The organism is Chryseolinea serpens (assembly GCF_900129725.1).
Taxonomy (GTDB): Bacteria; Bacteroidota; Bacteroidia; order Cytophagales; family Cyclobacteriaceae; genus Chryseolinea; species Chryseolinea serpens.
Genome location: NZ_FQWQ01000001.1, coordinates 3,171,626 through 3,229,296, shown reverse-complemented (window position 1 = coordinate 3,229,296; position 57,671 = coordinate 3,171,626). Strand labels below are relative to the sequence as shown.

The window sequence follows — 57,671 nt, the reverse complement described above, 5'->3', positions numbered from 1 at the left end:
GTCAGGACAAAAATGGGAACTTGAAATTCATAGTCATCGTTAGCCCATAAAAATGGATCTGCCATCTCGTACACATGTCGTCCCATAATGACAGACCCTGTGTTGTTGGTCAGTTCCTTGAATGAAGCAGTCTCAAGGAGTTCGGCAAAATCCGGACTAAGTTCTGTGCTTCCGTTACTGTCATTGATAAAGCCGTCCAATGACATGGTCATACCAGCGATTACTTTTCCCATAGTTCCAAATTTTAAAAGGTGTATTGAGGTTGATCCTAAATGCCTGCCCGCCGAATCCGCCAGTGGCGGAGAAGGAGGGTGTCACAAACCTAAACACCGTTGTCTAAAAGGGTGGGGCATAATGCGGCAATATGAAGGCTGATTGCGACAGGTTCGCTACGCTCATTTTTTGTTGGCACCCATACTGGGTGATAACGCTGCTTAGTTCACCCCCACCCTCTTCCGCTCCTCGTCTTGTCCATTGTGCTTGCGCATAGCCTGCACGGTCTTACCAATGTTGTAAGTAAAGTTGATCCGGATGATCCGGGTTTCGGGGTAATTGTAAAAATGCACATCAAGCCCAGGGTACACCACATGGTACGTTGCCCGGTTGGTATAAAAAATATCAGTAACATTTAAACGGAATGAGCCTTTTTGGTTGAACACCTTTTTTTGCAGTCCGATATTCACCGAGCCCAGTGCAGCCGTCTGGATCAGCCCCGACACATTAGGCGCATTGTACACTGTTGTAATTTCGCCGGTCAGGTCCCAGGGCAATGTTATGTTTTGCGTAAGGGTGACGATGCCACTGAATTTGCCAACCTTATAAACGTCATCGAGGAACTGTGTGTTAAAGCGATTGTAAAATAAATTGATGTTGCTATTGATCGTCCAATTCTTGCTGATCCTTATGGGGACGTTTACAGTAAGATAATAGTTTTGGTACGTGTCAAAATTTTTCTTGATGGAATATTCCGATACCCTGTCTTCCTTAAGCAGTATGACAAACGCGATATATTGTGAACTGGTACTGTACCCGAGGTTGATGGCCAGATCCTTGGCGATCGTCTGTGAGAATTGGAAGTTATGCGTGAACTGCGGGAGCAACATAGGGTTTCCCTTCTGGCCAGCGAACGGATCGAAGTAGAAGACATAAGGATACAAATCGTTGTACGCGGGCCGGTCAATCCGATAACTGTAATCAAAACCGAATTGATAATTTTCCCACAGGCTGTGGTGAAGGCTAACGTTTGGAAACACCCTGAAATAGTCTCGCTCGATGGATAGCTGAGCCCCTCCCGAAAAGCCATTGTAGTGCGTCTGCTCGGCACGCAGCCCCAGCTGCGTATCAAATCCCATCCATTTGGTTTTCAAAGTAACATAACCGGCACCTACCTTTTCTGTATAATCGAAGTCGGTCGACCGTGTCAAATCTGTTTCTAATTGGCCATTTTGGTTATTGGTGAAAACTATTTCGTTTACGGTATTTACGTAACTGAACTTCACCCCGGTCTCCACGGAGGTCTCTTTATTCAGGCGATGCACGTAGTCCATGCGCCCGGTATAAATATTAAAGGAAGAGGGTTGGTTGCTCCATATGTTGTACTGTTTTTGAAGTATGTCCGTTTGTTCAAATTGTTGGATCGCGAAGTTGTCGTTGAGCTTAAATTCATAGTTCGAGTAGTCAACATCGATGGAAAATTCGCTGCCTGTGCGGGCGAAAAGATGTTTGTACCCCAGGGAGCTTGAAACGTTGTACCAGCGATAGCGTTGATTGTTGGTCAAGGTAAAAGTTGAGTCTGCCGCGTGGCCCCGCGCTGACATTATTTGCGTCAGTGAGTTATTATCCGTGTTCCGTTCATTGTAACTACCTGATGTTATAATGGCAATTGAATTTTGGGGATCCCATTGCCATTCCGACCCTCCTTGCCAGGTATGGGAAGGCAGCCGTTGGATCCGGTCGAGCTGCTGGGTATAATAAACGGGGTCACCATCCCCAGGGCTATCGGGATGGCGAAGCGTGACACGGTCGGTGTATACATCGGCGAACCGCTTATTAAAAGTATAGCCATAGTTGAGAAAGTGATTCCACTTCAGCGTGCGATAGTTCAGATTGACGCTTCCATTCGCTTTGCCATAACGTCCGTAGCCGCCTCCCGCGGTGACGGAACCATTGAACCCCTCCAGTGTATTTTTTTTCAACTTAATGTTGATGACCCCGGCGTTGCCACTGGCATCATAGCGGGCTGATGGATTGGAGATAACTTCGATGGTCGCAATATTGTTTGCATTCATGCTGCGCAGCAATGTGGCGAGTTCAGCGGGTGGCAGGTAGGTGGGCTTGCCATCGATCATAATATTGACCCCGGTTTTCCCGTTGACCGAGATCTGATTGTTTTGGTCTATGCTCACCCCAGGCGCCCGCTCTAAAAGTTCAGCGGCAGAACCACCCGCCGCGATGATGGAGTTCTGCACATTCAGGATGAGTTTACCACCGTCTTGTTCGATCAGGGGTTTCTGCGCGCGAACAACCACTTCGCCAAGAACCCTGGCATCTTCCTTTAGGATGACTGCCGGGATGGTGTAAAGGCTGACGCCACCTTGGAGTTCGATGGGTAGGGATTGCTTTTGGTATCCCACGAAGGTTAGCGTGAGGATATATTTTCCGGGTATTGCGGATTCAAAGGAATACTGACCCGCTGCATTGGTAACAACTCCCGCGATCAGGCTTGAATCTTGTGGCTGTCGCAACAATACGGTAACATATTCTACGGGTTCGCCTTTCTCATCGCTGACACTCCCTGTTATTCTCCCGGGGGTGGATTGGGCAACAGAACAAACTGCGGTTGTCAACACCCATGCTGTAATGGTCAGAAGCTTAAACATCGTTCTCATGAATTTCCTTGGTTTGATTTTCAAGTGAATTTCAGAGAAACAGGGTTGTAACGCGTATAACCCGATCAAGTCTAACCTAATCAGCGGTCTTAAACTGGGGGTGATTTTGTTTTCGGTACTCCGAAGGCGTTACGCCTGTAAAACGTTTAAAGACTGTATTGAAGGTCACTTTGTTGTTGTAGCCCACGGCATACGCTATTTCGATGATGTTCAATTCGTGATCGTCGCTGACCAATAACCGTTTAGCCTCATCAATTCGGTTTGCATTGATGAAATCGAAAAAGTTGGTCTTGTAATATTGATTGATGACCTGCGATACAAAGTGCCGGTTGCTTTTCAACTTTTCGGCAAGCGTCTCCAGCTTGAGGTCGTTTTCTTTATAGAGTTGTTCCCGTGACATGAGCACCCCAAGATCCGCGGCAAGTTTTTTAGCCAGCGAGTCCGGCAGACCGGAGTTCTTATATTTTATATCTTCTGCTTCATGGACAAGGATTTCACCGGGGTGGAGAATAGGTGACAACGACTGATGATTTTGAGGCTGATCCTTTAAACGAGGCCAAAGCGAGTCCATGATGGGCTCACCCTCTTTCATTTTTTCGTACTGGTCGCCAAACCAGGCGAGCAGGATAATGGCACCGCAAGCCGAGAGCGAAATGAAATAGTCGGCAAGCAAAGTACTTTGCTGAGCCACAACGATCGACCAATACAGGATTGTCAACGCAATGAATGAGATGTAGAACGCCAGTATCGAATTGGCCCAGCGGCGCATGTATCCGATGCCCGGGTGGGAACGGATCTTCCTGAATAAAACGTAGCCGTAAATGGAAAGGTGAGTGATGTTGACGATTTCGGCGTAGTCGATTAGTCCGTTTATCAAATAGGAGAGAGGAGCCTGGTCCGGATACAGAATCTTGACTTCTGGTGAACTGAGATAATAGGGCATTTTGAGACCCAGCATGATCAGGAAGGGTAAAAAATGAAAACTATAGTGGAGGACAGGTTTAGGATTCTCAAATACGGCATCAAAATAAATAACGAGCAGCGGGCCATAGAGCAGGGCGAAGAGAAAGGTTGACGAGTAGAATTCAGGGACGCGATAAACGTAATTCGTCCAATAAAGACACGACTCCAATAAACCGAGAGATTGCAAAAGAAGATAGAGGCCCAGGGCCTTAGAGGCCCGGTTATTCAGGCGGGGTACGATAATTAGTTTGATCGAAAAAAATAGGCCGATAAACGAAAGCCCGACAAACAAGAAATTCCAAAAATTCAAGACGATTTCGGGTAGTTCCTTCATGGTAGAGCCAATTTCCAAAAAAGGAAAAGCCGAACCTAACGGCCCTCGCGGTTTTTGGGGCATTTTAAGGCAAAATGGTTTAACCCGATAAGATCTTACCTACGCTCATCGTTCTGGCGACCGCCAATGCTCCGAACCTGCCTGGATAAAAACCTTTTTGGCCCCTTTTTCAGATTCGATCTTTTCAACAAAGTGTTTGCCCAGGAGATCAATCCACGGGGTCTGGAGGCTGCTTTGTTTGCAACTGTTGCAGGAGGTTAAAATAAAATCAAAGTCGTTTCGTCCTCACAAGCATCAACCCAACCCCTGTGTGATGGAACCCGTAAAAATTGAGAATCAGGCCGTGCGTAATCACACCTTTTCAGAATTGCTCATTATCCTGGGACAAACCAGGCAATTGGATGGACTTCAGGTATCGGTTACAGAGAACGAAAGAAAAGCGATTCCCATCTTCTACCCTTTCCGGGTCGACCAATATTTTTTCTTCATGGTTACCGCGGGAGAATTGTCGTTAAAGCTGAACCTGGTGAGTCATGTCATACGCGAAGGTGAGTTTGTTTTGATCGAACCGGGTACAATTTGTCAATTCACAGGGTCATCCGAGTTTATTTCCAGCGCATGCCTCTCTTTCTCAAACGATTTTTTGTTGAAAGCAGGCATCTACCAGAAATACCTTTCCGCTTTCAAGTTGCTGGGCCCCAATCTAAGCATGCACGTGGTTTTGGAAAGGGAAGAGGTCGCGCTGCTGTCGGGCATTTTTAAAATGCTATACGCCAATATTGCGACCCGCGAAAAGAATGAGTTCTCGCAAGAGATCATTCAGCATAACTTCAGCATGGTGATTTATGAACTGATCAATGTTTTCTATCATCATAATCAGGAACTAAAATCGAAACCCACGCGCAAACAGGATATTACCGCGCGCTTTATGAAGTTGCTCATAAAGCATTACAGGGAGGAACGGAGTGTCCAATTTTACGCGGGTCAACTGGCCATCACGCCCCGATACCTCACGCAAACGGTGAAGGAAGTGGCAGGCAAAACAGCGGGCGATCTGATCGACGAGATGGTGATCACGGAAGCGATGATCTTGCTGAATGACCCTGATAATTCTGTCGGGCAGGCGGCCGGTTTATTGCAGTTTAGCGATCAGTTCTTTTTCAGCAAGTTTTTCAAAAACAAGACAGGGCTTACGCCATCCGAGTATCGCAAGAGCAAACAACATACGCCCATGATGCCGGAAGAATTGTCGGTCCATTCACAGGAACGAGTACTTTCAGACATAACTTAAGTACATTTCAACATTCTTAGCACGTTGCGTGCACGCCATTTTTGTATCGTCATCCCGAGAGGGCGATCAACATGGACAGTTCATCAAAAAACATCATTTCAATCGTTGCAGGCCTTACGCAGCCACTGGAGATTGCTATTATCCGGCAACTGCTTCAGCGCGATGCATTGGTGATTGTGCCGGCATCCAATGCGGATACCATCCTGCAAATCAAAAGCGAAGTGGCGGATATTGCCACCGGTTCACTGGTCACACTGCTCACCGACCCGATGGACTACGAAAGGTCAAAAGAGATTGCCGATCACATTCAATCTAACTACGGCAGAATAGACCTGGTGATTATTCTTTCCTGCACCACCTATCCCGCGCTACCGCTTACCGAGTTGGACTATGTTACCTGGGATGCGATGCAATGCGATAGTTTGTCGTATTGGTTTATGTCCGCAAGGTTATTACTTCCCTTGATGAAACATCACCGACGTGGCACCTTCATCCAGATTTGCAACGACCCTGTTCAAAAATCACAGGCGCCATCGCCGCTGGGCAGGATCGCAGGCATGCTGCAAATGGAGATCTCAAAGGAACTCGATCGCGAGGTGAGCGTATATGGCGTGCACTACTACCATGTATTCTCGCATCCTGAAAATGAAGAAGTAGACCGGTCGAAGGAGGCTGCTTACATTCTTGGACTGTATCAGGACAACATGAATCAGACCAAGGCACTGTTTCATACATCGCCGGAACACCTGCTCGCTACCACCGTATTATAAAACCTTTCACCGGTTGATACCCATACCCATTAAAAAACAAAAACGAATAATTTTTATGAATGTACTTAAAGAATTGTCCTTGATAAGCCTGGCGGTCGTGCTGCTGGCAAGCTGTGGTAAAAAAGGGGACGATCAAGTAACGGTTCCAATTTTGAAAGTCAGCACGCGGCAATTGACGGCCAATGGAATCGCGGAGACACTCTCCTATAGCGGATCGATAGAAGCAGACAATTCAGTGGCCTTGGGCTTTCTGGTTCCCGGAAGAGTAACGGCGGTATATGTGGAAGAAGGGCAACACGTGAAGGAAGGACAGTTGCTGGCGGCTATAGAAACCGTCGAATATCAAAACAATTTGCTACTGGCGGAAGCGTCGCTCGAGCAGGCACAGGATAACTTCAACCGGCTCGATGAGCTCTATGCAAAAGGAAGCTTGCCTGCCCGTGAACATTTGACGGCCAAGGTTGCCCTATCGCAAGCGACAGCAAACAAGAGCATTGCGGCGAAGCGATTGGCAGACACAAAACTGTACGCGCCATTCGCCGGCATGGTGACGGCCAAAGACATTGAAAAGGGAGCCATCGCGTCCGGCGGAATCATGGCCTTTACCATCGTGAAGACGGATTTGGTGTATGCAAAAATTTCGGTTTCGGAAAGTGAGATCAGTAAGCTCGCGATCGGTACGGGCGCGACCGTCACCATTCCTGCCATCCAGGATACACGAAGTGGAAAGATCAGCATCCTTAACCCACAAGCGGATGCTTCGACCAGAAGCTTTGAAGTGAAAGTGCGACTGGCCAATGCCAACGGGAAACTTCTTCCCGGAATGTTGGCAAACATCACTATCTCCACGGATCACAAACGCGACGTGTTGACGGTACCTGCCGATGCCGTTGTACGCGATCCGGAAGAGTTTACCTACGTCTTTGTTGTAGACGATAAAAACAGGGCCATCAGAAAGAGAATCGTTGTCGATGGCCTGTCGATGAACGAGGTCATTGTTTCGGAGGGACTTCACATTGGAGACCGGGTGATCATTCAGGGGCAAACGCAGCTGAAAGACGGTCAAACCGTATCGCTTTAAAAGGCCTTTCCGATACGTCGATTAGTTAAGCAGATACATTGATGGAAAAGACAAAATGAAAAAACGCAGAATAAATATTATTGAAGCTTCGATGAAGTATAGCCAGCTATCGTTGCTGATTGCCGGATTGCTGGTCGTTGTGGGTATCGTGGCCTTGATCACCATGCCCCGGAGTGAAGACCCACGCATTACGGTACGGCAGGGTATTGTCTTTGCGCTCTATCCGGGTGCGGATGAAATCCAGGTTGAAAAACAGGTGACCGATAAGATCGAGCAATTCCTCTTCAGTTTTGAAGAAATCAAAAAAGCAAAGACGCGCTCGGAAACCAAAGAAGGGCAGGTTGTCATTATTGCAGAGTTGAACGATGAAGTAAAAGATCCCAAAAAGTTTTGGAGCACGCTGCAGCATGGGCTGAACAGCACGCTGCGTCCACAGCTTCCGCCGGGTGTGCAAGGTCCGATTGTTAACAGCGAGTTTGGTGATGTGGTGGCGCAAATGATCACGGTGAGTGCACCCGGCAGAAGCTATGCGGAAATGGAAAACTACCTCGACAAATTGGAGGATGGCATCAAGACCATACCCGAGGTGTCCAAGATCAATCGCTATGGCGGGCAGCGTCAACAGATCTACATCGTGGTAGACGATGAGAAGATGCAGCAATATGGATTTGATTTCGCTGCGTTGTCGTCTGTATTGCAAACCCAGAACGTGACCAACTACACGGGCGACATCACCCTGTCGGCCAGCAATGTCCCCATCTTTGCCAACAGCCGGTATAAAGATGAGGCCGCCATTGGCAACCAGATTATTTTCAGTACCCCCGACGGCAAAGTGGTTCGTCTGAAAGATGTGGCGCGTATTGAAAGACGCTATGAAGAACTGAATAGTTTTATAAAGGTCGGCAACGACAAGGTGATGATGCTCACCGTACAGATGCAGCCCGGGAACAACATCGTTTTTTTGGGAGCGGATCTGAGAGAAAGGATTGAAGAAGTAAAGAAAACCCTGCCTGCGGATGTGAACATCAATACCATTGTTGATCAGCCGGAAGTAGTGCGCGAACGGGTCAGTCACTTTATGGTGGAGTTTGGCATTGCCATCGCCGCGGTTATTGTAGTGGTCATGTTGCTGTTGCCTTTTCGCATTGCTTCGATATCCGCTATTGCCGCGCCGGTATCCATTGCTATTACCTTTGCCATTCTTAATTTAATCGGCATAGAAATTCACCAGGTATCCCTCGCCGCACTGATTGTGGTGCTGGGCATGGTGGTCGATGATGCAATTGTCATCGTAGATAATTACATCGAAAAACTCGATGAGGGCGTTGCCAACTGGACGGCGGCATGGCAAAGCGCCACACAGCTCATGGTGCCGGTGTTCACGGCAACCGCTGCGATTATCTTCGCCTTCATGCCCCTGGCCTTTGTGCTCAGAGGACTTCCCAAAGAGTTCATTGTATCGTTGCCCATTGCTGTATCCATCGCGCTATTCGCGTCATTTCTGGTGGCCCTGTTGTTGACGCCTTATATGTGCTATGTCTTTTTGAAAAAGGGACTTAAGCATCATGTGGGCGACCGTCCGGTAAAGAGGAACGTGCTCGATTATTTACAGGAGGGATTTAACCAGGCAGTAGAGTTTTGTTTCCGCTGGCCAAAGTTAACCATGTTCTCGGGCCTGTTCTCCGTTTTCCTGGCCATGTTTATCGGTGGAAATGTGCAAGAAGAACTATTTCCGATGGCCGAGCGAAATCAATTTAATCTTGAGCTATGGATGCAAAACGGAACCGATGTGACAGAGACCGCCAGGGCAGTGGAAAAAGTGGAAGCCGCAATAAAAGGCGATCCCCGCATTGTAACGACAGCCAGTTTTGTGGGGACTTCCTCACCGCGATTCCACGCTACGTATGCGCCGGAAACGCCACGTGAAAATTTTGCACAAATATTTATCAATACAACCAGCGAACAAGCCACGGTTGACCTGATCGCAGAATACTTGCCCAAGTTCCAAAACTTTCTGCCCAACGGATATGTACGGGTACGACAGCTATCAAACAAGGAAACTCCCGCCCCGGTAGAGATCCGCGTTGTGGGAGATAATCTCAAGGATCAGAAAAAAGTCGCTGCGCAAGTGGCGGCCATTGTCGAGCGAGCAAAAGGAGCCAATTGGATCCGCACCGACTACCAGGACGATTACTTTGGTGTGCGCGCGATCATCAAAGAAGATGCTGCGAGTCGCCTGGGAGTAAGCCATGCTGCGATTACACAAACCTTGGGTGGTGAGATCAAAGGGAACATCGTGTCCACATTATGGGAAGAGGATAAGCCAATCGACATCGTTTTGCGACTGGACGGCAAAAATAGGGACGGCTTGAACAAGCTTGAGAACATCTACGTCACTTCACAATACAATACAAAAGTGCCGCTCAAGGATGTGGTCGAACTTCAACCCGCATGGCATACCGGTATAATTGCTCATCGCAATGGAATACGCACACTCACCGTGCGATCCGAGGCACAGCTTGGTGTGACGGCAACTACGATTGTCAATGAAGTCAGGCCAAAAATAGAGGCCCTTCCTTTGCCCGAAGGTATTTCCATTAATTATGGGGGCGAAGTGGAGTCCTCGGGAGAAACATCGCCCGACATGGGCAAGTCATTATTGATTAGCCTGATGCTCATTTTCCTTACGTTGTTATTTCAGTTTAAGAGTATCGGAAAGGTGTTGATCGTGCTGGCCGCATTTCCGCTGAGTCTGCTCGGCGCTATGCTGGGACTTTTCTTAACGGGCAACCCGATGGGTTTTACAGCATTCATCGGCATCATCAGTCTCATGGGAATTGTGGTACGCAATGGAATCATCCTGGTTGACTATGCCGATGAGTTAATTCGCGAGCATGGCTATACGCTGAAGGCTGCGGCCATTGCATCCGCCAAACGAAGAATGAGGCCGATCTTTTTGACTTCTTCGGCGGCGGCCATCGGCGTTGTTCCGATGATTTTAAGCAAGTCCCCCTTGTGGTCGCCCTTGGGCAGTGTGTTGGCGCTTGGCCTTGTCTTCTCTATGGTGATGACATTGTTTGTCGTGCCCGTGCTCTACTTCTGGTTTATAAAGCCCCAGCCTGCCCACCAGGAAATCAGCCAGCCCGACGCGGATGAACACATTCAGTATAAGCCGGAGGTCGTTTGATCTTCCACATCACAGGAAATGTTCTTGACCCGAGGGTAAGTGGTCACGAATAGATTAAGTCTTTATCGAAATCAAAATATCATAAACAACATCAAATGAAGTTGACAGTCAAAGGGATTCTTCCCGGATCCCTCCTTATCGCATCGATGTTCATGTCTTCGCTAGCGGTAGCGCAACGAAGCATAACCCTGGAGGAATTCAGGCAACTTGCCATTCGTCAGAATAACAACGTAAAAGCCGCCGACGAAAATATTCTTGTAGCCGAGGCCCAGAAAAATCAGGCTGATGCTAGCGGAAGGTTTACCCTTGACGGTACGGTTACGGGATTCTATTTCGGCAAGCCGCTGAGTACAATATTGCCCGAATACGGAGTAAGTCCGGGAATCAATTTCAATCAGCCCATCTATGCAGGAAGGAAAAATCAATTGGGACGCGACGTCGCCGCGAACACCGTAAATATTCAAACCGAACGCAAGACCCTTACTACATCCGATGTATTGTATAATACGGAAGTAACGTACTGGCAAGTGGTCTCGGCAAAGGAACAAATCAACTTGGCCGAACAAAGCCAGCGGCAATTGACCGCTTTGGTTACCGACATAAACAATCAATACACAGCGGGTCTAACATATAAGAATGATCTGCTGCGTGCACGCGTACAGCAAAATCAGAATGAGTTGAGCTTGAGACAAGCGAAAGATGCCCTTACGTTAGCGAAGCTGAACCTGGCCCAACTGACAGGGCTTGGCGACAGTGTCGAGTTCGTCGTCCCGGATAGCATCAGCGGAACGTTTGATTCGCTCCAGACTTCCGACCTGTCGGTACGTGCACAAAGTCTTCGGTCAGAGATCCGCATTCAGGAGAAGACTTTGGAGTCGGCCCGGCTGCAAGAACGAATCTATAAAGCAGACCTCTTGCCCAGTGTATCCCTGGGTGTAAGCGGTGTTACGGCATATGGCAAGCAAGGGATCAACCCCGAGAACAACAACAATACGTTAGCAACGTATTATGGCTTGTTAACGGTAAACGTACCCATCTTCGGTTGGGGCAAGCGAACGGAAAAAGTGAAAGAACAGCAATACCGGATCCGGGCGCAGGAGCACCAACTGAAGGACAGTAAAGAGATCATTTCATTGCAAGTACAACAGGCCATTTTGCAAGTGAACCAAAGTGCGAGACGTGTTACGCTGGCAGCACTCTCCTTAGTGCAAGCAGAGGAAAATTTGCGACTGAGCAAGGATCGGTTAAAAGCAGGAACCATTGTCGGAAAAGATGTTCTCGATGCACAAACCATCTGGCAACAGGCCTATAGCAGCGTTATCGAATCTAAAGTAGGTTATAGAATTGCCGAAGCAAATCTGAAACGGGCATTGGGAGAATTGGGTAGATGAACCGGCACACGGAATAGACCAGACAGTTGCTGAGATGTGCAATAAATGATAGGCAAGGAGTTCATGATGGGCTCATCTACATATACAAAGGAGTATGGAGAAAGGTCGCATAGTGAAGGTTTGCAGACATCTATTTGGAAAGTGGGGAGTACACCGCGTAACCATGGACGATGTTGCCGGGCATCTTGGTGTGTCAAAGAAAACGCTTTACAAGGCCTACGACAACAAGGACGCAATCGTCGCGGATGTCGTGAGACAGTTTGTAGAAGAAAGCAGGCTAGAACTCAAGAATCAGAAAACCTGCGGGCGGACGTTGGCGGCTCGATTTTCAATTTTTAATGAGTTCATCGTCAACCAAGCCCTGGCCTTGGGGGCTGTTCTCCTTTATGATATCCGGAAGTATTACCCATCTGCCTATCAGCTGGTGAAGCAGCATAAACATGAAATGATCGTTTACTTAAATGATCTTTTGGTGGAGGGCCAACGTTCAGGAACATTCAGAAGCAACATCGATCCCATGCTTTCAGCTGAATTAAGGATCAATGTACTGGAATGGGATATCATGAGAGCAGACCATGACACCATGCCCATTAAATTCAAACAAAGTCAATTCCTCGATTTGATGCTCAATGGGCTGAAAGTGAATCAGAATTCATAGGTAGGTATAGGTGAGAAGGAACGAGCGACACTAACAGCACAATAGCCTTTCAATCACTTTTCCACGATGCCGATACCGTTGCAAAAGCTGAATTAATAATTTTTTAATATTTCATGACGTGATATATATATACGCCTATCAAATTCTTTGAAATTCCTTATTCGGACCGCCGTGTAAGATACATGTGTTAGGAAAAATGTTAGCCTTTTTCAAGGGAATTCAAATACTTATTTATTTTTGTACGTGAAAATCATTGTTCAGTTGGTCGATAAAATCTTGTACTGAAATTTAGTTCCAATGCATTCTCAATTGAATCTAACCGAGTTATTGATCCCGTGAACAAAAAGGGAAAAAGTTAAATATTAAAAGTTATTATAAAGATATTTTCATTCTCGGCTTCAGAAATACATTTGCGTTCAATAAATTCAACAGGGTCAAATTTATCCGCGGTCGCAATATGGCTGGAAAACCAAATCGAGGACTAGTTCCTGTGGAGGATATTGACGACGTAAATTTTCCAACCGAGCAAGACTGAAGACTGGTGATAACCTTAGATAGGGTTATGGAGGTATGTTAATTCCCACTCAGTACATACATTCTGTTGAAGAGCTTCGAAAGAACGATTGAATAAAATGAAACTGATTTTAACCACCATTGCGTTTGTTGTTATAAGCATTGCGTCAATTGAAATCAATGCACAAACCTTGACTGACAGCGATGTTTGTTTTTATACTGCGATGTTCCGTGATGAAACTTCGGCCAGTCCATTTGCCGTTGCGGAGGTTAAGTTTGCAAATAGCAATCGTTCCAATCTGGTAATTGTTCGAAACGGATTTCTAGTTGCGACTTTTAGAGAGGCGGGGCTTGATTTTAAAGAAGGTTATGTGAAGACGATGTTGGAACTCAAGCGACGTGCGGAGCCGTTGGTTTTGCCAGAGGAACTCAAACAGAAATTGGAGCCGTATCTTCTTCAACCGGACGATTCATGTGCTGTCGTGTTTTCGTTGCAGGGATTAGAAAAAAGAGATAGGTATGTGAAATTCCTACTTAAGGTCAAGCGACCTTTGGATATTGAAAAGGAGAAATGCCTTGTTTTTGAACTTTTTAAGAAGCGCGAACTTGTGATGACATTCTCTGAATCTGGAGCCTACTTTTTGCCATATATCGAATGCGACTAGAGTCTATGTAAACTCTGTCTGGTTGCTGTAGGTCTTAATTAGCAGTTCGGTTTAACTTGCAACTCAAACACTGGCGAAAATAGGTATCGTGGACAATTCGGTATACCTGGTATTATCGCTTTATCAGGTGCTCCGATTCTCCACCTTCGAATTGATTACTATTGCATGCTTTGACTACCCCTGAAAGAGAAAAACCCTTTGAATCCATTGCGGCTTCGAGGTTTTGACTTTGTTTGGTATGGGCTTGGCAGAGGAGGAGGGATTACTTTCAGTGATCCCTTGTGGGGTGAGTGTCAAACAACTTCAAAACACTTCGCTTCGCTCGTTTTTGTTTTCCGTATGTCTTCGCTCAAAACTGCCGTTTTGGCTCAGCCCTACGAAAAACAAACAGCCCCGAGTTTCTCGGGGCTGTTTTGAAACTGTTTGCAGAGGAGGAGGGAAATGAACCACTCCTCAGTGCTTTGATTTTCAATACGTTAGAAGCGTGGTTTAGGTAGACTCACCAGGTCACTCACCACTTTTGACTGCAATTTTCCGGAGAACAATTTGGTGAAAAGAAATCGAACCCCCGGACTTTAATCTATTTTTTTAGATTTGTTCCTGTGGAAAACCACAAAGGTCGCAGACGGGCCAAATTTCTCGCATGGCGGCTGCTTGAATTTTGCCAAAGAGCGAATCAGAATGTAAAACCTTGCCAGGTACTGGAGTAAGAACAGAACAGAAAGTGTCAGCGGGTGGCTGGTTTATCAAATTTGGTGGTAGCGCATCTGTAGGGGGTGACCAAAGTAGCAGATCAATGATTAGAATTAAACATATATTATTTTTTGGGGTAATCCTTTTTTCGTCTTGTGAGGGATTAAGGAGTAAGGAAGGGAAAGTTCAAGCGTTGCAAAATCAAAATCAACTATCTGTAGCCAATGGGGATACATTGGAAACGGGATTTTGGACGTACTACGGTGGCGTTGATGGTGTATCAAAAAGTGGAAGCTATACTGACGGCTATAAAATGGGTAAGTGGGTTTATAAAATGCAAGCCGATTCCATTAGCACAACATGGCGTGTCGTCAATGAACAAGGTGTAAAGTTCAATATACCAGAACATCTTAAGCAGATCAATAAGGTAGAGCCACCCGTATTGTTTCAAGCTGACGTTGATGACAATGACGAGAACACCTACTTAATTTTATTGAGATATAACCTTAAGGAGTTAAAGTCTTCAGTCTATGACTATATATATCAGTACAACGAATCCTGGAAAAGCAATACCGAAGAAACTTTGCGATCAAAAGAGTTTAAGAAATTTTGCTTTGAAGGGATTGAGGTATTCAGGGCAAAGGTTGCAACTGAAAGAAAATCGAAGTACGAAGCAACTTCCTATATTTTTGTTGTAAAGGATTATTTGTATGACCTAACGTACAAGAATGCCATAGGTAAAAGCACCGCAATTGACTTGGAGATTTTCAATGACGTTCTTTATAGCATGGAATGTGAGAACGTAGACTTGTTTGATTACAACCGTAAAAAATACTTGAAGGAAGAAAACGTAGAATTTAAAAGTAACCCAATCAATTAATGCTTACTCGCAGCACGTGTTAATTGATGAATAATATAGGGAATGATAACGCGGCAGATTGTATTTTTTTCTTTAGTGTGCATAACCATTGGGGTAATACTTTGGAGGGCGGGTAGACGGATTTTAGCTAGAGGCAAGTTGGCGGAAGCGACAAATAGTGAAAAGTGTTTATTGTCCTAATGAAATTACGCTAATCCAAAATGCTCACGATATCAATGATGATGAATCAGGGACATATTATCCGGTTATTCATTTTATGACTGATAAGAATGAACTCATCACCAAGCAATTAAGCATTGGATTTAATCCACCAATGTCAGTAGGAAGGAAATTGTCTATTATCTACAACCCTAGCGATCCGGGTGATATCGTGACCTATCCTAAGATCCAGCTTGAAGTGATTCCAAAATTATTAACGGCTATTGGCGTAACAGTACTAGTTGCAGTTGCCCTTGACGTCTTTGAAATAGTCAACATTATCCCGAACTAGGCAAGGACTTTTGCTTCACATCAGAATGGACGTTCGAGAGGGCGTCCTTTAATTTTTTCTTTTCAGCCTGATTTCGACGATTCGGTGCCAGTAGATTTTCAATATCTACTGGCACCTTTTCTGGCACCTAGAGAATGAGCGCTGTTGAATATTTTGACATGCCATGAAAACAAAAAAGCCCCGATTCATAGGGAATCGGGGCTTTTGATTTCGGATGATTGATTTCAAGCAGAGGAGGAGGGATTACTTTCAGTGATCCCTTGGGGTGGCGTGTCAAACAACTCCAAAACACTTCGCTCGTTTTTGTTTTCCGTATGTCTTCGCTCAATACTGCAGTTTTGGCTCAGCCCTACGAAAAACAAAAAGCCCCGAGTTTCTCGGGGCTGTTTTGAAGCTGTATGCAGAGGAGGAGGGATTCGAACCCCCGGAACCTTGCGGTTCAACGGTTTTCAAGACCGCCGCATTCGACCGCTCTGCCACTCCTCTGTGTGTTGCGGTGCATTTTGGGAGTGCAAATCTAGCCGTTTCTGGCTTTCTGGCAAACCCCGCCCCACAACTTTCTCCTATTTCGTCTCGTCGCCATAGTCCAAAAACACCTTCTTGATGTCTTTGTCGTCGATGTGGCCCAGGTTTTTGTTGTAGGCGTCCAGTTCCAACAGCACGATGCGCTGGTCGTTCAGGTTTGCGCGGAGCTTGTCGATGTCTTTGTCAAATTCGGGACTGCGCCGGCTGTTTTTCAGGGCGTATTTGCGGGCAAAATCATCGCCACTCGACTGGACCTTGTTGCGCAGGTCGATGTTGATCTTGATCTTGTCCATGATATTTTCCTTGCTGCGGCCAATCACTTCGGTAGCCTCCAGTGTGCCCAGCGTCAGCACGGTCGTACCACCGACTCCGCTCACGGCCTTGGCGCTGGTGGGATCATCCACAATGATCGGCGTGAAGCCGGTCACCGCACCCAGGCTGGCGTTCACGATGCTGCGGTTTTTCTTGCCCTTTTTGGCCTTCTTATAGTCCTGGTTCAGTTGCTTTTGGTTGCGGTCTAGTTGTTGGAGCAGTACCATGCAGTCGATCAGGTTGCTGCGGTATTTGGAAAACAGGAGCGCATCTTTCTTGATCATGTTCTCCGCGTCCAGCACCTTTATGCGGACCTTCTTTTGGGTGCGGTTGTTCGATTTGTCAAGCGCAAAGAAAGTGAGCTCGGGGGTGAGTGCTGTCTGTGCGTCGTCCACAAAATCATAGCCGGGTGTCCACGTAAACTCGTAGAGCAGTTGTGTGTTTTCTTTGAAGGCCGCAGTGGGGATGCGTTTGTCCGAGGCAATGAATCCCACGCTGCGCACATTGTCGTCGCCGTTGGGGTCGCTCACGGAAATCCGCAGGTTCAGCGTCTCGTCTTCTTTTATCGTGAAGAGTGTATCGATCGGAAGAATTTGAATTTCGGAGGGCAGGTCCAATTGGGTTTGTGCCAGGTGAAGCTGGCCCTTCTTTTCCGCTTTGTCGGGCTGATCCTGTACAATGAATTCGATGGTGAGCGGGTTGGTTTTCAAGTTGGCAAATTGCAAACGCGATGGTGTCCACGTAAACTGTCCTTGCGACGAGAGCGTGGCGCCTTCGGGCAGCTGGGTTTGCGACGAGCGGAAGGAGATGGGGTCGCCATCCTGGTCGTAAACAAAGTCGCTGCTGATCTGGTAGGTATTTTCTTTCGATTGTCGCACATAGAAAACAGGCAACTCTTCCACTACTGGCGGCCGGTTCACGTGCTTCACGGTGAAGGTTATCGTTTTGCGTTCACGCTTGCCATCGGCAAAGGCCGCCTGGAAGATGACGGAAAAATCTTTCGTCTTCGACACGCGGTCCACCAGGTCGAATGATGGCTTCCAGCTAAAATTTCCAAGCGAGTCAAAGTTGATGCCCAGGCCATCTACACCTTCGATCGAAAAATGTTTTTTTACGTCCGGGTGAGTTTTGACCTGGAAGTTTAATTCTTCATTTTCGTTCAACACATTCCACCCCACAGAGTCGGGGAAGACCAGTTGAACTTGAGCATTTACGGAGAGGGTGGTGATGAGTAGGAGAGCAATGAAATGGAACCGCTTCACAATAGATGTTTAAGATGTTTAAGATTTTAGAGGGGTAAATTTAGCAAGATCAAAATTCTATGATATGCCAACGGTCAAAAAGAAAGGTACAACCAACGACTTTTTCGCAGATGTGTATGAAGTGGCCCGCCTGATCCCCAAAGGTCGCGTCACCAGCTATGGCGCCATAGGCCACTATTTGGGGGCGAAATCGAGTGCACGGATGGTGGGATGGGCCATGCATGGCTGTCCACGCGATGTGCCAGCCCACCGCGTGGTCAACAGCGCAGGCCTGTTGTCAGGCAAACATCACTTCAAAGACCCCAACAGCATGCAAAAAAGGTTGGAAAAGGAAGGAATCAAGGTGGTTAACGATAAGGTCAAAGACTTCAAAACCGTTTTTTGGGACCCCTCCAAAGAGCTTGCCTTGTAAGGCCGTTTACCAAATCAAGAAAATTTTGTCCCGTATCAGGACTTTTTTATAAACGACCACCCCAATCCAGCCCAATTTGGGCCTTTCCGCCCGTGGCATAGGGTTTGGCTTGTCTCCGCCAAAGAACGACCCCTATGAAGCTTCTCCACAGGATTTTAGTGGTGGCCTTCGTGTTCACCGCTGCCACGGCCTTCGCGTCTGGCAAACATGCCGACGAGACCATCACGGTCGGCAGCACCAAGCATAGGACATTCTTTGTATTCAAGGCGCAGAAAAAATTTGTGGGCGCCACCGTAGAGATCTACGCTTCCAACGGCAACCTGCTCACCACGCAGAACCTCGAGCGTCGTAAAATGATCATCGACTTCGGTAGCGCAACCACCGACACATACACCATCCGCATCACCAAAGGTGGCGCGCGACGCGAGTATCAGTACATAAAACACTAAACTTCCGCCGGCCCTGTCTAGGCCAGCAAAGTTTAACAAGATAGTGGGGTTGGTTTTTTAATCGGGATCGGGCCGTCTTCTCAACAGAGGATCGGCCTTTTCCTTTTTCAGCCCATCCCATCATCAAGAACACGGCTGGGCGTAAAGACATTTCACCATCGCTCAAGTAAAGGGACAATTTTGTTGTGGTTGATTTCGGTTGCGCGTTGAGGTTTGCCTTTAAGCCCGTAGGGCTTCCCCCATCACGACTCACACATTCTATAAAGCCTTCTCTCCCTCACGCGAAACAATCCAAAGCCCCCCAAACGTGATCAACCCATTCAACACCAATATCTCCAGCCCAAACTTATACCCCCCAAACCAAACCTCCGAATTCGAACTCACCACATACGACAACATTGGCGACAACACGCAAACCACCGGCACCAACCGATCGCGCACCACCCGCTTCGTAAAAATCCCAAAGGTAAAAAGCCCCAGCAACGGCCCATACGTATACCCGGCCACATTCAACACCGCATCGATCACCGAGCGCTTGTTGATTTCTTTAAACACGACGATGATCAACAAGAACAACAAAGAAAATCCCAAGTGAACCAAAAACTTCTGCCGCTTCTTTGTCTTCTCATCCTTGTGTTTGAAATCCAAAAAATCGATACAAAAAGAAGTCGTCAACCCCGTCAACGCCGAATCCGCGCTGGCGTATGACGATGCCGTTATCCCCAACAAAAAGAAAACTCCTACCGCCAATCCCAGCTCATGCATCGCCAGGGAAGGAAACAACTCATCGGTGGCAGCCGGAACAGCCAGGTGGTTTGCTGAGCTGTACAAATAGAGCAGCGCACCCAAGGCCAGAAACAAAACATTCACGACGACCAGCGTCAGGCTAAACCAGAACATATTTTTCTGTGCCTCACCCAGGTTCTTGCACGTCAGATTTTTTTGCATGATCTCCTGGTCCATTCCCGTCATGGTAATGGCAATGAACGCTCCGCCAAGAAACTGTTTCCAGAAAAACATCGTCGAATTAACATCGTCAAAATAAAACACGCGTGTGTAGGGTCCGTTTTTCAACGTCGTCACCATTTCCGGCAGCGACCACCCCATGCGTTGTGTGATCTGCCACACGGCGATGCACACGGCCGTGATCAGAAAAATAGTTTGAAACGAATCGGTCCACACGATGGTCTTCACGCCGCCTTTGAACGTGTAGACCCAAATGAGTACGATGGTCGTCGCCACCGTCACCACAAAGGGAACGTGCCACGCATCGAACAAAAATAATTGCAGCACGGTCGCGGCCAGGTACAAGCGTAACGACGAACCTATGGTGCGCGAGATCAGGAAAAAGAAAGCACCTGTTTTATAGGACCAAAAACTAAATCGCTGCTCCAGATAGGTATAGATGGAGATCAGGTTCAACCGGTAATACAAGGGCATCAAAACCCCGATGATCACCCAATAGCCCACCAGGTATCCCAACACCACCTGAAAATATCCAAACCCGATCTTGCCCACATTCCCGGGTACCGAAATGAAAGTCACCCCCGACAGCGACGACCCGATCATCCCAAACGCCACCAGGTACCAGGGCGACTGCCGGTTGGCCGTAAAAAAAGTAGTCGTGTCCGCCCCCCGCGAGGTGATCACGGAGATCAAAATAAGCACCCCGAAATACACGATCATGATCGTTACCACCAGCCCAGGAGTCATACTGTAAAGCGTTTTTTTCGGATGCCAAGCAATCAGTAAATCCCCTAAAATCCAAATCCCCTTCTCCCGGAGGTGAGCCTGGCGGCCCGATCTTTCAGCAACACGCACAACAAACAACGCCACATTTTAAAAAGCTATCCCATTCCCAAGTCCGCTCATTCCCTCATCCCCACCATTCCAAGCCTCGGTTAAACCCATTTGTTGGTGTCCCACCAACAAATCCCATTCAGCATTCCCACCGTTCCAGCCGTTCCCCACCCCGAAAAATCCGTATATCCACGCCCCCATCCCACCCTGGCCAAAAACCCGAAAAATAGCTACCTTTGTATCCTTGAAAATTTCCAGAAAGCCATGAAGCCCGCTTACCAGGAAGAAGTACTTGTAGAGGTAATGGAAGCCACCGAAACCATCGACCAGATGGACCTCGTGGTCTTCAACGACGACGTAAACACATTCGAACACGTTATCGCCACGCTGATTCGCGTATGCGAGCACACACCCGAACAGGCCGAGCAATGCACGTTGCTCATCCACCACAAGGGCAAGTGTGCCGTCAAGATGGGCACTTTCGATTTTCTCAAGCCCATGCGCGAGGCCATTTGTGAAGCCGGCATCGACGCCAGGATCTTGTAATCTTTTGTAAACGCAAACAACCCGGGTGGAATATCCTTCAAAACTCATTGAGAACGCCGTCAACCAGATCGCAAAACTTCCGGGCATCGGCAAAAAGACAGCCCTGCGGCTGGTGCTTCACCTCATAAAGGACAAGGAAGAAAACACCCTGGCCCTCGCTGAGGCCCTCACCACGCTGCGCACCCAGATCAAGTTCTGCGCTACCTGCCACAACATTTCCGACCACGACGTCTGCTCCATCTGCCAAAGCCACCGCCGCGACCGCGCCCTGCTGTGTGTGGTGGAGGATTCCAAGGATGTGATGGCCATTGAAAATACAGCCCAATACAACGGCACCTACCACGTACTCGGCGGTGTTATCTCGCCCATGAACGGTGTCGGCCCGGCCGACCTCAACATCGAAAGTCTCGTGCAGCGGCTTCAGGGCCAGATCGAGATCAAGGAAGTGATCCTTGCCCTCAGTCCCACCATGGAAGGCGACACCACCGCATTCTACATCAACCGCCGCATTAAGGACCTTTCTCTCAAGATCAGTGTCATTGCCCGCGGTGTGCCCGTGGGAGGCGACCTCGAGTATGCCGACGAGATCACGCTGGGGCGGAGCATCATCGGCCGCACGCTCTTCGGCTAAAAAGCCGCGCGGAATTTTTTTCTTCACCACATTAACTACCTTTCGTTAGCAGAAACCTCTTCGAAAATTTCTCCGTTAACACCGGCGGATATTTTCCAACTTCCGATTTTAATTATTTTCTTTGCCCGCTTTCATTTGAACAACTATGACAACAAAACTTTCCAACCGCATCGAAGCCATCCAGGAGTCAGCCACGCTGGCCATGGCGGCAAAGACTCGTGAATTCAAAAACAAAGGTATCGACGTGATCGGCCTCAGCCTGGGCGAGCCCGATTTCAAGACGCCTCAACACATTTGCGAGGCCGCGAAGAAAGCGATCGACGAAGGAAAGTATTTCGCCTACCCTCCCGTGCCCGGCTACCAGGATTTGCGCGAAGCCATTGCGGCCAAGTATCAGAAAGAAAACAACGTACCCTATAAAGCCGAAAACATCGTCGTTTCCAACGGCGCCAAGCAATCCATCGCCAACGCCATGCTGGCGCTGCTCAATCCGGGCGACGAATGCGTGGTGTTCTCACCCTATTGGGTAAGCTACGACGCCCTTGTGCGGTTGTCGGAAGGCACACCCGTTATCGTGAACGGCAAACTCGAAAATGACTTCAAGGTAACGGCCGCCCAACTGGATGCCGCCATCACGCCCAAGACCAAACTCATCATCTTCTCGTCGCCTTGCAACCCCACGGGTTCCGTGTTCTCGCGCAAAGAGCTTCAGGACATCGCCAACGTGGTGCTCAAACACAAAGACATCATCATCATTGCCGACGAGATCTATGAGCACATCAACTTCACCGGCGAGCAGGTGAGCATTGCTTCGTTCCCCGGCATGTTCGACCGCACCATCACCGTCAACGGCTTTGCCAAAGGCTATGCCATGACCGGCTGGAGAGTAGGCTACATCGCCGCCCCCAAATGGATCGCCGACGGCTGCAACAAAGTGCAGGGCCAGGTAACGTCCGCCAACTGCTCCATCGCCCAGCGCGCCGCCCTCGCGGCCATCACCGGCGACATCGAGCCCACCAACAAGATGGTGGCCGAATATCGCAACCGTCGCGAGCTCGTCTATAAATTATTGAAAGAACTCCCCGGCGTGAAAACCAACTTCCCCGAAGGAGCCTTCTACTTCTTCCCCGACGTGAGCGCCTACTTCGGCAAATCCGACGGCACCACCACCATCAAAAATGGTGATGACTTCTGCATGTGGATGCTCGAGAAAGGCCACGTAGCCCTCGTTCCCGGCGGCGCCTTTGGCGACGACAACTGTGTCCGCCTGTCCTACGCCGCCTCCGAAAAGGACCTCAAGGAAGCACTGAAGCGCATGAAGGATGCGCTTGCCACGCTGAAGTAATCAGCGGCCCCACGCCCCACTGAATTGACACACCTTCATTGGTGCTGCTTCAAAAAAAATAATCAGCCCAACGGAACCCACCATGTGGTCCAGTTGGGCTGATGCATTTTTAGGAACGCCTGGATTTCTATATTCCGGCGATCAATGTGTCGTCAATTAAATGAAAGCGTCAGCCGATACGATTCCTCAATTGCACGATCTTCTGCTCCATCTGATTAAAAAACTTTGCGCGTTCCTTTTCTCCTGTCGTGCTGATCAGCACCGACTTATTAATCAGATTAATTAGATAATCTTCCGTCTGCTGACAAAACGGTTCCTGTGTTGTAGTAAGAATATTCATAGTATTATAAGGAATAAACGTCACCCGCTTATCCCCCATGCGAAACAAGATCGTATTGTCCGCAATCAGCAAATCGTTTTTATAGAGGTGAAATTTATTCTCGACACTCGCCTTAAATCCCACACTCGCCCACGAACGAATTTCCTGCACCAGCGCGATATATTCATTGCAAAGCTGCACGCCATATTTTGGATCGGCAAAGAACCCACACTCATGATAGAACTCGATCTGTCGCAACGTCACGTTTAAGGTTTCCTCACTCCATATTTCAATACGCGGTGTTTCCGAATAACGCTTCCAGATCTTTTCCCCTAGCGTAATTAATTCCTTCGGGATCAGGTCGGGCGAGAAGGGCACATTCTGGTATCCTTCTTCTTTCAACACCGAGTTCATCCAAAAAAACATTTTGAACGGCCCCATCAGTGGCGAATTGAAATAGTAGAACACCGGGATGTCTTTCGCAAAATAGATCAGCTGCTTATCGGCAAACGGCACCAGCATTTCCAGGTTATTCAAAACGGACTTCAGCCACTTGTCAAACGTGAAGTGCTGCGAATCCACCACCCGATAGTGAAACGACACCATCTCATTAGAAGGTGACAGCAGGGCATCCACCGACACTCCGAAACGGTTGCAAAGCGTCTTCACCTCGTCCAGCGAAAGGATGGTTTCGCCCCGGATCCGGCGGTAGGCGCTGTCGCGGCTGATGTTCAGGATCTCTGAAAGTTCGTCGGCCATGGAAAGATTAGGGGGTAGGCGTTTCTTCACCTGGTCTAAAAAGGCCGATTGGATGTTGTCTGTGAGGATCATTTGCAAATAATACTACTAAAGTTTGCGGCCATTTGCAAAAAATGCAAATCTCCGCGCCTTTCCATCCCCTGTCGGGCGATCTGCGGGTTAGTTTCCATTAAGATTATTTCGGGGATAGGAGAATATGCCACGGCGCGGCGCGGCCCACCCATTACTTTCGAATCGAAGTTTCTCGCGGCCTGTTGGAGCGGCCGCCACCTGCACCAAGCAGGCTTACATCTTTAAACATGAAGGCAGGGATAAGAGGGAATGAGGAGGAGAGCGGGGGAGGTGCGTGTGGGAAAATGTTTGGGATCGCCGACCGCGGGTCTTCATCAAGCACGAACAAACACCCTTATGAAACCTTATATTTTTCCCACCTTCAGCGAACCGGAGATCTTCCTGTCGCTATCCGCCGAGCCGCGTTCCAATAACCGCTGCACCCTGCTCATCATCGATGCCGATGAGCGCTTCGCCGCTTCGCTGGCCACCGTTTTCCAAAACAACTACAACGTGCATTTGGCTAACACGAGCGAACACGGCCTCGCGCTCGCGCAGCGGGTTATGCCCGACCTCATCCTCACCGAGCTGATGATGCTCACCGAAGAAGGCATGCCGCTCTGTTCACAACTCAAACAACAAAACAGCACCTGTCATATTCCCGTCATTCTCCTGTCGGAGCAAACGGACCATTATAGCAAGATGAAAGGTCTCTACCTGGGGGCCGACGATTTTGTAGTCCGCCCGTTCCATTTCCTGGAGCTGCAGATGCGGATTCAAAACCTCATTCAATCGCGCAAAATGCTCCAGCAAAAATATAGCAAGACCGCCACGCAAACGACCGCCGTAGCCAACATGCCCTCGGAAGATGAGCGCTTCCTGCAACAGGTGATGGCTGTCGCCGAAAAAAATATGGAGAACAGCAGCTTCAACATCGCCGCCTTCGCCCGCGAAATGGGCCTGAGCCGCGCGCAACTCTACCGCCGCCTCATTGCCGTCACCGGCTACTCCGCCAACGACTTCATGCGCCGTCTCCGCCTGCAGCGCGCCGCCGAAATGCTTCACAAAAAAGTAGGCAACGTCAGTGAAGTTGCCTACCGCGTGGGCTTCACCAGCCTGTCCTACTTCGCCCGCTGCTTCAAAGAACACCACCACAGCTCTCCCAGCGACTACACCCGCCAACCTCAAAGACCTGAGATAGGAGTAGATTATCTGATCAGAAGAAAAGCAGAAATCGGTGGCATCGCGTGAAAAAAATCGTAGGGTTGGTTGGATATATGGTCATAAAATAATCAGGTTTTCGTTTTCTCCTGACATAGGGTTGACAGTGATCGTACTTTGTTTTGTTTCAAGGAAGGCAGAAACAGCTAAAAAATTGTTCCTGTCAGTTATCAATTTAAACGATCATGACAATGCAAAACCACACCATGAATTTTACATCCATCAGAATTATTACCGCGGACATCAAACGGTTAGTCCAATTTTTTGAAGACGCCATGAAATTATCGGCCAGGTGGTCGACAGAGGACTTTGCAGAGATAGCTTCAAATTCTTTCACCATTGCGATAGGGAGTACGCGAACGCTAAGCCTGTTCGGCCAAGGGGTTGCTCAGGCAGCTGGTAATAAGAGCGTGATCATAGAGTTCCTCGTTGAAAACGTAGATGAAGACTACGAGAGGATTAAAGACCTAACAAGTGAGGTTGTGCAAAAGCCGATGACGATGCCCTGGGGAAACAGGTCGCTACTATTCCGCGACCCCGATGGTAATTTGATAAATTTCTTCACGCCTGTCAGTCCCGAGGCAATGAAGAAGTTCGGTGTAGAAAAGCGTGCATCTTGAACGCAAGCCTCGTCAATTATTCTCAAACTGTTTCTCCAACGGCGCGATCTTCTCCAAATCGTCTAACACCTTCCGGTCGATTGGCGTCTCTTTGATCACGTTATACTCGTCCCAAAACTTTTTATTGTACGGATAGTCCTGATACTGCAGCCCATAATTCCGCATCTTCTCCGTTGTCCCGATCCGTGACAACGGATTGGGCAGCACGTGGTTGATCAGCAAATGCTGCACCAGCTCTGTCTCAAATTTGAATTGATCGGTAGAGGCTTCATACCAACGCTCCTTCGAGGTCACCGTGATGTAGTTGAGATACATCTTCCCGTCATACCGCTTAAAATCGATGGACTTCTTAAAGGAGACAAACTTGCTCACCAGGTTCTTCCGTTTCTCCTGGCTATCGCCGCTGATCTCAAACTCCAGGTGAAGGATGGAATAGTCGGCCTTATTGATATACACCTGCAGGAAAAAATCCTTGGTGTTCGACACCACATAAATTTCCTGATCATTATAGAACGAATCTTTTTCCCGCACAATGCTGCTCAGAAATTCATCGTCGACGTCGATCTGGCGGTACCGGATGTTGTTGTGCAGCAACAGGTCTTCCAGCAAGTTGCGCTGTCCGAAATAGGTGGTAAACTTATTGTCGTAGCCCAGGCTCTTGCGCACTTCCACCAGCTTCACGCGCTCGCGCAGTTTGGATTTGTTGCGGGGCTCTGCATAGTTCTCATCGAATATTTTTACGGCCGCTTCCAGGAGGCTGATGTAGGTGCCGCCCACTTTTTTCACGTCGCGGTAGAAGCCATCCAGCATGAAGGGCTGCATGGGAAAATTTTGGTCCACACGGGCCAAGGCGACCTGCAGGATCTCGCCGCCGGTGAGCGAGTCGGTCACCACGATTTCAGGGAGCACGGTAGTGGACTTCGACATGAGGATCATCTTGGTGTCGTTTTCCAGCAACGACCAGATCGGGGCCTCAAAATTCTCATAGCCGATCATGCTGATGATGAGCAGCTCGTTGCGGTATTCCGCTGGAAAATGAAAATCGAATTCCCCATTCAGGTTGGAAATGGTCCCGATAGGTTTGCCCTTGATGCCAATGGAGGCATAGGTTAGAGGCTCCTGTGTTTCGTTGTCGAGCACCCGGGCGGAGAGGGTCAATTTTTGCCCGTTGGCGCCAAAAAACAGGAGACTTGCCGCGAAAAGGAGTAGTACCCTCATGAAAAGTCCTGAAAGACGAAAGATGGCTATTTGCCCCCGTCTTTCAAACTCCCTGTAGGATATTCCCCGAAAATGAAGATTTACCCCCGTTAATCTTTCTTTGAACGGGTTTACGTTTCATTCCGTAACTTTAATGTACAATTTGTACCCCTTGAAATTTTTAGAGGATATACCGCGCATTTGGAAGAAAGCCTATCTGTGGCTGTGTTTTTGGTATGCCATAAATTATGGTGTTGGAACCTTTATTGAATGGGAGCTGAACACACCACACACCTACATTTTCTGGAACGCGCTCTACCTTTTTGAGGCCCTCTGCCTCCTCATCATCGGTATCTTTTTTTACTCCAACTGGCTGTTCCAGTTTAGTATTTACGTCCAGGTGGCCGGCCACGCCATTGGGGCGACCCTGCACTTTTTGATCATGGGGTCGCTGTCGTATTATCTGGAAAATTATGTGGAAGGCTATATCGGGTGGGACGTGTGGCTGGCACACTTGCAAGGGTTGTTGCGCTGGGAGGGACTGCATTTTCACGACCAATACATCATCACCGTAGGGGTGTATTATGTGATCAGTTACTTCAAAGGCTTGCAGAAGCGGGAGGCCGAAAAGAGCGAGCTATCGTTGAAGAACCGAGAAATGCAGATCTCGCTGCTGAAGTCGCAGATCAACCCCCATTTTTTGTTCAACACCCTCAATTCCATCAACACCCTCATCGGCTCCAGCAAGGAACAGGCCCGCAAAGTGATCACCCAGCTTTCGGACATCTTCCGTTATGCCCTGGATTCGCACGGCGACCAGATGGTGAAGCTCATCCACGAATTGGATTTTATCGACAACTATATTCGCATTCAGCAGGTCCGCTTTGGCGACCGCATGAAGTTTGTGAAGCAGGTGGATTTCACCTGTCTGGGGGTGGAAATCCCGCCCATGATCCTCCAGCCGCTGGTGGAGAACTCCGTAAAGTACGGCATCGCTCCCAAAGACGACGGCGGCACCATCATTCTCACCGTGAAGCGCTTTAACAATATGATCTTTTTTGAGGTTAAAGATGACGGGCTGGGCTCCAACGCCAAGAAAGTAATGGACGGAAGTTCCAGCGGAGTGGGCCTGAACAACACCGATCTGCGATTAAAGAGTATCTTCGGACCAGGTTCCGGGCTCCGCATACGGTCGAACGAGTGGGGATATTCCGTGAGCTTCTTCATTCCGTTTGAAGATGCCGAACAGCAAAACCAAGTATCATCAACCATAGACGAATTAAATAGCAAAGCAGTATGAACATAACCTGTGTTATAGTAGACGACGAAAAGTTAGCACGTGATCTTCTCCAGGAATATTTGCAACAGATGCCCAACATCCAGGTGTTGGCCGAAGCCAGCAAGGGAAAGGACGCTGTGGAAACCATCGACAAACTGAAACCCGACCTCGTGTTCCTCGACGTCCAAATGCCCGGCATGACCGGCTTCGACGTACTCGACGAGATCACGCACGATCCCTATGTCATTTTCTGCACGGCCTACGACCAGTATGCCATCAAAGCCTTTGAAAAAAATGCGGTCGACTATATTCTGAAACCCCTGGACCAGGAGCGCTTCAAGCTCGGCGTGGAGCGGGCCATCAACCGCATGAAGGTGGAACAGAACAACGTAGGGGAACTGTTGCGCAACCTGAAGACCGAAAACAAGACCAGCTACGACTCGCACATCTTCGTGCAAAAATCGGAGAAGCTGCTCAATCTGCCCGTGGAGGAAATCGTCTACCTGGAAGCTTCCGGCGACTACACCATCCTCACGACAAAGAACGACCAGTTTGTGAGTTCTTCCGGTATTGGTAAACTGGAAGAGATCTTGAATCCCGAAACGTTCATCCGCGTCCACCGCAGCACGATCATCAACATCAACAGCCTGAAAGAAATTGAAAAACATTTCAATGGCGGCATGGTGGTGAAGATGCTAAACGGCAAGAGTTTCCCGGTGAGCCGGACGTATGCGAAATTGATACGCAAAAAAGTAGTATAAGATTTTTTATTCAACCCAGATTGGAAGGGCTGTGCCGGAAGGTGCGGTCCTTTTTTTTGGCTTATAATTTCTCGATCCGGGCGCTTTCCACATAATGGATCTCCACGTCTTTGCCGTGCCCTTTCAAAATGGCCCGAAGCTTCGTTTCCATTTCGGCTTGCGCTTTACTCACAAAGGTGCCTTGCTCTGCATACGCGCGGGCATCGCGCGTAAAGGCATTCATGGCTTGCGAACGGTCATCCTGATGCACCCAATTCCACAAGCCGTGCTCATCTTGAAACTTTACGTCGGGCATGGGCTCCAGCGACAACAGTTGCGCGTGGGGGAGAGTGACGATAGCTTTTGTGTCGTCGATGGTAATGCTGAACCGCTTGTTCAGATCGAAGCCGGCCTTGGCTTCGAACGTGCCCGTGATGTCGATCTTTTTGGTGCTGCCCAGCATCGTGTTTGTCCAGGCATAGTGGTGTTGAAATTTTTGCGAGAGCGTAGCCACTTCGAGGATGGGCGTTTGTTGTTGCAGCACCACGGTGTTGTTCACGGTGATTTCGGGTGTCACATGAAAGGCGGCGGCGATGTCGTGGCCGATTTGCTTTGCGCCGGCATAGCTTTTCTCCGCCAGTCGGGTGGGAATAACCACCACGATCACATAGGCCGTGATCGCCACCGTGATCAGTAACACGATGAGCAATATGATCTTTCGGTTGGAGAACATGCGTGAGGGTTGGTGGAGGATTTATTTTTTGGGTAACACAAATTTCATTCTCACCTTCACCCGGTCGCGCACGGCCTCGTTGCTGCGTTTGGTGGGATACCATTTGGGGCCTTGGCGCACCAGGCGGATCACTTCTTCGTCACAACCCGAACCGATTCCTTTTAAAACGGAGAAATTCGAAAGCAACCCGGTGGATTCGACGGTGAACTGGATAGTTACCCGCCCCTCCACTTTGTTCTCAATGGCCTGCTGTGGGTAGGTCAGATTTTTTTCAAGGTATTGTTTGTAGGCGCGCCGGCCACCTTCCGGGCTGGCAAGCTCCAGGGCTTCGGCGCGTTCCTCGTCTTTGTCGAAAGCGGGTTCATAGCCCACCACCACCACTTCGCTGAGTTGGGAGGCATCCACGTCCATTTCTACATCTACTTTGTCTTTCTGGGTGTCGGCTTCCCGGCCGGTGTAGCCGATGTAGGAGAATACGAGTTTGTCGTTTTCCTGTAGCGTGATCTGGTAATCTCCGGTAGCATTGGTGACGGTGCCGACGCTGGAGCCTTTGATCATCACGTTCACGCCGGGCAACCCTTCGCCATCTTCACCGGTCACTCTCCCGGTTACCACTTTTGGTTTGCTGGCACCCACTCCGGCCACAATGCCTGGAGTCGGTTTGAATAGGAAGGTCGTTGAATCGGGGAAAGTTTTTTTATCGATGCTGTATTTTTTGTCAACGCTATGATTATCGGCATTGCTAGAATTAAAGTACCCATCCATTGCCGCCGGAGCAGCTTGTTCATTTTGAGCGACACGTTTCTTTTTGGCGTCGGATTGTATCAGTGAGCCATCGGCTTTGTCCTTTAGGATAAATTGCTCTGCTTTTTCCTCAGCGGCTTCGGTAGGTTGCGTCGACAACTCATTTTTCGCGACGGGTTCCGAGTCTTCAAGCTCAACGACGGGAAGTTCAACTGTGCTGACACCCTCGGATGCGGGTTCCGAAGCCGTGGATGTAGTTTTCCGATCTTCTCGAGATGCAATGGGATTCGGTTTCTCCTCCACGATCGAGGGCTGCGAGGGTATGGGTTTTTCTACTTCAGGCACGGGCGCCGGTTCTTCTTTCGGGAGCGCGGGTGTCATGTCCTTGTCCTGGACCATCGACAGCTGCTCGCTTTTGTTGCGTTGGGTGAGCTGAAAAATGATAACGGAAGCAACCGCGACAACAGCAAGCCCCGCAGCAATCCGCGCGCTCCAAACCCAAAGCGAAACGACTTTCTTTTCTTCTTTTCTGCCGATGCGTTGTTGGAGAGCCTGCTGTAAATCATGTAGGTCGGCCTCAAATTGTGGAGGCTGTATTTCACCGGCACCCTCTAGGGCATCGGCCAAAAAAGGATCGTTCAGCGCCTTTTTTTCCAGCGCGTGCATTTCTGCCGGGCTAAGCTCGCCCTTCAGGTATTTGTCGATATCGTTTTTCAGGTCAGCCATGTTGCTCCATGCAGAGCTTCAGGTTGCGTTTTCCGTTTTGAATATAACTCTTCACTTTGTTTGCGTCGTAGCCGGTCAGGTCGCCAATGTCTTTATAGCACTTCTGTTGGAGATAAAACAACTCCACGCACTGTTTCTGTTCAGCGGCCAGTGTGCCAATGCACTTTTCCAGCTGCGAAAGGTTGGCTTCCAGGTCCGGTTCATCCTCCAGATGCACTGCGGGGCTGTCTTCCATAAGAAAAGGTGAAATTTCTTCGAAATTCTTGCCTTTTCGGGCCCTGAGCTGCATCAGGCAGTGGTTTCGGGCTGTTACATAGAGCCAGCTCTTAAAATGAGCAACGTCGTGCTCCTTTAAACTGTTTACCAGCTTTTCGAAGATCTGCATCACCGCATCGCGGCTTTCCTCCCTGTCTTTCAGGTACTTCAGACACACCCCGTAGGTGAGCGACATGTAGCGGTTGTACAATTCCCCCAAAATATCCAACGCCCCCGACACCTTATAGTGTTGGATCAGCTCGGCGTCGGTCGACGCCTTATATTCTTTGGGAGAAAGCATTTTTGAAAAATAGTAAAAAAATAATTGGATGCTTTATGGAATCGGAAGACCGGCATCATCTCAGTAGCAAACAAAATCATTTTGCTATGAAAAAGTCAATCTGGATGCTCGTCGCGCTGTTCATGGTCTCGGCCGGCTTTATGGCCCCACCCCAACCCCGCATCATCACCGGCAAGGTCACAGCCAATAGCGATGGCAATCCCATCCCTGGCGTCACCGTTATTTTGAAGGGGTCCGCTAACGGGACGACCACCAACGCAGAGGGAAAGTACAGCATTACAGTGCCCGAGAAAGGCGGAAAGCTGGTGTTTTCATTTATCGGATATAAATCCAAGGAAGTGACATTGGGCAGCAGCAATACGCTCGACATAAAACTGGAAGAAGACGTTACTGCGCTGCAGGAGGTGGTTGTCACTGGATCTGGCGTTCAGAGAAAGAAAAGTTTAACAGGCTCCGTAGCCACTTTAAAAAGCGCGGACATGGCAAGCGCTCCCGCTGAAGGCATTGTATCGGCCTACTATGACGAGCAACAACCTCAGTGGAACACCGAAGAATACGACGCCATAAACGAAAATATTTTTCTCGGCGCCTTGAAGAACCCCCTGTCCACATTTTCCATCGACGTGGATGCGGCTTCCTACAGCAACGTGCGCCGCTTCATCAACAACGGTCAGCGCCCTCCGAAAGACGCCGTGCGCATCGAAGAGATGATCAACTATTTTAACTATGACTATGCGCAACCAAAAGGCGACGACCCTTTTGCTGTGATCACCGAAATCTCTACAGCACCCTGGAACGCCAAACACAAGCTGGTACACGTCGGCCTGCAAGGAAAGAAAATCCCCACCGACAACCTGCCGCCCTCCAACCTCGTGTTCCTTATCGACGTGTCGGGCTCCATGGATGAACCCAACAAGCTCCCCCTGCTGAAGGCATCTTTCAAAATGTTGGTGGAGCAACTGCGGGAACAAGATCACGTGGCCATCGTGGTATATGCTGGCGCGGCAGGATTGGTATTGGAACCTACATCGGGTGCCAACAAAAACAAGATCATCGAAGCCCTTGACAACCTCCAGGCTGGTGGCTCAACGGCCGGCGGCGCGGGCATCCAATTGGCCTATGCCACGGCCAAAGAACATTTCAAAGTCGGAGGCAACAATCGGGTGATCCTGGCCACCGACGGCGACTTTAACATCGGCGAATCCAGCAATGCGTCCATGGAACGCTTGATCGAAGAGAAAAGAAAAGATGGCGTGTTCCTCACCGTGCTAGGCTTTGGCATGGGCAACTACAAAGATTCCAAAATGGAGATCCTGTCCGATAAAGGCAATGGCAACTATGCCTACATCGACAACATCACCGAAGCACGCAAAGTGCTGGTGAATGAATTCGGCGGCACGTTGTTCACCATCGCCAAAGACGTGAAGCTGCAACTCGAGTTCAACCCCGCAAAAGTGAAAGCCTACCGCCTCATCGGCTATGAAAACCGGATGCTGAAAAGCGAAGACTTCAACAACGATAAAAAGGACGCCGGCGAATTGGGCTCGGGCCACACGGTGACGGCTTTGTATGAGATCATCCCGGTGGGCGTGGAGAGCGAGTTCTATAAAATAGACGACCTGAAATATCAGACCACGCAAGTAAACCCGTCGGCAAACACCTCCAAAGAACTGCTGACCATCAAACTGCGCTATAAAAAACCCGACGAAGACGTGAGCAAGCTCATCGTACACCCCCTGGTGGACGACAACACGCCACTGGCAAAGACCACCGACAATTTCCGCTGGTCGGCTTCGGTGGCTTCCTTCGGCATGCTGCTGCGCGAGTCGGAATATGTCAATCATTTCACATACGACCAAGTGGTACAAATGGCACAGGGTGCCAAGGGCGAGGACACGGAAGGGTACCGTATCGAATTTATCAACCTGGTGAAAGCCTTCGGATCAACGGCAAGCTCTGGCCGGCATTAGAAGGCGCCAGGTTGATCAAATAACCTTACCGTTACCTTAGCCTATCGTTGCCTGCAACACCCGGGCCTGTCTCAAAAAGCGCGAGTTTTTTGAACAGGCTTTTTTTATGACGCTTGTTTTAGTTGCTGTCAACGCGGACCTTTGCAGGCATTACTACACCCATGGTCAACATCAGCGCGGTCATCATCACGTTCAATGAAGAAAAAAGGATCGGCCGGTGCATCGACTCGGTGCGCAAAGTGGCCGATGAAGTGGTGGTCGTCGATTCGTTCTCCAAAGACCGCACACGTGAAATATGCCTGGCGAAAGGCGTCACATTCGTCGAACATCCCTTCACAGGGTTTACGGCACAAAAGAAATTTTCCGTCACACAAGCTGCCCATCATTATATTTTAGCGCTGGACGCGGATGAATATTTGTCACCAGAACTTGAGCAGTCAATCCTCCAGGCAAAATCCAACTGGACAGCCGACGCCTACGATTTCAACCGGCTCAATAGTTATGCCGGTAAATGGATAAAGTCCAGCGGCTGGTATCCCGATCGCAAGATCCGGTTGTGGGACAGGCGCAAAGGCAACTGGGCCGGCGGCAAAGTCCACGAAACGGTGGTGATGCAGCCGGGCACAAAAACGGCAACACTAAAGGGAGACCTGCTGCATGAGGCTTATCAAAACGCTTCACAGCTGATCCGCAAAATGCAACTTCAGTATGCCGACCTGTATGCCGAGGAACATGCCTTTCGCAAAACCGTCACGCCCTTCAAGATCTTTTATAAAACCATCGCAGCATTCTTCAAGAGCTATGTTTTGAATGGAGGAATTTTTGATGGCTACGAAGGTCTGCTCATCTCGGGCTCGAACGCCAATGGAGCATTCTATAAATATGCCAAGCTGCTCGAGCGCAACCGCTCGCTTAAACTGTCGCTCGTCATCACCACCAGGGAAACAGCAGAACTTCAGAAAATTCTTCAAGGCCTCAACGGGCAAGCGGTTTTGCCAGACGAAGTGGTCACACAAAAATTGACGGAAGAACAGCGCGACGTCGTGAAGGCGTATCAGGAAAGTTTGGCGATTCCTTTTGTGCAATCAGAGGATGATAATTTCCTGGCAGCGGCCACGGAAGAATACATTTTATGGATTGAAGGGCCGGCAGATTTTTCCGAAGAAACCATCGCCCTGCACAAGCAATACGCCCGGAAAGATAAAGCCCTCGTCGACCGTCGTTCGAAAAAAGGAACGATGATCTCTTTCTGGAGAGACGAAGGAGGTGCCGGAGCTCCCGACACAGCGAAGACGTGGATCGAACATTTGAAACAGCGTTCTGTTTCCTTTTATGAAATAAAAAAAGGCATGTGGGGATACGGAGTGAGCCGTAGCGCTGCGCCCGATATAAACTGAGCAACCGAGAGCGATGAATTTACTCTACATCACATTTGGCCCCCGACTCGAGATCCACCACCAGGCAGCGTTCTCCATGCTGAGTTTCCTCACGCAAAAAGAGCACATCCATTCCATAACCCTCATCACCGACGCTCCCGAATTCTATGGACACGTCCGCGACCACGTCGAACTGATCGCGATCACACCCGACACCTTGAAGGAATGGCGAGGTCCCCATGATTTTTTCTGGCGCATCAAGATCAAAGCCCTGGAACATCTCGCCTTGAAGCTGGGCGAGAAGCCCATGGTTTACCTCGACACCGATACATTTTTATTTGGCGATGGGGCCACAATGGCCAGGCGTCTGACCACCGAAGCATTTATGCACGAGAACGAAGGCGCGCTGGCAACACTCAAAACAAAAACCGAACGGCGCATGGCAGCTCAAATCGTGGGCAAAGCCTTTGGTGGCGTGACCATTCGCGGCGATCATGCCATGTGGAACGCTGGCGTGGTGGCGGTGCCGGGCGCAAATAATTTGAAGGCGATCCAACTCGCGCTTTCGATTTGCGACGACATGTGTGCCGCCGATGTGGAGCGCCGGTTGGTCGAGCAGTTTGCGCTTGCCGTAGCACTCTTCGAAAGTTACCCATTGCACGCCGGCGCCGACTTCATTGGGCACTATTGGGGAAACAAGGAGGGATGGAACGAAGTGATCACAAAATTTTTTGTGGAAAGTTATCTGCGAAGATCAACCCTCGACAAAGAGCTCGACGCACTGCGGGCATTCGACTTTTTCAGTGAGCCGCTGCGCACACGACGGAGCAGCGCACATGCCCGGTGGATCAGGATGCTCAATGGTTTATATCCACCCAAAGGGGTCGTTTACGTCAAGCAACGGGGAGGGGACAAGGGGAGGGGATAAGGGGGGTGATTTCCGAAAAGTGTCTCGTTTTCGGGCACTGGATTGCAGAATCGTATTTTTTAGCACTATCTTTTTACTATTTTTAGGCCCACATGGAACTAGAAGAGGCCCCGAAACAGCATTACTCAGAGGAGGAGAAACAAAACATCTTCAACAACGAGTTCATGCCCCATATACACTCAATGTACAACTTTGGCTATCGGCTCACGCTGGACCAGGACGACTCCAAAGACCTGGTGCAGGACACGTACCTGAAAGCCTATCGATTCATTGAATCTTTTCAGAAAGGAACTAACGCGAAGGCATGGCTGTTTCGAATTTTAAAAAACAGCTTCATTAATGACTACCGGAAGAAGAGCAAGGAGCCCTCGAAGGTAGATTACCAGGAGGTTGAAACGTATTATAACTCCGAAGAGGTTGACAGGCAAATAACGCCCGATCTGCGTGTGGAGGCGCTGAAAGATATGATCGGCGATGAGATATCAAATGCCCTCAACGCGCTTGACGTAGATTTCAGAACCGTGATCATACTTTGTGATCTGGAAGGTTTTAAATATGATGAGATGGCCAAGATATTGGACATCCCTATTGGAACCGTGAGAAGCCGGTTACACCGGGCGAGAAACTTACTGAAAGAAAAATTAAGCGAGTACGCTAAACAAATGGGTTATAAAACTACCTGAACCATGAGTAATTCCGATCAGAGCCATATGAAGCAAGACTGTTCGAACAAACGCGAGTGTCTGGAGATGTTACAACTCATCCTGGATGGTGAAGCCACCTACGAACAAAAAGAGCAATTTCTCAAGCATCACCTCGACGAATGCCTGCCTTGCTATAAAAACTATCATCTCGAAATGAAGATCAAAGAATTGCTCAAAACAAAATGCTGTGGCGGCCAGGCCCCTTCCGACCTGGTAGAGCAAATCAAAAATAAAATCGGCGCAGCATAATCCGGATGGCAGGCAAAGCACTCATTTTTTCAGCACCCTCCGGTTCCGGAAAAACGACAATCGTCAAACATCTTCTTGAAAGCAACCCCAGCCTCGGCTTCTCCATCTCCGCATCCACCCGCGACAGAAGGGGACGGACCGAATCGCATGGCAAGGATTATTATTTTCTCACGCCCGAAGAATTCAAACACAAGATCGACGCCGACGAATTCATCGAGTGGGAAGAAGTCTATGCCGGCAATTTCTATGGCACCCTCAAATCCGAGATCGATCGCATCTGGGCCGCAGGCAAAGACGTGATCTTCGACGTGGACGTGAAAGGCGGATTGAATCTCAAAAAATATTTCGGCGACAGAGCCCTCGCCATCTTTGTGAAAGTTCCCTCCATCGAAGTGCTCAAAGCCCGGTTGAACGACCGCGGCACCGAAACCGAAGAAAGCCTCTCGCGCCGGTTGTTCAAAGCCAACTTCGAAATGTCCTTCCAGGATCAATTCGATGTCGTGCTGGTCAACGAGCACCTGGACACTTCCCTGGCCGAAGCCCAGCGGCTGTACGACAACTTCCGCTAGTTTGCACATCCTGCAAAAGGCACTAATTTTACAGACATCCTTCCCATACCAAAATTTTCCCTTAACCGGAAGGTCAACCCATATGAGCGCCACCCAGAAGATCGGACTTTTCTTCGGCTCCTTCAACCCTATCCATATGGGCCACCTCATCATCGCCAACCTGATGGCAGAAACCAGCGATCTCAAGAAAGTATGGTTCGTGGTGTCACCCCAAAACCCACTCAAACCCGCCAAGGGATTGCTCCACGAATTCGATCGCTATGATATGGTCCGCGCTGCCATTTTTGACAACTACAAACTGGAAGCGTCCGATGTGGAATTCCACCTGCCAAAACCCAGCTACACCATCCACACGCTGGTACACCTGAAAGAGAAGCACCCCGACAAAGAATTCCGCATCATCCTGGGCGAAGACAACCTGGAGAGCTTCACGCGGTGGAAAAATTATCAGCAGATCCTGGATTATTACGGTTTATACGTTTATCCGCGACCCCACACGCAACTTTCAGAACTCCGGACGCATCCTAACGTTACCATGATTGACGCCCCAACCCTCGACATTTCGGCAACTTTTATCCGGAACTGCATCAGAAAAAAACAATCTGTGCGTTACCTTGTTCCCGATGCGGTGGAGGAGATGATCAGGGTAAAGGGATTTTATCAAGACTAATCACATCACGAAACCGGTGCTATGCGTGTTCCAACGTTACCCTACAGGTTCTCCATCCGGGGAACGCTTTTATTTTTCTGTTTATTTCTTTTTTGCATCGTCAACGCCTTTGGACTCGGAGGCCTCCGCGGCCAGGTAAAGGACGACAAAGGCGATCCGCTGCCCTACGCCACTATTTTCGTAAAACAAACCGGAAGCGGCACGACCACCAACGTGAATGGTCTCTACGAGATCACACTCTCGCCCGGAAAATACGACGTGAGCTTTCAATACCTGAGCCACGAGTCGGTGGTGAAACAAGTCGAGGTCCGCGACGACTTCCTTGAAGTGAACGTCACCTTGAAAGATCAGGCCACCCTGCTGGAATCCGTCGTCGTGAAGGGTGGCGATGAAGACCCGGCCTACACCATCATGCGCAAGGCCATCGCAAAAGCGAAGTATCATACACAGGAGATCGATACATACTCAGCACGCGTATACATCAAAGGCACGGGCGTGCTCAAGGACTATCCCTGGCTGGCCAAGCGCGCCCTGGCGAAGGAAGGCATCAAGAAGGGCGACGCATATGTGACCGAATCGGTAAGCGATATAAAATATACCCGTCCAAAGAAATTCGAGGAGAAAGTCATCTCCATCCGCAGCGACGGCAACAGCAACAACACGTCTCCAAACCAATATATTTTTGGAAGCTTCTACGAACCGGAAATCGCCGAGACGATCAGCCCGCTCTCGCCAAAAGCCTTTTCCTATTATCGCTTCGAATACCTGGGCACCTTTAAGGACCGGGACTATGAAGTGAGCATCATCAAGGTCATCCCCCGCTCCAAAGGCGACAATGTGATCGATGGCACGCTGAACATTGTGGAAAACTGGTGGAGCATCCACAGCATGGACATCCACACGGTAAAGTTGGGCATCGACGTAAACATCAAAGCCGTGTATGCGCCCATCGAGGATAAAGCATGGCTTCCCGTATCACACCGCTTTATGGTTTCGGGAAAGATCTTTGGTTTTGAATTTGAATACAACTACCTGGCTACGGTAAGCAACTACAAGATCAAAATGAACCCCGAACTGTACGTGGAGACCGACAAGATGGAGGTGGTAGACGAGAAAGTAGACAAAGAAGAGGCAAAGAAGGTACAGCAGAAAGCCCTGGCCGCGCAGAAAAGCAAAGCCGCCGCAAACCAGGCTGCCAACCAGAAGCTGAGTAAGAGCGCCAAAAAAGCCAAGGAGGCGGAGGAACAATCCAAACAACTGCAAGAACGCCTGGCGTCCGGCAAAGAGATCACCCGCAAGGAACTGAACAGCATGCTTAAGGACTACGAGAAAGCCGAAGCCAAACAAGAGAAACAACCCGAAGTGCTGTCGGACGTCACGTTTAAAGTGGATAGCATGGCTTATAAAAAAGACTCCACCTATTGGTCAGAGGTGCGACCTGTACCCTTGACCGAACAGGAAGTGAAGGGCTACCACAAGATGGACAGCATGGCCGTGGTGGAGCGCAAGAAAGCAGAGGGCGACACGTTGAAGGAATCAAAACACAAGGGATTTCAACCGTGGGATCTTTTGATTGGTGATAGCTATAAAGTCTCCAAACATTCGAATTTCAAAATTCATTTTCCCATGCCGGGTTTCAATACGGTGGAGGGATGGAACCTGGTCTACAAAGTCTCCTATGGCACCGTGCTGCAGGATACGAACAAAACGCGCCTCACCATCACGCCAGCCTTCCGCTACGCTTTTTCGCGCAAAGTGGCTTCCGGCAACCTCACGTTTGGGCTTCGAAATAAAAAATACAAGCTCGACGTACAGGGCGGACGTTACATCCAACAATACAACCGCGACGAGCCCATCCTGCCCATCATCAACGATTTTACCACATTGCTGCTGGAAAAAAATCTCATGAAGATCTATGAGCGCGAATATGTAGACGTGAACTATACCCGCCACCTCAATGAATACTTCACCGTGAACACCACCTGGTCGTGGATGAACCGGCGCGAACTTTTCAACAATACCAATTATAAATGGGTCGATCGCGAAAAAATCGAAGGCTACACCCCAAACCAGCCCGTGAACGATGAACTGGCCGACACGTCCTTCCCGGAACACCAGGCCTTCATCGGTTCCGTAGGGCTTGTGGCCCGCCCCTGGATAAAGTACAACATCCGGAACGGACACAAATCGGAGATAGCCTTCTCGTCACCCTCCTTCATGCTGGACTACCGGCGCGCATTCGATAACGTGCTGGGAAGCGATGTGAGCTATGATCAAATCGAATTAGGATTCAAACACCGGTTTAAAGTCGGGGCACGCGGCACAACCGACATCGCCTTGCGCGCCGGCACATTCCTGAGCACCGACAAGATGTATTTCATGGACTACAAACATTTCCTCGGAAACCAAACACCGTTCATCACCAGCGACCCGGTGGGCAGCTTCCGGTTGCTCGATTACTATCGCTTCAGCACGGCCGACAAATATTTTGCGGGCAACCTGCATTATCAATTCCGGAAATTTCTCGTCACCAATATTCCGCTGGTGCGATTGGCCGGCATCCGTGAAAACGTGTTTGTAAATTACCTGGCCACCCCCACGTCCAAGAACTACACCGAAGTGGGCTATTCCATCGATGGCATTTTACGCATTTTCCGGTTGGAGGCAGCAGCAGCATTTCAGGACGGGAAATACCTCGACTATGGAATCCGGATCGGCATCACATCCAACTTCATGGGGTCATTCTCGGATCAGTAGCCCGGAGATTCGTCGAAAAATAGGGTGAAAGGCATGTGCGTGATGGTTTCGGTCGAACATTGTATGGGGGGTATTGCGTTTGATCAGTATCTTGGTCTCCAATTCTGGGCCCCCGTAACGTGCAGCGATGAAAATGAACCTCTCCAACTTTCTGTCAATCGGTTGTTTGATTATTCTTTTTGGATACATCACCTATAACGAAGTGTCCACCCGAACCGCCGAGCACGCCATCTCCGACGAGGGCGTGTACGAAATTCCGTACGAAGAATCGGATCAGCAGCGTCTGCCCGCCGTGTCGTTCGATGTGCCCACCGAAATGACCTTTGCCGGCGAGACCGTGCCCCTCACGATTCCCGATGTCCACGAGCGACTCGATAAGGAATTGCAGATCAATTGCTACCTGCACAGCAACACCATTTTTCTCATCAAGCGCGCCAACCGCTGGCTCCCGCAAATGCAAGAGATCCTGGAGAAGCATGGCATCCCGCAGGACTTTAAATATCTCCCCCTCATCGAAAGCAATTTGTTGAACGTGGTGTCGCCCCGCGATGCCGTCGGCTATTGGCAGATCCTCAAAACTTCCGGCAAGGAACTGAACCTCGAGATCACCGACGAAGTGGATGAGCGCTATGATCCCTTGAAAGCCACCGAGGCAGCATGCAAATATTTGAAGAAGGCCTATCAAAAGTTTGGAAGCTGGACCATGGTGGCAGCTTCCTACAACCGCGGCATGGGGGGCATGGAACGGGCTTTGGAAGATCAACAGGAAAAATCGTACTACGATCTGTACCTCAACGACGAAACCTCCCGCTATGTGTTTCGGATCCTGGCCATCAAAGAAATTGCCGAACATCCGCTGCGCTACGGCTTCAAGATCGATCCGTCTCACTTGTACCAGGAAGAACCATTGAAATATATTGAAGTGACGGAATCTATAAAAGACCTCGTCTCCTTTGCCAAGGCACAGGGCACTAACTATAAATTGTTGAAGCGCCACAATCCCTGGCTGCGCGAAGATCGCCTCACGGTGAAGCGCGGCGAACATTACCGGATCGCCCTGCCGGCATAACGGATCGCGCCGCCAACTTGCCCCTTCAAACCATTTTGGGAGCAGAGCTTTTTACACCTGCGGTCAGGATTTGGATGGGGTGAGACCATGCTTTTCTTTACCTTCGCTGTCGTAAAAAAAAATGCTATGCGTCCCTATATCCTTGCCGAGAACAATTGGAAAACAATCAACGAAACAGGTTTCGAAGTAGCCGTGCTGCCCTGGGGAGCGTGTGAGGCCCACAACTATCATTTGCCTTATGGCACGGATATCATCGAAGCCGATCAGGTCTCGGCAGAAGCAGCACGCATTGCCTGGGAAAGCGGATCGCGCGTGATCGTGCTCCCCACCATTCCCTTTGGCGTGAACACGGGCCAGTTCGACGTGAAGCTCGACATCAACATGAACCCCAGCACACAGTTCGCCGTGTTGCGCGATATCATCACCGTGCTGAATCGCCAGGGCATCTTCAAACTGGTCATCCTCAACAGTCACGGTGGCAACGACTTCAAGACCATGATCCGCGAATTGGGACTGGTCTTTCCCGACATGTTCTTGTGCTCCTGCAATTGGTACCAGGCCTTGGATCAAAAAGAATTCTTCGAAAACAAAGACGACCACGCCGGCGAAATGGAAACCAGCATGATCATGCACCTCCGGCCCGAATTGGTGACGCCCCTCTCCACCGCCGGCGACGGCGCAGCAAAAAAATTCCGCATCTCGGCGATGCGCGAAGGTTGGGCATGGGCCGAACGCAAATGGCTGCAAGTGACCAAAGACACCGGTGTGGGCGATCCCCGCAAGGCCACACCAGAAAAAGGAGCCACCTATTTCAAAGCCGTCACCGAAAAAATCGCCAGGTTTTTTATCGAAGTGGCCAAAGTAGATCGCACCGATCTGTACGCCTAGTGGACGCTGAAATGAAGCAAGCGGCAAGAAGCGCTTCGACTTTGTGCACTTGCGCCCTCTCTATTTCTTTGCGTTGACTTTGCTTGCCCGCCGAAGCTTTAGCGAAGGAGGGCGGTTCAATGCATTTGACACTTCCCTGCTAAGTCTTTTCGAAGTAAAACAAATTTTGGCGGCCCCCTTCGGAAGCCTCAGGGCCGGGCTATCCGTTCCAAGTCCGTCCACGCGCACACCCACGCACTTCGGGCTTTCCACTTCTATCCCTGGCCGGGAATGGAATGCCTGTTGCTCCGTGAAAGCAGGCCGCAAATACGGTAACTTAAAAACGACAGGAAATGCACGGGGCCGGATTGGCTACGTGCGATAAGAATGTCAGCAAAAGAAAAATTAAAGCACCGCTTCCGACGACTCGCCCTTCGAGATCCAGAAATTGCCAAAGCCCTCACCGATCTGAATGGTAAGGATCTGCAACGCCAACATCTCCAGGATGGCCAGGAAATTAAAGATCACACCGATGCGTGTAGGATATTGCTCCAACAACTCCGTGAACGACATACGCTGACGGCGGGTAAGCTCCTCCACGATAAACTTCTTTTGCCCTTCAACGGTATACGGATATTGGATCACCTGGTGAACAGGCTTGTTCTTCTCTGCATCAAAGCGCTTCAACACTTTTTCGAAGATGGTCATCAGTTTGAAAACCGTAACATCCTGCAACTCGGCCTCCACGTTGGTGCTCTCGGCCAACGCCTTCAATTCCTTCATCAGGTTGCCGCGGCGTTCTTTCATCAGCTCGGTCTCTTCCATCTTGTGGAAGGTATCGATCACCGACTTGTATTTCTTATACTCCAACAGGTGCTTCACCAGTTCTTCGCGCGGGTCGATCTCGTTGCCGGCTTCATCCAACTGCGGGCGGGGCAACAACATTTTTGACTTGATCCGCATCAGCGTAGCCGCTACCAAAATAAATTCGCTGGCCACCTCGATATTAAGGGCCTCCATTTGGCGGATATAGTCCAGGAAATCGTTTGTGATCTTGGCGATGGGAATATCGTAGATATCCAACTCGTCGCGCTCGATAAAGAACAACAAAAGGTCAAAAGGACCTTCAAAAAGGGGAAGTTTTACTTCAAAGTTTTCCTGTGTTGTCATAAGAATGGGCACAAATTTATTTAAATCCGACAATAAAAATGGATAGGGTAGAAATAACTAACTTTGTGGCCTGTTTGGCGTTGAAAAGCTCGATAGAACACTTAGCTTGTACCACTGTTAGGGTCCTTTGAACAAATACTATGCTGATAACCCCCGGAAAATTATTGGCCGGTATAAATAGCCCGGAAGACATCAAAAAATTGGATCAGGCGCAGTTGGTGCAACTTTGCGAAGACCTCCGCCAATTCATCATCGACAACGTTTCCGTGTATGGCGGCCATTTTGGGGCCAGCCTGGGCGTGGTCGAGCTCACGGTGGCCCTCCACTACGTACTCAATACCCCTTACGACCAATTGGTCTGGGATGTGGGCCACCAGGCCTACGGCCACAAGATCCTGACCGGCCGCCGCGACCAATTCCACACCAACCGGCTCTACAATGGCCTTTCCGGCTTCCCCAAAAGAAAAGAAAGCGAATACGACACCTTTGGCGTAGGCCATTCGTCAACCTCCATTTCGGCAGCCCTGGGCATGGCCGCAGCGTCGCAATACCTCAAAATTGAAGATAAACAACACGTAGCCGTGATCGGCGATGGCGCCATGACCGGCGGCATGGCCTTCGAAGGCCTCAACCACGCCGGCGTGTCCGACACCAACGTGCTCATTATCCTCAACGACAACTGCATGGCGATCGACCCCAACGTGGGCGCCCTGAAGGATTATCTCACGGACATCACCACCAGCCGTACCTACAACAAACTGAAGGACGAAGTCTGGAACTTGCTCGGCAAACTCTCCATGTTTGGAAAAAGCGCGCAGGAGATCGTCTCCAAAGTGGAGAACGGCATCAAAGGCACGCTCCTCAGCCAAAGCAACCTGTTTGAATCCCTCAACCTGAGATATTTTGGTCCGGTGGATGGTCACGATGTGAATCACCTCGTGGCTGTACTCAACGACCTGAAAAATATCAAGGGTCCGAAAATTCTGCATTGCATCACCACAAAAGGAAAGGGCTATGCCCCCGCAGAAAAAGGCAACGCCACAACCTGGCATGCTCCCGGAACATTCGACAAGATCACCGGAGAGATCCATAAAAAAATATACAGCGTCCCCCAGGCACCTAAATACCAGGACGTTTTTGGCCACACCATCGTAGAACTGGCCAAAGCCAACGACAAGATCATGGGCATCACGCCCGCCATGCCTTCGGGCTCGTCCCTCAACATCATGATGAAGGAGATGCCCGAACGCGCCTTCGACGTGGGCATTGCCGAACAACACGCCGTCACCTTCTCGGCGGGTCTGGCCACGCAAGGCCTCATCCCGTTTTGCAACATCTACAGCACGTTCATGCAGCGCGCCTATGATCAGGTGATCCATGACGTCTGCATTCAGAACCTTCCCGTGAATTTCTTCCTGGACCGCGCCGGATTTTCCGGAGCCGACGGCCCAACACACCACGGCGCCTATGACCTGGCCTACTTCCGGTGCCTGCCCAACATGATCGTGGCCGCACCGATGAACGAAGCCGAGCTCCGAAACCTCATGTTCACGGCACAGCTACCGCGCACCGAAAAAGCATTTTCCATACGCTATCCTCGCGGCCAGGGCGTCATGCCCCATTGGCGCACGCCCATGGAGGAGATCAAGATCGGCACCGGCCGCAAGATCCGCGACGGCGAAGAATTGGCCATCCTCACCATCGGTCACATCGGCAACTACGCCGTCGAAGTGTGCGAACGCCTGGCCGCCCAACACATCGAAGTGGCACACTATGACATGCGCTTTGTGAAACCACTCGACGAGGCCATGCTCCACGAAATATTTTCGACCTACAAAAAAGTGCTCACCGTGGAGGACGGCTGCGTACAGGGTGGATTTGGAAGTGCCGTGCTCGAATTCATGGCCGACCACAACTATCACGCGGACGTGAAACGCCTCGGCATCCCCGATCGCATCGTGGAACACGGTGAACAATTCGAGCTCCACCACGAGAGTGGCTTCGATCCCGATGGCATCGAAAAAGCCGTGATCGGCATGTTGGAACACGCATAGCAACCACGACATTTGATGGGCAGAATTTTTTTCCAGGAACGTGGACAAGGACGACCAGTGGTACTCCTGCATGGATTCCCGATGCACCAGGAAGTGTGGAACGACTTCGCACCCCGCCTGGCCGACACCTACCGCGTCATCACACCCGATCTTCCCGGATTGGGCAAGAGCCCCATACTGCCACCAGGCTTTTCAATAGCCGACGTGGCCGTGGAAATCCTGAATTTTTGCGCGGAAAAAGAAATTCACAACAGTGTGGTCATTGGCCATTCGCTGGGCGGCTACGTGGCGCTGGCGATGGTCGAAAAAAATCCCGTGCGTTTTGCAGGGTTGGGACTCTTTCATTCTACGGCCTATGCCGATTCGGAGGAGAAAAAATTTTCGCGCACGAAGGTGGTGGAGTTCGTGAACCAGCACGGCGCCGAACCCTTCACCTCCAATTTTATTCCGCAGCTTTTTGCACGGCCCGATCATCCCGCCATCCCGCAGGTGAGGAAGCTGTCGATGCAGGCCACGGCCGATGCGGTGAAAAGTTACACCATCGCCATGCGTGATCGCCCTGAACAACTCAAAACGTTAAAAAATTTCAAAAACCCTACTTTATTTATTAGCGGCGAAAAGGACGGCGGGATCCCGGTGCAGACCATTTTGACGCAGTCCAAGTTGTGTCAACATCCTGAAAATCACCTGCTTCAGGACGTAGCCCACATGGGCATGTTCGAGCGACCCGAACAGACAGCCGCCATTATCAGGGACTTTTTGGGCAAAATCTCACATTTCAAAGATTGAAAACGGCATTTTGGCGACATTAACTACCGATACTTGCTAGGTTTAAAGAAAAGAGGAAATTATATTTGCTATTAAGAATACTAATAACCAATCCGAGTTTATGCAAGGAAATTTTGACGCATGGAACGCAATGGCCAAAAACATTGCTTATGTCGCGTGGGCAATCTCAATCTTGATCGTAATCTACCACGTGATCCGTCTGGCGACCATGAATGACGCCAAGGTGAAATACGATTTCATCAACAAAAGCGAGATCAGAACGCTCTGGATAGCTGCTATTATCCTTATCATCGGATGCTGCTTCTACGCTAACGCCAACATCGGCGAGTTGTCACCCCTTTGGATCTTCGTACGCGGATTCACAACGTTTGCTATGGGTATGATCGTGGCGTTGATCATTCAAAACATGCTCAAATTCTATTACCCCTTCTTCATCGAAAAACGGTTGAAGGCACTGCGCTACAAACCGCGTGTTTCTCCGAAGACCGGCAAAGCTATGAAGCTCCTGGGCGAAGAAGAGGAAGATGCTTACCTCGATGAAGGTATGCAAGCCGAAGAAAACGTTTTCTCTGTCGACTACGATGTGTGGAAAGATGAAGAAACCGGCTACGTAAAGATCGAGCGCTATTCTGGTCACCTGCACGCGCTGCAGTGCCCTGAGTGCAACTACCAAACTTTCAAGGTGGTGCGCGAAGAGATCCTGAAGGCCCCTTCCGTAGGTGAAGAAGGCCAGCTGCTGAAACATTTCCAGTGCGGCTATTGCGGCTACAAAGCCAAGAAGACCGTAACACTGAGAATCTCCCAGAAATTCGAAGAGTCGTCTGCTGCTACAGCATAAGATCTGCAAGCCAATCAAAAATACAAAAGGCTGCCTTCTAAGAGGGCAGCCTTTTTTTGTTTCATAAAACGCCTGCAACACAAAGAGCAGTCCGTTTATTTAGTTCTGTATTCGACCTTCGTGTTGTTTCAATCCACCTTCGTGGGATGCTGGAATGGCCTCCTGACTTTTTCAGCGCGACAACAGCCGCGGGTCACTTACTATCAAGCCGTTCAATACGCGTGGCAAAATATCGGGTTTCACCTCGCCAGGGGAAGATCGCATAACGCTTAATGAAGTAAAGATTCACACGCTCGCCACTGAGGGCAACGGTCTCCAATTCCTTGATGAGGTCTTTGTCGCTTTTCTCGACCGAGAAATCGAACGATTCTGCAATAGGACTGGCGTTCTTCAAAGCCCCAAAGGCTTGGAGGTCGATCTTGCCTTCATACGTTTTGAAGGCCACGCCCTTTATACTGACCCGCAATATTCTTCCGGCCATCACGCCGTCTTCATACACGCCCCAGTAGTAAAAACTGAAAAGCGAAATGAGGGTGATCACAACCAGCGCGATAACAATGCGGAGAACTTTTTTTGAGGTGCGCTTAATTCTTTCGCCGAGGGTCTGACGTTCCATAGGTCTTTTTTTTAGAGGTCATTAAAGTTACTAAAGGACCTGCTGATAAAAAAAGCCACTAGCTCTCCTCGTCGAAATAAATCTTGTAATAGTGCTTGTTCATCGCCTCGTCGTAGCCCTTTTCGATGAGCTCGCGGCTGCCGTGAATATAGATATGAAAATTCTTGTCGAGCTTGAGCACACTCTTAAAGACGCGGGCCTGCCGCTTCACCGCCTGCGCGGAGATCTCGAAGTTGTCGGCGATCTGGGCGTCCGACATAAACGTTTTCTCATATTTTCGAAAAGACTCGATCACCGAAGCATCTGCCAGTACCTCTACCTCGAACTCGCTTTGGTTGAACTGCTCCTTCGATTTGAAGAACTCCATCGACCGGTTCAGCAAGTCGATCTTGTCGGCTTTCGAAACACTGAACTCCTCATCCAACTGATCCCCTACGTACTGACGGGTAAGGTTCATGAAATTATGCGTATGGTGAAAGGCATCCGACACGGGCTTCACATGGAGAAAATCACTTTTCCAAAATTGCGCGTCCGACTTGTTGGCATTGTCCACGATCAGGATCGAATATCCTTCCTCCACACCTCGGTTCAGGATGAGACATCCTTTGTCGAGCTTGCGAATGTTTACCCCCTCGTCGGCGTGGAGGTTGAAGTCGCCGGGATTGGCCTTCAGCTTTAAATAGGTCTCTTTGTTTTCTGATTTGAAGATACCAATGGCGTCCATCGACTGGTTGTCGATCACCACTCCCGACAAACGTGCCACATACAAATCGCCCGACTTGATGTTGGGATGCTGCGTCGCCTCGTATAAATGCTTCGCAATGTTGACCGTGTTTTCATGAAACGATTCGGCCTCCTCAAAAATGTTTCGGGCAAATTGAAACAACGGGTTTAGCGAGAAATCCTCGTTCGAAAACGTGAAGGCATAATATTCCGGCGTCGTAAAGTTGGATAGAAAATAGGTGAGGAGCAGGTCTTGCAAAGCGTCGTCCTCCACATCCAGCGGTTCTTCGGAAATTCTCAGCAACTCTTGCGCACCACGGTTGCCCACCACATGCACCGACACCTGGAGAATACTACTTTGACTGCGTTCGATCATAAGCGCGGTAGGAATGATCCGTCTTATCCCGTGGGATCGTTGACGAAATTAGTTGATGAATTCAAATTTGGTATAGGGCACCAGCACCTTGGGAATGCGAATGCCTTCCGGTGTCTGATTGTTTTCCAGCAACGCCGCCACAATGCGGGGCAAGGCCAGCGCGCTGCCGTTCAAGGTGTGGAGCAGTTGCGTTTTGCCTTCTTTGCTTTTGTAGCGAAGCTTCAACCGATTGGCTTGGTAGGTTTCAAAATTGCTGACGGAACTAACCTCCAGCCAACGCTGTTGTCCTGCTGCGTACACCTCCATGTCATAGGTCAACGCAGAGCTGAATCCCATGTCGCCGCCACAAAGCAGCAACTTGCGATAGGGGAGTTCCAGCTTCTCTAACAGGCCCTGCACGTGGGCACACATTTCGTCCAGGATGCCATAAGAATCTTCGGCCTTCGCGATCTGCACGATCTCTACCTTGTCGAATTGGTGGAGGCGATTCAGCCCGCGCACGTGTGCTCCCCAGCTGCCCGCCTCGCGACGGAAGCACGGCGTATAGCCCACGTTCTTCACGGGCAATTCTTCTTCTGCCACGATCACGTCGCGATAGAGATTGGTGATGGGCACCTCTGCCGTGGGGATGAGGTAGAGACCGTCTTCGGTGATAAAGTACATTTGACCTTCCTTGTCGGGCAACTGGCCGGTTCCATAACCGGACGCTTCGTTCACGACGATGGGAGGCTGCACTTCCTTGTAGTTTTGTTTCTCCGCTTCGTCGAGGAAGAAATTGATCAGGGCCCGCTGAAGCTTGGCGCCTTTTCCCTTGTAGACGGGGAAGCCCGCGCCACTGATCTTGTTGCCGAGATCAAAGTCGATGATGTCGTATTTCTTGATGAGATCCCAATGCGGCAAGGCTTGAGCACCGAGCGTAGGAGGGGTACCGTGTTGGTGTACGGTGATGTTATCCTCTGCGCTTTTACCGGCGGGTACCTTTTCATGGGGCACGTTGGGGATCTTGTAAAGAATTTCGGTTTGCTTTTTCTCATACACGTCCAGGTCGGCTTCCAGATTCTTGATCTTTTCTTTATCGGCAGCGACAGAAGCGCGCAGGGCCGTGGCCTCGTTGGCCTGGCCGGATTTCATCAGCTCGCCGATCTTTTTGGAATCCAGGTTCGACTTTGCTTTCAGGTCATCCAAGATCCTTTGCGTGTCGCGGCGCAGCAGATCATTGTCCAGGATAGCTTGTATAAGGACATCGGCGTCCTTCAGATTTCGTTTCCGGAGGCCTTCCAATATTTTCGCTGTGTGTTCGCGGATGACAACTGCCTGTAGCATGAGAATTTTTAGTTTTTTTTAAGGATTCAAAATTAGTTTTTTTGCACAGCGGACGGCTTTTTGGGGCGAATAAAATATTTTCACAATTTGATAATAGTCAAATTTCGCCTATACTTGCATCATCATACGGCTTCATCTCAAGCCTTCTGAACAAAAATTCCGAACTTTATTTACCCAAAACTTAGTTCTCTAGTTAGTTGTTTCCATGATCCTAACTTCAGCTTGGCTGATCACAACACAATCAATTCAACAAAAACACTTTTTTTCAACAACCTCATTTTTAAATTAACATGTACACTATTGACGACCTGAATGTCAGGCTTCTTTCAGAATTGAAAGAAATTGCAGAGGAGATGGGCGTGAAGAACGCAAAGAAGCTTTCCAAACAAGACCTCATCTACAAAATCCTCGATCAGCAAGCCGTCGCGGGCGAAGCAGCTCCCGCCAGAAAACCTCCCGTAGCACCTGCTGCTTCCTCCTCCCCCGCCACCGCCTCTGCTTCCGCAGAACCCGAACGCAAAATGCGTCCCCGTCGCCGCGAAAATGTAGCCCCTACTCCCGCGCCGCCGGCTCCCAAAACAGAATCCGATTTTTCCAGCGACGAGATCCTGGATTCCATCGATATAAATTTTGACAGTACACCTCAAACGTTCGCCGAATCCGAGCCCGAAAATCTCGACAACGAACCGGAGATCAACACACAGGAAGACCTCATCCGCGCAGGCCGTGCCGAAGTGCGCGAAGAACGTCCCATCCAATATCGCGTTGCCATCCGCGAATTCGACGGCGCCATCAACAACGAAGGCGTACTGGAGATCATGCAGGACGGCTACGGCTTCCTCCGCTCTTCCGACTATAACTACCTGGCCAGCCCCGACGACATTTACGTGTCGCCGTCGCAGATCAAATTGTTTGGTCTCAAAACAGGCGATACCGTAAAAGGATCGATTCGTCCCCCCAAGGAAGGCGAGAAATATTTTGCCCTGCTAAAAGTGGAATCCGTAAACGGAAAAACCACCGAAGAGATCCGCGACCGCGTGGCCTTCGAATACCTCACACCCTTGTTCCCCAACGAAAAGCTGAGACTGAGCACGGCCCCCGACAACCTGTCGACCCGTATCCTCGACCTGTTTTCGCCCATTGGTAAGGGACAACGCGGTATGATCGTAGCGCAGCCTAAAACGGGTAAGACCGTGTTGCTGAAAAACATCGCCAACGCGATCGCCGAAAATCACCCCGAAGTATACCTCATCGTCCTGCTCATCGACGAGCGCCCGGAAGAAGTAACGGATATGGCCCGCAGCGTAAAAGCCGAAGTGGTAGCATCCACCTTCGACGAACAAGCTGAGCGCCACGTGAAAGTGGCCAGCATCGTGCTGGAGAAAGCAAAACGCATGGTAGAGTGCGGTCACGACGTGGTGATCCTCCTCGACTCCCTCACGCGTTTGGCCCGTGCCTATAACACCGTGGTGCCTTCCTCCGGAAAGATCCTTTCCGGTGGTGTTGACGCCAACGCGCTCCACAAACCCAAGCGCTTCTTCGGTGCTGCCCGCAAGATCGAGAACGGCGGCTCGCTCACCATCATCGCCACCGCCCTCATCGACACCGGCTCGAAAATGGACGAAGTGATCTTCGAAGAATTCAAGGGAACCGGTAATATGGAACTCCAACTCGACCGCAAGCTTTCCAACAGAAGAGTATACCCCGCCATCGACGTGCCGGCATCCGGAACCCGTCGCGAGGACCTGCTGCTGAGAGAAGAAGAACTGCAACGCGTGTGGATTCTCCGCAAGTTCATGGCCGACATGAACTCGGTAGAAGCCATGGAATTCCTCCAAAACAAAATGAAGGGAACCCGCAACAACGACGAATTCCTCATTTCCATGAATGGATAAAACATAGCAACACTTTAACGAAAGAAGAGGCTACCCGAAAAGGCAGCCTCTTTTTTTGTTTTGGGGAGATCAGATGTAGACGGAATAAAAATGTACGCGCTCGCTTATGCGTCAGGACTCGGTCAAAAGCAGGGATAGAGCCAGCGAAGATTCTGGCGTGAGGCTGTAAGTCGTCCATGAAGTGTCAGGAGGGGAGGGATGGTCTCCAGAAAGGTCATTTTAGCACCAACTCAATCAACTCCCGCTGCACATTCCAATCTTTGGCAAGTTTCAGCATGGCGGTAGCTTCCATCTCAGTAACATAGCCCTTCAGGTTGTTTGCCTGCCACACCATGTTGATCAATTCGATTCTTTTTTCTTTTGGATAGTCGGCGATGATGTCGTTCAGGTAAAGGCGGGCCCGCTCAAAGGAAGTAAGGTGGTCCTGGCCCACAAAATCCAGCGCCCATTTGTATTCCACGTGGGCGTCCAGTTCGTCGGCGGTCTTGTCAAGGTCTTCCTTTTCCTGCTCGTCCAGTCCGTGGTAGTGGAAAATGACCGATTTCAGGAGCATGTATACCTTTTTTTCTTCCGTTGATCTCACAATGATGGTGTTAGGGGATGAAACAACATCGAAAAATACAAAAGTTCTTCGTGGCCCCGCAACGCCATCAGGGCGTTAGCAAAAATAGATCGGAAGCAATTTTGTCGGCCAGCAGTTTGCCGTTTTTTGTGAGGCGCAGCACCCGGCTCTCCAGCAGCGCATGGCCGTTCTCCACCAGTGCGCCGATATATCCCTCGTGGGCCGCCAGCAGGTCATACCCCCACAGGTTCAGGATACGCGCCAGGTCGGTCCCCCACGATGTGCGCAGGGTGGTGAGCAAATAGTCATTGATCTGGTCTTCGCGCGTGAGAACCTCTATCGTGGCGGGAATTCGCCGTTCCTGAAGGGCTTTCAGGTAAAACGCGTTATTGCTCACGTTAAATTGTCGGCTGACTCCGTCGTAGGAGTGTGCGCTGGGACCTACACCGAGATATTTCTCCGACCGCCAATAGCTGCTGTTGTGTTTGGACTGAAATCCAGGCAGCGAAAAGTTGGAAACCTCATACTGCTCGAACCCCGCGCGCTCCAGCCGGTCGACCAACACCAGCAACTGATGTCCCGCCGTATCGTCTGCTACGGGTGTGAGCTTTCCCTTGGCGGCCCATCGCCCAAAGGTGGTTTTTTCCTCGATCGTGAGTGAATACGACGAAATATGTTGGGGTTTGAGACGCAGGGCCTCCTCGATGTTCCGCTCCCAAACGACCTCGTCCTGGTCGGGAATGGCATAGATCAGATCCAGGCTGATGTTCTGGAATCCGACCTCGTAGGCATCGGAAATACATCGCCTGGCCAGGGCCGCATCATGAGCGCGGTGGAGGAATTTTAAGACCACATCGTCGAAAGACTGGATGCCGACGCTGAGCCGGTTAATGCCGGCCTGGCGCAGTGCCTTTAGCTTTTCGCGGGAAAGGTCATCCGGATTGGCCTCCAGGGTCACTTCGGCGTGGGGATTGACCGAAAAAGTTTTGTGAACCGTATCCAGGATCTGGTCCAACTCCTCCGGTGTCAGCACCGACGGGGTTCCTCCCCCAAAATAGAGGGTGTTCACTTGCTCGCCGCCGAGATAATCGCGCTGTAAAACCAATTCCTCCAAAAGAGCCCGTACAATAGCCCCCCGGTTTTCAAGATTGGTTGAAAAATGAAAATCACAATAGTGACACGCTTGTTTACAAAAAGGAATATGGATGTAAATACCCGGCATAAAGCGATACAAACTTACTTGCATTTCGGATATAAGGCGATATTCTGATACTTTTGAAAGTTATATGAAGGCAACCTCGCATTTTTTGATCGCCGCGCTCCTGACCCTCCTGAGCGCCACCGCGCTGCTCGGCCAGGAGTATACGGTGTTGAAAGATTTGAAAGCTGAATGGCAAGTGAGTCAAGACGACCGCTTCGAGCCGTTCCAAAAGAAGACCGGCGAGGTGAGCACCGTGTATTTCTGGATTGAGGCAGCAAAATACCCTGGGGTCGTGCTCCACGTGAGCAGCACCGAACCCGTCTCCCTTTTCGTGAATGGACAGTTGGCCGCCCAGCACAGCACGGGCCTGTATCTGAAAATTGACAGTCTCCGCAAAGTATTTCACGCCCCGGTGCTCCAGGTCGGTGTGCATCAAACACGCATCAAGGAAGGCGGCCTTCAAACCACCCTGGAGACGGTTTCCGATGCCGCTTCAACCGCGATCGTGCCGCTGCAATTCTCCTCTTTCCGTGATTTTGCCATCGTGGGGATGATGATTTTGCTCACCATGCTGGTGATCATCATCAAGCTAAATCCCAAACTCACATCAGATTATTTCTCCATTACGAAAATATTTTCCATGCGTGAAGGCGAGGAAAGCCAGGTCTATTCGCGCATCACCAGCAGCACCAACGTTTTGTTTTACGCCTACAGCAGCTTAATGCTCGGCTATTATCTGATCATTATTTTTCATTTTCTGCCGGCACACTATTCGGCTGCGCTCGCCTTCCAGGCGACCACCTTTTGGGAGGCGATGCTCGAGTGGACAAGGTTGAGTTTTATCGTGCTGACGCTGTTTTTCCTGAAGATTGTGCTGGTCTATGGCCTTGCCTTTGTGTTCGGCATGCGCGAGGTGAGTGGCATCCATTTTTTTAATTGGGTGCGGTTGCTGCTGGGCGTTTTCGGTGTTCTAACGATTATTCTTTTTCTGTACTTCATCACCCACGGACAGCGTGAAGGCTTCTACGTATTTCTGCTGAGCATGATGTCGTGGTTGCTCGCAGGATGGACCATCCTTATTCTTTTAAAGTTACAGCGCGCGATGGGTCACTCAATGTTCCATTTATTTTCGTACATTTGTGCGACGGAATTAATACCCTTTCTGATAACAATTAAGGTTCTTTATAATTAGCCCGATTCGTTTACGTGATGAGTGAAATTGCTACTGAAAGGATGCGCAAAGTGAAGAGCATCCTCGTAACCCAAGAAGCTCCAGCAGATGCTAATTCTCCCTATTTAAAACTTGCTGAAAAGTTTAACCTGAAAATTGACTTCAGGCCATTCATACAGGTCGAACCCGTACCCGTCAAAGAATTCCGTAAACAGAAGATCGATATCCTCAACCACACGGCCATCATTTTTACGAGCCGCAATGCTGTGGATCACTTCTTCCACATCTGCCAGGAATTGAAAGTGGAAATGCCTCCGGAGATGAAATACTTCTGTATCTCCGAACAAACGTCGAACTACCTTCAGAAATACATCGTCATACGCAAGCGCAAGATCTTCACCGGTCTCAAAACCGCGCAAGACCTGCTGGAAATCCTGAAGAAGCACAAAAACGAGAAGTACCTCTTCCCGTGCTCCGATATCCGCAAGAACGACATCCCCGACTTCCTCAAAGACGGCGGATACCACTACACCGAAGCCATCATCTACCATACCGTTGCAGCCGACCTGTCGGACCTGAAGGAAGTGTTCTACGACATCCTGGCGTTCTTCAGCCCCTCCGGTATCAACTCCCTTTTTGTGAATTTTCCCGAATTTAAGCAGAACAACACCCGCATCGCCGTCTTCGGCCCCACAACGGCCAAAGCCGTGCGCGACGCCGGTTTGATCCTGGATATCGAGGCCCCGCTGCCCAACGCCCCGTCCATGACCGGGGCCCTGGAACTCTATATTAAGAAGGCTAACGGCATCAAGTAACTACTTCATTCATTGAATTTTACTAAGTGAGATATTTTATTACACTTTAATTACATTTGTTGACAGTGTCGTAAAAAAGCGTTTACTTTAGCTTCTACTTTTTAAACTTAATGCTGAAAAGGACTTTTTATACCCTCTCGCTGCTGCTTGTTACCGCAGGGGCTTTTGCTCAGCAAGACGCTCTCTTCACGCAATACATGTTCAATAACTTGTACATGACACCAGCGTATGCAGGGGTTGACGGGGTTACCCATTTCTCGGCTATCCATAGAAGTCAATGGTTGGGCTACCAGTCGAGCTTCGGCGACGGCGGTGCTCCCACTACGCAAATGGTTTCGTTCAACACACCCATCCACAAGCTCAACAGCGGTGCCGGTGCGTACATTATGAACGACAAACTCGGTCCTCAGAACAACCTCGAAGCACAAGTGATGTATGCCTATCACCTGGGCATCAAAGACACCAAACTAAGTTTCGGTATCAAAGCCGGAATCTACTCTCAAACGGTCAACGGCAAATATTATCGCTACGTACAGGAAGGTGACCCGCTCATTGTCGAAGGAAAAGAATCACAAGTAAGACCCGACCTCGGATTGGGCGTCTTCTATAGAGCCGAAAAATACTACCTCGGCTTAGGCTTCAACCACCTCTTGCGCTCCAAGTTCAACTTCGGCCAGGACAGCGTGCGCGGAGCCTTGGAAAATCACATCAACTTCACCGGTGGATATTTCTACGAGGTGAGCTTCGACCTGAAAGTACAGTTCTCCACCGCCATTAGAACCGATTTGAACAAGACCCAAGTCGATCTGGCGGGAATTGCCTACATCAAAGATACGATGTGGGGAGGCGTGGCGTTTAGACAGTCGGAAGCGGCCAGTTTACTACTGGGTTATGCTCTGCTGAAAGACAAGTCACTGAAGTTGGGAACGGGCATCGACTTTATCGTAA

51 protein-coding genes and 1 tRNA gene (2 of these 52 running past the window's edge) are annotated in these 57,671 nt (G+C 49.7%); 35 read left to right on the top strand and 17 right to left on the bottom strand.

What is annotated here, in order from left to right:
• The 3 genes from BUB30_RS13015 to BUB30_RS13005 form a co-directional block, all read right to left on the bottom strand.
• Positions 1-233: the beginning of a dihydrofolate reductase family protein gene (locus BUB30_RS13015; protein WP_073134268.1), read on the bottom strand. 340 nt of this gene lie to the left of the window's left edge; only the first 233 of its 573 coding nucleotides appear in the window; its start codon is at positions 231-233; the stop codon falls past the left edge of the window.
• 201 nt (positions 234-434) lie between these two features.
• Entirely contained in the window at positions 435-2,888 is a 2,454-nt protein-coding gene (locus BUB30_RS13010) for a TonB-dependent receptor (RefSeq protein WP_084138061.1), read from the bottom strand.
• 76 nt (positions 2,889-2,964) lie between these two features.
• Positions 2,965-4,185 (bottom strand): helix-turn-helix domain-containing protein, encoded by a 1,221-nt coding sequence (locus BUB30_RS13005; protein ID WP_073134265.1) that lies wholly within the window; start codon positions 4,183-4,185, stop codon positions 2,965-2,967.
• Positions 4,186-4,498: 313 nt separating this feature from the next.
• Here BUB30_RS13005 and BUB30_RS13000 point away from each other — a divergent pair, with 313 nt between their 5' ends.
• The 9 genes from BUB30_RS13000 to BUB30_RS12960 all read left to right on the top strand — a co-directional run bounded on the left by BUB30_RS13000 (position 4,499) and on the right by BUB30_RS12960 (position 15,804).
• The gene (locus tag BUB30_RS13000) at positions 4,499-5,476 is read left to right on the top strand and encodes a helix-turn-helix domain-containing protein (protein ID WP_073134263.1); all 978 of its coding nucleotides are present in this window, start codon (positions 4,499-4,501) and stop codon (positions 5,474-5,476) included.
• A gap of 71 nt (positions 5,477-5,547) precedes the next feature.
• Positions 5,548-6,246 (top strand): SDR family NAD(P)-dependent oxidoreductase, encoded by a 699-nt coding sequence (locus BUB30_RS12995; protein WP_073134261.1) that lies wholly within the window; start codon positions 5,548-5,550, stop codon positions 6,244-6,246.
• Between the two features lie 55 nt (positions 6,247-6,301).
• On the top strand, positions 6,302-7,327 hold the full coding sequence (locus tag BUB30_RS12990; protein WP_073134259.1) for an efflux RND transporter periplasmic adaptor subunit: 1,026 nt from the start codon (positions 6,302-6,304) through the stop codon (positions 7,325-7,327).
• A 55-nt stretch (positions 7,328-7,382) separates the two neighbouring features.
• Entirely contained in the window at positions 7,383-10,514 is a 3,132-nt protein-coding gene (locus BUB30_RS12985) for an efflux RND transporter permease subunit (RefSeq protein ID WP_178377094.1), read from the top strand.
• 95 nt (positions 10,515-10,609) lie between these two features.
• Positions 10,610-11,905, top strand: a complete 1,296-nt coding sequence (locus BUB30_RS12980) for a TolC family protein (RefSeq protein ID WP_073134257.1) — start codon at positions 10,610-10,612, stop codon at positions 11,903-11,905.
• Positions 11,906-11,999: 94 nt separating this feature from the next.
• Positions 12,000-12,563 (top strand): TetR/AcrR family transcriptional regulator, encoded by a 564-nt coding sequence (locus BUB30_RS12975; RefSeq protein ID WP_073134255.1) that lies wholly within the window; start codon positions 12,000-12,002, stop codon positions 12,561-12,563.
• Between the two features lie 632 nt (positions 12,564-13,195).
• Positions 13,196-13,741: a hypothetical protein gene (locus BUB30_RS12970; protein WP_073134254.1), complete on the top strand. Its 546-nt coding sequence runs from the start codon at positions 13,196-13,198 to the stop codon at positions 13,739-13,741.
• A 691-nt stretch (positions 13,742-14,432) separates the two neighbouring features.
• A complete protein-coding gene (locus tag BUB30_RS12965; protein WP_073134253.1) occupies positions 14,433-15,314 on the top strand; it encodes a hypothetical protein in 882 nt (293 codons plus the stop codon).
• A gap of 157 nt (positions 15,315-15,471) precedes the next feature.
• Entirely contained in the window at positions 15,472-15,804 is a 333-nt protein-coding gene (locus tag BUB30_RS12960) for a DUF3592 domain-containing protein (RefSeq protein WP_073134251.1), read from the top strand.
• Between the two features lie 401 nt (positions 15,805-16,205).
• Here the strand turns inward: BUB30_RS12960 and BUB30_RS12955 are convergent.
• Both BUB30_RS12955 and BUB30_RS12950 read right to left on the bottom strand, forming a co-directional pair.
• Positions 16,206-16,290, bottom strand: a tRNA-Ser gene (locus BUB30_RS12955).
• 77 nt (positions 16,291-16,367) lie between these two features.
• Positions 16,368-17,903 carry a putative Ig domain-containing protein gene (locus tag BUB30_RS12950; RefSeq protein WP_084138059.1) on the bottom strand — a complete coding sequence of 512 codons (1,536 nt, stop codon included), beginning with the start codon at positions 17,901-17,903 and terminating at the stop codon, positions 16,368-16,370.
• A 64-nt stretch (positions 17,904-17,967) separates the two neighbouring features.
• Between BUB30_RS12950 and BUB30_RS12945 the strand changes: the two genes are divergently transcribed.
• On the top strand, positions 17,968-18,315 hold the full coding sequence (locus BUB30_RS12945; RefSeq protein WP_073134248.1) for an MGMT family protein: 348 nt from the start codon (positions 17,968-17,970) through the stop codon (positions 18,313-18,315).
• Positions 18,316-18,449: 134 nt separating this feature from the next.
• Positions 18,450-18,764 carry a hypothetical protein gene (locus BUB30_RS12940; RefSeq protein WP_143164883.1) on the top strand — a complete coding sequence of 105 codons (315 nt, stop codon included), beginning with the start codon at positions 18,450-18,452 and terminating at the stop codon, positions 18,762-18,764.
• Positions 18,765-19,022: 258 nt separating this feature from the next.
• On the opposite strand, the gene BUB30_RS12935 is transcribed toward BUB30_RS12940, so the two are convergent.
• Positions 19,023-20,477 carry a sodium:solute symporter gene (locus tag BUB30_RS12935; RefSeq protein WP_073134242.1) on the bottom strand — a complete coding sequence of 485 codons (1,455 nt, stop codon included), beginning with the start codon at positions 20,475-20,477 and terminating at the stop codon, positions 19,023-19,025.
• Between the two features lie 390 nt (positions 20,478-20,867).
• Between BUB30_RS12935 and BUB30_RS12930 the strand changes: the two genes are divergently transcribed.
• The 3 genes from BUB30_RS12930 to BUB30_RS12920 all read left to right on the top strand — a co-directional run bounded on the left by BUB30_RS12930 (position 20,868) and on the right by BUB30_RS12920 (position 23,086).
• Complete coding sequence (locus BUB30_RS12930; protein WP_394334000.1) at positions 20,868-21,110, top strand: ATP-dependent Clp protease adaptor ClpS; 243 nt, start codon at positions 20,868-20,870, stop codon at positions 21,108-21,110.
• Positions 21,111-21,135: 25 nt separating this feature from the next.
• Positions 21,136-21,741 (top strand): recombination mediator RecR, encoded by a 606-nt coding sequence (recR, locus tag BUB30_RS12925; RefSeq protein ID WP_073134240.1) that lies wholly within the window; start codon positions 21,136-21,138, stop codon positions 21,739-21,741.
• Positions 21,742-21,886: 145 nt separating this feature from the next.
• Entirely contained in the window at positions 21,887-23,086 is a 1,200-nt protein-coding gene (locus tag BUB30_RS12920) for a pyridoxal phosphate-dependent aminotransferase (RefSeq protein ID WP_073134239.1), read from the top strand.
• Positions 23,087-23,255: 169 nt separating this feature from the next.
• Here the strand turns inward: BUB30_RS12920 and BUB30_RS12915 are convergent, their stop codons facing one another.
• Positions 23,256-24,236, bottom strand: a complete 981-nt coding sequence (locus BUB30_RS12915; protein ID WP_073134237.1) for a helix-turn-helix domain-containing protein — start codon at positions 24,234-24,236, stop codon at positions 23,256-23,258.
• Positions 24,237-24,572: 336 nt separating this feature from the next.
• Between BUB30_RS12915 and BUB30_RS12910 the strand changes: the two genes are divergently transcribed.
• Together BUB30_RS12910 and BUB30_RS12905 are read left to right on the top strand one after the other, a co-directional pair.
• Positions 24,573-25,466, top strand: coding sequence for a helix-turn-helix domain-containing protein (locus tag BUB30_RS12910; RefSeq protein WP_073134236.1), 894 nt, complete (start codon positions 24,573-24,575; stop codon positions 25,464-25,466).
• 176 nt (positions 25,467-25,642) lie between these two features.
• Positions 25,643-26,056: a VOC family protein gene (locus BUB30_RS12905; RefSeq protein WP_073135145.1), complete on the top strand. Its 414-nt coding sequence runs from the start codon at positions 25,643-25,645 to the stop codon at positions 26,054-26,056.
• Between the two features lie 12 nt (positions 26,057-26,068).
• Here BUB30_RS12905 and BUB30_RS12900 read toward each other — a convergent pair whose 3' ends face one another.
• Positions 26,069-27,274 carry a carboxypeptidase-like regulatory domain-containing protein gene (locus tag BUB30_RS12900; protein WP_073134234.1) on the bottom strand — a complete coding sequence of 402 codons (1,206 nt, stop codon included), beginning with the start codon at positions 27,272-27,274 and terminating at the stop codon, positions 26,069-26,071.
• A gap of 151 nt (positions 27,275-27,425) precedes the next feature.
• On the opposite strand from BUB30_RS12900, the gene BUB30_RS12895 reads away from it, so the two are divergent.
• Both BUB30_RS12895 and BUB30_RS12890 read left to right on the top strand, forming a co-directional pair.
• Positions 27,426-28,553, top strand: coding sequence for a sensor histidine kinase (locus BUB30_RS12895; RefSeq protein WP_160143659.1), 1,128 nt, complete (start codon positions 27,426-27,428; stop codon positions 28,551-28,553).
• The gene (locus tag BUB30_RS12890) at positions 28,550-29,293 is read left to right on the top strand and encodes a LytR/AlgR family response regulator transcription factor (RefSeq protein ID WP_073134231.1); all 744 of its coding nucleotides are present in this window, start codon (positions 28,550-28,552) and stop codon (positions 29,291-29,293) included. Before BUB30_RS12895 ends, BUB30_RS12890 begins: the two co-directional genes overlap by 4 nt.
• Before the next feature lie 61 nt (positions 29,294-29,354).
• Here BUB30_RS12890 and BUB30_RS12885 read toward each other — a convergent pair whose 3' ends face one another.
• From BUB30_RS12885 to BUB30_RS12875, 3 genes are read right to left on the bottom strand one after another with little or no spacing between them, the layout of a single operon-like run.
• A complete protein-coding gene (locus BUB30_RS12885) occupies positions 29,355-30,005 on the bottom strand; it encodes a DUF4230 domain-containing protein (protein ID WP_073134229.1) in 651 nt (216 codons plus the stop codon).
• Positions 30,006-30,026: 21 nt separating this feature from the next.
• On the bottom strand, positions 30,027-31,475 hold the full coding sequence (locus BUB30_RS12880; protein WP_073134228.1) for a TonB family protein: 1,449 nt from the start codon (positions 31,473-31,475) through the stop codon (positions 30,027-30,029).
• A complete protein-coding gene (locus BUB30_RS12875) occupies positions 31,468-32,031 on the bottom strand; it encodes an RNA polymerase sigma factor (RefSeq protein WP_073134226.1) in 564 nt (187 codons plus the stop codon). Before BUB30_RS12875 ends, BUB30_RS12880 begins: the two co-directional genes overlap by 8 nt.
• A gap of 86 nt (positions 32,032-32,117) precedes the next feature.
• On the opposite strand from BUB30_RS12875, the gene BUB30_RS12870 reads away from it, so the two are divergent.
• The 10 genes from BUB30_RS12870 (at position 32,118) to BUB30_RS12825 (ending at position 43,211) form a co-directional block, all read left to right on the top strand.
• The gene (locus BUB30_RS12870; protein ID WP_073135143.1) at positions 32,118-34,001 is read left to right on the top strand and encodes a vWA domain-containing protein; all 1,884 of its coding nucleotides are present in this window, start codon (positions 32,118-32,120) and stop codon (positions 33,999-34,001) included.
• Between the two features lie 161 nt (positions 34,002-34,162).
• A complete protein-coding gene (locus tag BUB30_RS12865; protein ID WP_073134224.1) occupies positions 34,163-35,398 on the top strand; it encodes a glycosyltransferase family 2 protein in 1,236 nt (411 codons plus the stop codon).
• Positions 35,399-35,411: 13 nt separating this feature from the next.
• Positions 35,412-36,305 carry a hypothetical protein gene (locus BUB30_RS12860; RefSeq protein WP_073134222.1) on the top strand — a complete coding sequence of 298 codons (894 nt, stop codon included), beginning with the start codon at positions 35,412-35,414 and terminating at the stop codon, positions 36,303-36,305.
• A gap of 92 nt (positions 36,306-36,397) precedes the next feature.
• Positions 36,398-36,988, top strand: coding sequence for a sigma-70 family RNA polymerase sigma factor (locus BUB30_RS12855; RefSeq protein ID WP_073134221.1), 591 nt, complete (start codon positions 36,398-36,400; stop codon positions 36,986-36,988).
• 3 nt (positions 36,989-36,991) lie between these two features.
• A complete protein-coding gene (locus BUB30_RS12850) occupies positions 36,992-37,258 on the top strand; it encodes a zf-HC2 domain-containing protein (RefSeq protein ID WP_245804079.1) in 267 nt (88 codons plus the stop codon).
• Between the two features lie 5 nt (positions 37,259-37,263).
• Positions 37,264-37,827, top strand: a complete 564-nt coding sequence (gmk, locus tag BUB30_RS12845) for a guanylate kinase (RefSeq protein WP_073134217.1) — start codon at positions 37,264-37,266, stop codon at positions 37,825-37,827.
• Positions 37,828-37,909: 82 nt separating this feature from the next.
• A complete protein-coding gene (gene nadD, locus BUB30_RS12840) occupies positions 37,910-38,497 on the top strand; it encodes a nicotinate (nicotinamide) nucleotide adenylyltransferase (protein WP_073134215.1) in 588 nt (195 codons plus the stop codon).
• A 21-nt stretch (positions 38,498-38,518) separates the two neighbouring features.
• Complete coding sequence (locus tag BUB30_RS12835; protein WP_073134214.1) at positions 38,519-41,254, top strand: DUF5686 and carboxypeptidase regulatory-like domain-containing protein; 2,736 nt, start codon at positions 38,519-38,521, stop codon at positions 41,252-41,254.
• 127 nt (positions 41,255-41,381) lie between these two features.
• A complete protein-coding gene (locus tag BUB30_RS12830) occupies positions 41,382-42,323 on the top strand; it encodes a lytic transglycosylase domain-containing protein (RefSeq protein ID WP_073134213.1) in 942 nt (313 codons plus the stop codon).
• Between the two features lie 126 nt (positions 42,324-42,449).
• Positions 42,450-43,211, top strand: coding sequence for a creatininase family protein (locus BUB30_RS12825; RefSeq protein ID WP_073135141.1), 762 nt, complete (start codon positions 42,450-42,452; stop codon positions 43,209-43,211).
• A gap of 384 nt (positions 43,212-43,595) precedes the next feature.
• Here BUB30_RS12825 and BUB30_RS12820 read toward each other — a convergent pair whose 3' ends face one another.
• Complete coding sequence (locus tag BUB30_RS12820; protein WP_073134212.1) at positions 43,596-44,360, bottom strand: segregation and condensation protein A; 765 nt, start codon at positions 44,358-44,360, stop codon at positions 43,596-43,598.
• A 140-nt stretch (positions 44,361-44,500) separates the two neighbouring features.
• Between BUB30_RS12820 and dxs the strand changes: the two genes are divergently transcribed.
• The 3 genes from dxs (at position 44,501) to BUB30_RS12805 (ending at position 48,041) form a co-directional block, all read left to right on the top strand.
• The gene (gene dxs, locus BUB30_RS12815; protein ID WP_073134211.1) at positions 44,501-46,414 is read left to right on the top strand and encodes a 1-deoxy-D-xylulose-5-phosphate synthase; all 1,914 of its coding nucleotides are present in this window, start codon (positions 44,501-44,503) and stop codon (positions 46,412-46,414) included.
• Positions 46,415-46,429: 15 nt separating this feature from the next.
• On the top strand, positions 46,430-47,203 hold the full coding sequence (locus tag BUB30_RS12810; protein WP_073134210.1) for an alpha/beta fold hydrolase: 774 nt from the start codon (positions 46,430-46,432) through the stop codon (positions 47,201-47,203).
• Between the two features lie 172 nt (positions 47,204-47,375).
• Entirely contained in the window at positions 47,376-48,041 is a 666-nt protein-coding gene (locus BUB30_RS12805) for a hypothetical protein (RefSeq protein WP_245804078.1), read from the top strand.
• Positions 48,042-48,234: 193 nt separating this feature from the next.
• Here the strand turns inward: BUB30_RS12805 and BUB30_RS12800 are convergent, their stop codons facing one another.
• Genes BUB30_RS12800 through serS form a run of 3 tightly spaced genes read right to left on the bottom strand, consistent with a single transcriptional unit; the run spans position 48,235 to position 51,079 of the window.
• Entirely contained in the window at positions 48,235-48,657 is a 423-nt protein-coding gene (locus BUB30_RS12800; protein WP_073134206.1) for a hypothetical protein, read from the bottom strand.
• Positions 48,658-48,715: 58 nt separating this feature from the next.
• Complete coding sequence (locus BUB30_RS12795; RefSeq protein ID WP_084138057.1) at positions 48,716-49,756, bottom strand: nucleoid-associated protein; 1,041 nt, start codon at positions 49,754-49,756, stop codon at positions 48,716-48,718.
• A gap of 48 nt (positions 49,757-49,804) precedes the next feature.
• Positions 49,805-51,079 carry a serine--tRNA ligase gene (serS, locus tag BUB30_RS12790; RefSeq protein WP_073134205.1) on the bottom strand — a complete coding sequence of 425 codons (1,275 nt, stop codon included), beginning with the start codon at positions 51,077-51,079 and terminating at the stop codon, positions 49,805-49,807.
• Between the two features lie 290 nt (positions 51,080-51,369).
• On the opposite strand from serS, the gene rho reads away from it, so the two are divergent.
• On the top strand, positions 51,370-52,974 hold the full coding sequence (rho, locus tag BUB30_RS12785; RefSeq protein ID WP_073134203.1) for a transcription termination factor Rho: 1,605 nt from the start codon (positions 51,370-51,372) through the stop codon (positions 52,972-52,974).
• A 214-nt stretch (positions 52,975-53,188) separates the two neighbouring features.
• Here rho and BUB30_RS12780 read toward each other — a convergent pair whose 3' ends face one another.
• A complete protein-coding gene (locus tag BUB30_RS12780) occupies positions 53,189-53,527 on the bottom strand; it encodes a hypothetical protein (protein ID WP_073135137.1) in 339 nt (112 codons plus the stop codon).
• A 97-nt stretch (positions 53,528-53,624) separates the two neighbouring features.
• Positions 53,625-54,758 (bottom strand): radical SAM family heme chaperone HemW, encoded by a 1,134-nt coding sequence (gene hemW, locus BUB30_RS12775; protein WP_073135135.1) that lies wholly within the window; start codon positions 54,756-54,758, stop codon positions 53,625-53,627.
• Positions 54,759-54,822: 64 nt separating this feature from the next.
• On the opposite strand from hemW, the gene BUB30_RS12770 reads away from it, so the two are divergent.
• From BUB30_RS12770 to BUB30_RS12760, 3 genes are all read left to right on the top strand, one after another.
• Complete coding sequence (locus BUB30_RS12770; protein ID WP_073134201.1) at positions 54,823-55,929, top strand: DUF4271 domain-containing protein; 1,107 nt, start codon at positions 54,823-54,825, stop codon at positions 55,927-55,929.
• Positions 55,930-55,946: 17 nt separating this feature from the next.
• Positions 55,947-56,723, top strand: coding sequence for a uroporphyrinogen-III synthase (locus BUB30_RS12765; protein ID WP_073134198.1), 777 nt, complete (start codon positions 55,947-55,949; stop codon positions 56,721-56,723).
• Between the two features lie 110 nt (positions 56,724-56,833).
• A protein-coding gene (locus BUB30_RS12760; protein ID WP_073134197.1) for a PorP/SprF family type IX secretion system membrane protein crosses the window boundary here: on the top strand, positions 56,834-57,671 show its 5' portion. It continues 113 nt past the right edge of the window; 838 of the gene's 951 nt are visible here — the first part of the coding sequence; the start codon lies at positions 56,834-56,836; its stop codon lies off the right edge, out of view.

What these genes read in the sequence shown, in the direction of transcription:
- BUB30_RS12830 (WP_073134213.1), top strand. Translation starts at nt 41,382, where the DNA reads ATGAAAATGAACCTCTCCAACTTTCTGTCAATCGGTTGTTTGATTATT.
- BUB30_RS12980 (WP_073134257.1), top strand. Translation starts at nt 10,610, where the DNA reads ATGAAGTTGACAGTCAAAGGGATTCTTCCCGGATCCCTCCTTATCGCA.
- BUB30_RS12810 (WP_073134210.1), top strand. Translation starts at nt 46,430, where the DNA reads ATGGGCAGAATTTTTTTCCAGGAACGTGGACAAGGACGACCAGTGGTA.
- BUB30_RS12780 (WP_073135137.1), bottom strand. Translation starts at nt 53,527, where the DNA reads ATGCTCCTGAAATCGGTCATTTTCCACTACCACGGACTGGACGAGCAG.
- BUB30_RS12880 (WP_073134228.1), bottom strand. Translation starts at nt 31,475, where the DNA reads ATGGCTGACCTGAAAAACGATATCGACAAATACCTGAAGGGCGAGCTT.
- BUB30_RS12820 (WP_073134212.1), bottom strand. Translation starts at nt 44,360, where the DNA reads ATGACAACACAGGAAAACTTTGAAGTAAAACTTCCCCTTTTTGAAGGT.
- BUB30_RS12835 (WP_073134214.1), top strand. Translation starts at nt 38,519, where the DNA reads ATGCGTGTTCCAACGTTACCCTACAGGTTCTCCATCCGGGGAACGCTT.
- nadD (WP_073134215.1), top strand. Translation starts at nt 37,910, where the DNA reads ATGAGCGCCACCCAGAAGATCGGACTTTTCTTCGGCTCCTTCAACCCT.
- BUB30_RS12890 (WP_073134231.1), top strand. Translation starts at nt 28,550, where the DNA reads ATGAACATAACCTGTGTTATAGTAGACGACGAAAAGTTAGCACGTGAT.
- BUB30_RS12875 (WP_073134226.1), bottom strand. Translation starts at nt 32,031, where the DNA reads ATGCTTTCTCCCAAAGAATATAAGGCGTCGACCGACGCCGAGCTGATC.
- BUB30_RS12860 (WP_073134222.1), top strand. Translation starts at nt 35,412, where the DNA reads ATGAATTTACTCTACATCACATTTGGCCCCCGACTCGAGATCCACCAC.
- BUB30_RS12825 (WP_073135141.1), top strand. Translation starts at nt 42,450, where the DNA reads ATGCGTCCCTATATCCTTGCCGAGAACAATTGGAAAACAATCAACGAA.
- BUB30_RS12975 (WP_073134255.1), top strand. Translation starts at nt 12,000, where the DNA reads ATGGAGAAAGGTCGCATAGTGAAGGTTTGCAGACATCTATTTGGAAAG.
- BUB30_RS12855 (WP_073134221.1), top strand. Translation starts at nt 36,398, where the DNA reads ATGGAACTAGAAGAGGCCCCGAAACAGCATTACTCAGAGGAGGAGAAA.
- BUB30_RS12865 (WP_073134224.1), top strand. Translation starts at nt 34,163, where the DNA reads ATGGTCAACATCAGCGCGGTCATCATCACGTTCAATGAAGAAAAAAGG.
- BUB30_RS12885 (WP_073134229.1), bottom strand. Translation starts at nt 30,005, where the DNA reads ATGTTCTCCAACCGAAAGATCATATTGCTCATCGTGTTACTGATCACG.
- BUB30_RS12870 (WP_073135143.1), top strand. Translation starts at nt 32,118, where the DNA reads ATGAAAAAGTCAATCTGGATGCTCGTCGCGCTGTTCATGGTCTCGGCC.
- gmk (WP_073134217.1), top strand. Translation starts at nt 37,264, where the DNA reads ATGGCAGGCAAAGCACTCATTTTTTCAGCACCCTCCGGTTCCGGAAAA.
- BUB30_RS12850 (WP_245804079.1), top strand. Translation starts at nt 36,992, where the DNA reads ATGAGTAATTCCGATCAGAGCCATATGAAGCAAGACTGTTCGAACAAA.
- BUB30_RS12770 (WP_073134201.1), top strand. Translation starts at nt 54,823, where the DNA reads ATGAAGGCAACCTCGCATTTTTTGATCGCCGCGCTCCTGACCCTCCTG.
- BUB30_RS13000 (WP_073134263.1), top strand. Translation starts at nt 4,499, where the DNA reads ATGGAACCCGTAAAAATTGAGAATCAGGCCGTGCGTAATCACACCTTT.
- dxs (WP_073134211.1), top strand. Translation starts at nt 44,501, where the DNA reads ATGCTGATAACCCCCGGAAAATTATTGGCCGGTATAAATAGCCCGGAA.
- BUB30_RS12800 (WP_073134206.1), bottom strand. Translation starts at nt 48,657, where the DNA reads ATGGAACGTCAGACCCTCGGCGAAAGAATTAAGCGCACCTCAAAAAAA.
- BUB30_RS13010 (WP_084138061.1), bottom strand. Translation starts at nt 2,888, where the DNA reads ATGAGAACGATGTTTAAGCTTCTGACCATTACAGCATGGGTGTTGACA.
- rho (WP_073134203.1), top strand. Translation starts at nt 51,370, where the DNA reads ATGTACACTATTGACGACCTGAATGTCAGGCTTCTTTCAGAATTGAAA.
- BUB30_RS12995 (WP_073134261.1), top strand. Translation starts at nt 5,548, where the DNA reads ATGGACAGTTCATCAAAAAACATCATTTCAATCGTTGCAGGCCTTACG.
- BUB30_RS12905 (WP_073135145.1), top strand. Translation starts at nt 25,643, where the DNA reads ATGAATTTTACATCCATCAGAATTATTACCGCGGACATCAAACGGTTA.
- BUB30_RS13005 (WP_073134265.1), bottom strand. Translation starts at nt 4,185, where the DNA reads ATGAAGGAACTACCCGAAATCGTCTTGAATTTTTGGAATTTCTTGTTT.
- BUB30_RS12795 (WP_084138057.1), bottom strand. Translation starts at nt 49,756, where the DNA reads ATGATCGAACGCAGTCAAAGTAGTATTCTCCAGGTGTCGGTGCATGTG.
- BUB30_RS12985 (WP_178377094.1), top strand. Translation starts at nt 7,383, where the DNA reads ATGAAAAAACGCAGAATAAATATTATTGAAGCTTCGATGAAGTATAGC.
- BUB30_RS12930 (WP_394334000.1), top strand. Translation starts at nt 20,868, where the DNA reads ATGGAAGCCACCGAAACCATCGACCAGATGGACCTCGTGGTCTTCAAC.
- BUB30_RS12990 (WP_073134259.1), top strand. Translation starts at nt 6,302, where the DNA reads ATGAATGTACTTAAAGAATTGTCCTTGATAAGCCTGGCGGTCGTGCTG.
- BUB30_RS12765 (WP_073134198.1), top strand. Translation starts at nt 55,947, where the DNA reads ATGAGTGAAATTGCTACTGAAAGGATGCGCAAAGTGAAGAGCATCCTC.
- hemW (WP_073135135.1), bottom strand. Translation starts at nt 54,758, where the DNA reads ATGCCGGGTATTTACATCCATATTCCTTTTTGTAAACAAGCGTGTCAC.
- serS (WP_073134205.1), bottom strand. Translation starts at nt 51,079, where the DNA reads ATGCTACAGGCAGTTGTCATCCGCGAACACACAGCGAAAATATTGGAA.
- BUB30_RS12940 (WP_143164883.1), top strand. Translation starts at nt 18,450, where the DNA reads ATGAAGCTTCTCCACAGGATTTTAGTGGTGGCCTTCGTGTTCACCGCT.
- BUB30_RS12915 (WP_073134237.1), bottom strand. Translation starts at nt 24,236, where the DNA reads ATGATCCTCACAGACAACATCCAATCGGCCTTTTTAGACCAGGTGAAG.
- BUB30_RS12900 (WP_073134234.1), bottom strand. Translation starts at nt 27,274, where the DNA reads ATGAGGGTACTACTCCTTTTCGCGGCAAGTCTCCTGTTTTTTGGCGCC.
- BUB30_RS12970 (WP_073134254.1), top strand. Translation starts at nt 13,196, where the DNA reads ATGAAACTGATTTTAACCACCATTGCGTTTGTTGTTATAAGCATTGCG.
- BUB30_RS12945 (WP_073134248.1), top strand. Translation starts at nt 17,968, where the DNA reads ATGCCAACGGTCAAAAAGAAAGGTACAACCAACGACTTTTTCGCAGAT.
- BUB30_RS12920 (WP_073134239.1), top strand. Translation starts at nt 21,887, where the DNA reads ATGACAACAAAACTTTCCAACCGCATCGAAGCCATCCAGGAGTCAGCC.
- BUB30_RS12910 (WP_073134236.1), top strand. Translation starts at nt 24,573, where the DNA reads ATGAAACCTTATATTTTTCCCACCTTCAGCGAACCGGAGATCTTCCTG.
- BUB30_RS12935 (WP_073134242.1), bottom strand. Translation starts at nt 20,477, where the DNA reads ATGACTCCTGGGCTGGTGGTAACGATCATGATCGTGTATTTCGGGGTG.